Origin of the sequence: Luteolibacter sp. Y139 (genome assembly GCF_038066715.1) — a bacterium.
In the GTDB taxonomy this organism is placed as follows: domain Bacteria; phylum Verrucomicrobiota; class Verrucomicrobiia; order Verrucomicrobiales; family Akkermansiaceae; genus Haloferula; species Haloferula soli.
This window is the reverse complement of the sequence record NZ_JBBUKT010000017.1, coordinates 57,672-102,877: the sequence shown is the minus strand read 5'-3', so window position 1 is coordinate 102,877 and position 45,206 is coordinate 57,672. Positions and strand designations below refer to the sequence as shown.

The 45,206-nt window shown below is 62.6% G+C and carries 27 protein-coding genes, 1 tRNA gene and 1 pseudogene (1 of these 29 only partly in view); 22 read left to right on the top strand and 7 right to left on the bottom strand.

All coding sequences use genetic code 11. From position 1 onward, the window contains the following. A pseudogene (locus tag WKV53_RS27435) lies at positions 1-839 on the bottom strand (hypothetical protein); the annotation flags it as partial. A gap of 125 nt (positions 840-964) precedes the next feature. Then, positions 965-2,329: an LptF/LptG family permease gene (locus WKV53_RS27430; RefSeq protein ID WP_341408046.1), complete on the bottom strand. Its 1,365-nt coding sequence runs from the start codon at positions 2,327-2,329 to the stop codon at positions 965-967. Positions 2,330-2,602: 273 nt separating this feature from the next. Between WKV53_RS27430 and WKV53_RS27425 the strand changes: the two genes are divergently transcribed. After that, positions 2,603-4,600 (top strand): ATP-dependent DNA helicase, encoded by a 1,998-nt coding sequence (locus WKV53_RS27425; RefSeq protein WP_341408045.1) that lies wholly within the window; start codon positions 2,603-2,605, stop codon positions 4,598-4,600. A 10-nt stretch (positions 4,601-4,610) separates the two neighbouring features. On the opposite strand, the gene WKV53_RS27420 is transcribed toward WKV53_RS27425, so the two are convergent. Then, positions 4,611-5,261: a type I 3-dehydroquinate dehydratase gene (locus WKV53_RS27420; protein ID WP_341408044.1), complete on the bottom strand. Its 651-nt coding sequence runs from the start codon at positions 5,259-5,261 to the stop codon at positions 4,611-4,613. A gap of 225 nt (positions 5,262-5,486) precedes the next feature. Between WKV53_RS27420 and WKV53_RS27415 the strand changes: the two genes are divergently transcribed. The 11 genes from WKV53_RS27415 to WKV53_RS27365 all read left to right on the top strand — a co-directional run bounded on the left by WKV53_RS27415 (position 5,487) and on the right by WKV53_RS27365 (position 24,095). Next, on the top strand, positions 5,487-6,122 hold the full coding sequence (locus tag WKV53_RS27415) for an Amuc_1102 family pilus-like protein (protein WP_341408043.1): 636 nt from the start codon (positions 5,487-5,489) through the stop codon (positions 6,120-6,122). A gap of 80 nt (positions 6,123-6,202) precedes the next feature. Next, positions 6,203-8,080 carry an Amuc_1101 family PilM-like pilus complex protein gene (gene mul2B, locus WKV53_RS27410; RefSeq protein WP_341408042.1) on the top strand — a complete coding sequence of 626 codons (1,878 nt, stop codon included), beginning with the start codon at positions 6,203-6,205 and terminating at the stop codon, positions 8,078-8,080. 33 nt (positions 8,081-8,113) lie between these two features. Next, positions 8,114-9,169, top strand: a complete 1,056-nt coding sequence (locus WKV53_RS27405) for an Amuc_1100 family pilus-like protein (protein WP_341408041.1) — start codon at positions 8,114-8,116, stop codon at positions 9,167-9,169. A gap of 21 nt (positions 9,170-9,190) precedes the next feature. Further along, the gene (locus tag WKV53_RS27400) at positions 9,191-10,249 is read left to right on the top strand and encodes an Amuc_1099 family pilus-like system protein (protein WP_341408040.1); all 1,059 of its coding nucleotides are present in this window, start codon (positions 9,191-9,193) and stop codon (positions 10,247-10,249) included. 72 nt (positions 10,250-10,321) lie between these two features. Continuing rightward, positions 10,322-12,949, top strand: a complete 2,628-nt coding sequence (locus WKV53_RS27395) for an Amuc_1098 family type IV pilus outer membrane protein (RefSeq protein ID WP_341408039.1) — start codon at positions 10,322-10,324, stop codon at positions 12,947-12,949. Positions 12,950-13,172: 223 nt separating this feature from the next. Next, positions 13,173-15,098: a transcription termination factor Rho gene (gene rho / locus WKV53_RS27390; RefSeq protein ID WP_341408038.1), complete on the top strand. Its 1,926-nt coding sequence runs from the start codon at positions 13,173-13,175 to the stop codon at positions 15,096-15,098. Between the two features lie 188 nt (positions 15,099-15,286). Next, the gene (locus WKV53_RS27385) at positions 15,287-17,350 is read left to right on the top strand and encodes a hypothetical protein (protein ID WP_341408037.1); all 2,064 of its coding nucleotides are present in this window, start codon (positions 15,287-15,289) and stop codon (positions 17,348-17,350) included. Positions 17,351-17,459: 109 nt separating this feature from the next. After that, positions 17,460-18,527: a ribonuclease D gene (locus WKV53_RS27380; RefSeq protein WP_341408036.1), complete on the top strand. Its 1,068-nt coding sequence runs from the start codon at positions 17,460-17,462 to the stop codon at positions 18,525-18,527. A gap of 137 nt (positions 18,528-18,664) precedes the next feature. Continuing rightward, positions 18,665-21,208: a DNA topoisomerase (ATP-hydrolyzing) subunit B gene (gyrB, locus tag WKV53_RS27375; RefSeq protein ID WP_341408035.1), complete on the top strand. Its 2,544-nt coding sequence runs from the start codon at positions 18,665-18,667 to the stop codon at positions 21,206-21,208. Positions 21,209-21,267: 59 nt separating this feature from the next. Next, positions 21,268-23,928, top strand: a complete 2,661-nt coding sequence (gene gyrA / locus WKV53_RS27370) for a DNA gyrase subunit A (protein WP_341408034.1) — start codon at positions 21,268-21,270, stop codon at positions 23,926-23,928. 93 nt (positions 23,929-24,021) lie between these two features. Continuing rightward, positions 24,022-24,095: transfer RNA gene (locus WKV53_RS27365), tRNA-Pro, on the top strand. Between the two features lie 148 nt (positions 24,096-24,243). Here WKV53_RS27365 and WKV53_RS27360 read toward each other — a convergent pair. From WKV53_RS27360 to WKV53_RS27350, 3 genes are all read right to left on the bottom strand, one after another. Continuing rightward, the gene (locus tag WKV53_RS27360) at positions 24,244-26,178 is read right to left on the bottom strand and encodes a hypothetical protein (protein WP_341408033.1); all 1,935 of its coding nucleotides are present in this window, start codon (positions 26,176-26,178) and stop codon (positions 24,244-24,246) included. Positions 26,179-26,249: 71 nt separating this feature from the next. Then, complete coding sequence (locus WKV53_RS27355) at positions 26,250-31,433, bottom strand: hypothetical protein (protein ID WP_341408032.1); 5,184 nt, start codon at positions 31,431-31,433, stop codon at positions 26,250-26,252. Beyond that, entirely contained in the window at positions 31,430-33,973 is a 2,544-nt protein-coding gene (locus WKV53_RS27350) for a hypothetical protein (protein ID WP_341408031.1), read from the bottom strand. The genes WKV53_RS27355 and WKV53_RS27350 overlap by 4 nt, the downstream gene beginning before the upstream one ends. A 228-nt stretch (positions 33,974-34,201) precedes the next feature. Between WKV53_RS27350 and WKV53_RS27345 the strand changes: the two genes are divergently transcribed. The 8 genes from WKV53_RS27345 (at position 34,202) to WKV53_RS27310 (ending at position 42,832) form a co-directional block, all read left to right on the top strand. Further along, positions 34,202-35,572 carry an HTTM domain-containing protein gene (locus tag WKV53_RS27345; RefSeq protein ID WP_341408030.1) on the top strand — a complete coding sequence of 457 codons (1,371 nt, stop codon included), beginning with the start codon at positions 34,202-34,204 and terminating at the stop codon, positions 35,570-35,572. Between the two features lie 76 nt (positions 35,573-35,648). Then, positions 35,649-37,691 (top strand): ATP-binding protein, encoded by a 2,043-nt coding sequence (locus tag WKV53_RS27340; RefSeq protein WP_341408029.1) that lies wholly within the window; start codon positions 35,649-35,651, stop codon positions 37,689-37,691. Continuing rightward, positions 37,688-38,326 carry a response regulator gene (locus WKV53_RS27335; RefSeq protein ID WP_341408028.1) on the top strand — a complete coding sequence of 213 codons (639 nt, stop codon included), beginning with the start codon at positions 37,688-37,690 and terminating at the stop codon, positions 38,324-38,326. The genes WKV53_RS27340 and WKV53_RS27335 overlap by 4 nt, the downstream gene beginning before the upstream one ends. 70 nt (positions 38,327-38,396) lie before the next feature. Further along, positions 38,397-38,957 (top strand): hypothetical protein, encoded by a 561-nt coding sequence (locus tag WKV53_RS27330; protein ID WP_341408027.1) that lies wholly within the window; start codon positions 38,397-38,399, stop codon positions 38,955-38,957. A gap of 70 nt (positions 38,958-39,027) precedes the next feature. Further along, entirely contained in the window at positions 39,028-39,303 is a 276-nt protein-coding gene (locus WKV53_RS27325; protein WP_341408026.1) for a hypothetical protein, read from the top strand. Between the two features lie 55 nt (positions 39,304-39,358). Then, the gene (locus tag WKV53_RS27320) at positions 39,359-40,690 is read left to right on the top strand and encodes a dipeptidase (RefSeq protein ID WP_341408025.1); all 1,332 of its coding nucleotides are present in this window, start codon (positions 39,359-39,361) and stop codon (positions 40,688-40,690) included. Positions 40,691-40,726: 36 nt separating this feature from the next. After that, positions 40,727-41,119, top strand: a complete 393-nt coding sequence (locus WKV53_RS27315; protein ID WP_341408024.1) for a hypothetical protein — start codon at positions 40,727-40,729, stop codon at positions 41,117-41,119. Between the two features lie 45 nt (positions 41,120-41,164). Next, positions 41,165-42,832 carry a glutamine--tRNA ligase/YqeY domain fusion protein gene (locus WKV53_RS27310; protein ID WP_341408023.1) on the top strand — a complete coding sequence of 556 codons (1,668 nt, stop codon included), beginning with the start codon at positions 41,165-41,167 and terminating at the stop codon, positions 42,830-42,832. Between the two features lie 259 nt (positions 42,833-43,091). Here WKV53_RS27310 and WKV53_RS27305 read toward each other — a convergent pair whose 3' ends face one another. Then, entirely contained in the window at positions 43,092-43,952 is an 861-nt protein-coding gene (locus WKV53_RS27305; protein ID WP_341408022.1) for a sigma-70 family RNA polymerase sigma factor, read from the bottom strand. A gap of 505 nt (positions 43,953-44,457) precedes the next feature. Between WKV53_RS27305 and WKV53_RS27300 the strand changes: the two genes are divergently transcribed. Together WKV53_RS27300 and WKV53_RS27295 are read left to right on the top strand one after the other, a co-directional pair. After that, positions 44,458-45,018, top strand: coding sequence for an RNA polymerase sigma factor (locus WKV53_RS27300; RefSeq protein WP_341408021.1), 561 nt, complete (start codon positions 44,458-44,460; stop codon positions 45,016-45,018). Beyond that, positions 45,015-45,206, top strand: the 5' portion of a protein-coding gene (locus WKV53_RS27295) for a hypothetical protein (RefSeq protein WP_341408020.1). The gene runs 426 nt beyond the window's last position; the window shows 192 of its 618 coding nt (coding positions 1-192); it begins with the start codon at positions 45,015-45,017; its stop codon lies beyond the right edge, outside the window. Before WKV53_RS27300 ends, WKV53_RS27295 begins: the two co-directional genes overlap by 4 nt.

Genomic DNA, 45,206 nt, shown 5'->3' with positions numbered 1-45,206 from the left:
TCTTCCTCCGAGTCGTCTTCCTCCGAGTCGTCTTCCTCCGAGTCGTCTTCCTCCGAGTCGTCTTCCTCCGAGTCGTCTTCCTCCGAGTCGTCTTCTTCCGAGTCGTCTTCTTCCGAGTCGTCTTCTTCCGAGTCGTCTTCTTCCGAGTCGTCTTCTTCCGAGTCGCTCTCGGGGATTTCTGTTAGAGCGTCCAGATCGGGAGTGGGGCCCTCGGGTTCGCCGGCTGCGGCGGCTTCCGCTTGGGCTTCGGGATCGGTGGGGGCTTCGGCTTCTGCTTCGGAGGCAGGCGCTTCGGCTTCCAGTTCTTCCGGGTCCGGGATGCGGCCGCCGTTTTCAAGGAGGAGGACCACTTCCTCCTGCACCTTGTCGACTTGGGAGAGGGGGATGTCCGGATCGCGGACGATGAAGAGGTCGCCGAGCTTGCGGTGCTCGTAGACGCGGAGGATGCCGGTATTGGTGCGCTGGGTGTCGGTCTCGCGGAGGATCTTCTGGCGCTCCAGCATCACGGCGAGGATGTAGCGGACGTTTTCGGTGTGGTCCTCGTCTTCCTCGACGAGGCGGCGCAGGAGTTCCTCGGGGCTTTCCTTCTTGAAGACGTCTTCCTTTTTCTCACCGGCGACGGGGGCGTGGTAGATGGTCTTCCAGAAGGACAGCGGCTTTTCGTCCTCGGCGGTGCGGGCCTTCCAGGCATCGAGGCAGAAGTCCTTCCGCAGGTAGCCGGAGGATTCGGGGTCGGGAAAGAGGGCCGTCATGATCGGCTCGCCGTCGTCGAAGGAGCGCTCGGTGGCGGCGCAGGCGCGGGAACGGGAGCGGATGTGCCAGGATTCTTGGAGGGCCATGGAAGAAGTGCCGAAGTGATCAGTTGTCAGTGATCAGTGGAAAGGCAGGGGAAGTGGACCCGGAAAGTCCGGGCCGGTCAACGGCTGTTCCCGAGGACCGCTGACGATTGACCGCTGGCAGTGGGTCACGCCTCCGCAGGGATGAACTTGCGGATGGTCTGGTAAATCGGGCGGCCGGAGAGGCGGCGCTGGAAGAGGAAGAGGGCGATGATGCCGAAGATGTAGTTCGGCAGCCAGGCGGCGAGGACCGGGCTGAGGTGGCGCGAGTCGCCGAGGGCCAGGCAGACATTCGACAGGAACAGCATGCCGGCGCAGAGGAAGACCGCCACCGCGACCCCGCCACTGGCGCCACGACGGGTGAAGACGACGCCGAGTGGCACGGCGAGGAGCACCACGATGAGGCAGCCCACCGGCTGGGCCCAGCGGTAGTGCCACTGGGTGAGGTGGCCGCCACGGCTGGCCCAGGTGCCGAGCGGATTCGCGGCGAGCCAGTCATTCAGGTCCGGAATGCCGAGCTGGGCGGCGGGCAGGCCGGGGCGGATGAGCTGCGCGGGGACCTCGCTCCAGCCTTTCATGACGAGTGGATTCGGCGTCTCGACCTTGGTGAAGTCAGGGGATTCCTGGTCCGGTGCGGTCTTGGCGGAGCAGTCCGCGACTTCGGGGTCGGTGAAGGTCCAGTTGCGGGTCAGCGGCGACCAGGCGGCGGTCTTGGCGGAGATGATCTTCGCCAGGGTGCCATCCGGATTTTCCTGGATGACGGTCACGCGCTTCAAGGGGGCGCCCTTGTGGTAGTCCTGTGGGAAGGAGCCGATCATCCACAGCCGGCGGTCGTCGAAATTCCGGTAGCGGATGTTGGGTTCGGCGACGCCTTCCTGGCCCTTGGCCTTGCGGAGGATGGCGTTTTCCGCGGCGATGGCGGCGGGCGCCCATTGGTAGTTGAGGCCGGCGCAGAGGACGGCGGCGAGGGCTCCGCCCACGAAGAACGGCAGCGTGAGCCGGGCCAGTCCGCGGCCGGTCTGGATCATCGCCACGATTTCCCGCGAGCGCGAGAGGCGGCCCAGGCAGTAGAGGATGGAAAGCAGCAGCGAGTAGGGCATCAGCTCGCGAATGACCTCGGGGATCCGGGCGAGATACAGCTGTCCGGCGTAGCCGATGGCGTTCTTGCTGTTCTTCAGGTCGTCGAGATTGTCGCCGAGGTCGGCGATCAGCCAGACGGCGAAGAGGCCGAGCAGGCAGATCACGAAGATCGAGACGAACTGGCGGCTGATGTAGCGGGCCATCGTGTCGCCGAGATAATACAGCACGCCGCCGATGGCCGGCAGGAAGCAGAGGATGACGGCGATGACCGGGCGCAGCAGGTGGGCCTGGGCCTGGACGTCGGGGAAATTATCGAGCTGCTCTTGAACGGCGGCCTGCTCGAGTGGCCCGATTTTCAGGGCAAGCAGGGCGCCGGCGAGGGCAAGGAGCAGGGGGACGAGAATGCGCGGCATGAGATGACGGCGACGGCGTGGCCGGGAGCATGCGGTGGAACGGTCGTTTGTAAAGGACGGGGGTGGGAGGTGGAACGAACGAACCGCAAAGGCGCGGAGGTCGCGGAGGAGAACGCGGAGTTTCGAAGAATGGGATGACAACGAAACGAGCGAAAGTGACGAAAAAAGGCCGTTCGATCCCCTGCTTCTTCATTTCGCCTATTTCGTTCGTTTCGTTGTCCTCTTTGATTGGCGCTTGGCTTTCCCGCGTCGTCCCGGCGCAATGCCGTCCGCATGATTTCCACCCTTGAGGGACAGCCGCTGCCCGACGCCTTCGTCGAGGAAATCGGGCTGGCTTTTTCCAAGGAGGGGAGCATGGGGCGGTCGCGGGACTTCGAGTTCCGGCCGGAGCAGCAGCAGCTGGCGATGGCGGTGGCTGAGGCGTTGATCGAGAAGCGTTGTCTGGTCGCGGAGGCGGGGACGGGCGTGGGGAAGTCGCTGGCGTATCTGATCCCGGCGGCGCGCTATGCGCTGCGGACGGGGCGGAAGGCGATTATTTCCACCCACACGATCAACCTGCAGGAGCAGCTGGTGCGGAAGGACATCCCGATCGTGCGGAAGCTGCTCGGGGAGGAATTGCCGGCGGTGTTGCTGAAGGGCCGGCAGAATTACCTGTGCCCGGCGCGGTTGAAGCGGGCGCGCGAGCAGGCGGGGGATCTTTTCACGTCGACGGAGAGCGATGAGCTGGAGTCGATCCGCCGCTGGGCGGAGGCGACGCGGGACGGGACGCTGAGCGACCTTGAATTCCAGCCGTCGATGAAGGTGTGGCTGCAGGTTTGCTCCGAGCCGCACGTCTGCACGGCGCGCTACTGCGGGCCGAAGGGGGATTGCTTTTACCAGGAGGCCCGGAAGGCGGCGGCGGATGCGAAGCTGGTGGTGGTGAACCACACCCTGTTCTTCGCGCTGCTGGATACCGGGGAGAATCTGGAGCAGGAGAAGCCGTCGGGTTTCCTGTTTCCGAATGATTTCGTGGTGCTGGATGAGGCGCACACGCTGGAGCAGGTGGCGGCGGTGCAGCTCGGCCTGCGGGTGAGCCAGGCGGGGATGCGCTTCGACCTCCAGCGGCTGTATAATCCGCGGACCAAGAAGGGCACGCTGCGGTCGTTCAAGAAGTCCTCGGTGCTGTTCGCAGTGGAGGAGGCGCTGAAGGCGGCGGATGAGTTTTTCAGCGATCTGGGGCACGCGGCGACCTTCGGGCAATACTCGAAGGAATGGCGGGTCCGAGAGCCGGAGCTGGTGCCAAACCGCGCCGCCGAGCCGCTGCGGAAGCTGTGGCAGGAGATCGATGCGCTGGCCGCGGATGTCGAAAGCGAGACCACCAAGGCCGAGCTCCAGGATGCTTCGCGGAAGCTGCGCGAGGCCCACGGGGCGATCGGCTGCTTCCTCGACCAGAGCAGCGATGACATGGTCCACTGGGTCGAGAAATCGGGCCGGGACGAGAGCCTGTTTTCCCTGCACGCCGCGCCGATCCATGTGGCGGACCGGCTGCGCGGGCTGCTCTTCGGCGAGGGAAAGAGCTGCATCATGACCAGCGCCACGCTGGGGGTGGGGGATCCGCTGCTGGGGTGGTTCCGCGGGCGGGTGGGCGCGGAGGATGTGCCGCCGCTGTGCATCGGCAGCCCGTTCGATTTCCAGCGGCAGATGAAGATCCGGATCTGGAAGAACATGCCGGAGCCGGCGAGTCCCCAGTATGGGAAGGCGATGGTCGAGGCGATCCGGGCGGCGGTGGAGGCAAGCGAGGGGAAGGCCTTCGTGCTCTTCACCAGCTACCGGACGATGCGGGATGCGGCGGAGAAGTTAAGGCGTCACTTCGAGGACCGCGGCTGGCGCTTGTTGGTGCAAGGTGACGGGATGCCGCGGCACAAGATGGTGGAGGAATTCCGCCGGGACGTGCACAGCGTGCTGTTTGGCACGGACAGTTTCTGGACCGGGGTGGACGTGCCGGGAGAGGCGCTTTCGAATGTGGTGGTGACGCGGCTGCCGTTCGCGGTGCCGGATCATCCGCTCACGCAGTCGCGCTTGGAAGCGCTTGAGGCTGAGGGTGGGAATCCCTTCATGGACTACTCCGTGCCGGAGGCGATTCTCAAGCTGCGGCAGGGAGTCGGCCGGCTGATCCGGACGGCGAAGGACAGCGGGCTGGTGAGCATTCTGGACAACCGGATCCTAACGAAGCGGTATGGGCGCTTGTTCCTGGACGCCTTGCCGAAGGCTCCGGTGGAAATCGTCCAGTAAGCCCGCCGAGTCAGGCCATGTTTATCTGCGAAGCTCCGAGGGCTTCCTTGAAGAGAGCGGCGCTCCATTGGCCGGGAGCGGTGGGCGCATCGCCGATGAAGCCGTAGTTCAGGACGGAGCCGTATTGCGCGCAGAGCAGCCGTGAAACCGGGGCGAGCGGGCCCATGCCCATCAGGGAAAGGGGCAGGGGATGGGTGCCGGTGAGCAGGCTGGCGAGCCGGGTGACGTCCTCCATTTCGTGCAGGCGGATGGCGGCCTTGAAGCACGCGGCACCGGCGGCGGCGGCGCGTTCGGCCATCGCCGGGATCTTTCCGAAGGAGTCGGCTCGGCCCTCGAAATCATGCCAGGAGGCGACCCAAGGGACGCCCCGAGACTGGGCCTCCTCCAGGAATTCGGCCATTTCCAGCTCCTGGACGGACTCCAGCTCCACATCGATCAGCGCGGCCTCATCCAGCACGGCCTCCAGCCGTTCCCGGCGGTGCAGGGCGCTCAGGTCGCCCCGTCCGCCCTCGTCGCCGCGGCGGGCGGTGAAGAGCATCGGGATGCCGGTGAGGTGGGCCCACGGGCGGGTTTCCGGGATCTCCAACAGGTCGAGCCGGATCTCCAACAGATCGCAAGCTGCTAGGGCCTCTTGATAGGTGGTGGCTGCTAGGCTTTCCACATTTCCGAAACTCCCGACCACCCGCGGTTGTGCGGGGCTTAGAATGACTTGTGGACAGCGCACGCCGGAAGCACAAACGTGGGGTCGCATCACTGTCAACTGCGGCGGTCGATGCTCCGCGCCTTCCATGTAAATACCTGACGGATTTTTCTCCATGGCGGCGCGATTTTCTCTGGTCAATCCGGGGACGCATTCCCTAGTTCTCCAAAAACCGAAAGCCCACCAATGAAACATTGTCCTCGTTCATTCCGTAGGACGGCGCTCGCCGCCGTCGCCGCTTCCGTTGCCGCACTCACGTTCCTCGCGGCTCCGGCTCATGCCCAAGGCAAGGCTGAAGTGGGTACCCTCGTTTTCGACGACATCCCGTCCCCGGAAGTCAATTCGGGCAAGGCCAAGAGCTTCAAGCCGAAGGATTGGCTCGAAGTCGAAGTCGCCATCAAGCTGCCCGCCCAGAATGCCGAACAGAAGAAGATCGGCTTCGTCGACGCCGTCACCGTGAAGTGGTACGTCGCGATGGCCAATCCGGATGGCAAGGGCTTCATCAAGCTCACCAAGACGATCGAGCACATCAACGTCCCGATCGACGAGGAGATCTTCAGCTCGGTCTACATGTCGCCTTCCGCGATCAAGCGCCTGACCGGCAAGGACAAGGCCGGCAAGAGCGCCGTCCGCGCCGTGGGCGTGGAAGTGCTCGTCAATGGCGAGAAGGTCGGCCAGGCCGCCGTGAAGGAGAAAGAAGGCTGGTGGACCTCCGGCAGCCTCTCCGACCAGAGCGACAAGTTCCCGCTTCTCAACAAGGATGAGACCCCGTTCTCGATGCTCTGGTGGGATCGCTACGCCGAGATCAAGCGCGAGAAGTAATTCGCAGGGTTGTCTTGGTTTGATGTCTTCCGCGTCCCCGTTCTACGACGCCAAAACCCCGTTTTTTCCCAAAGCCCGTCATGGCTGATACACAGTCCTCAATTGCCCTCAACATCGGCTCCCAGCGCGTGAGCATGGCCGTGTTCGAACCGTCCAAAAACGGCGGTCTCGTTCTCAAAGGCTATGATAGCGAAGTGATCCTCGCCGATCCCGCCACCGAAGCATCCCGTCCGGCTCAGATCGGCTATGCGATCGGCCAACTCACCCAGCGCCTCAAGGCCGGCAAGTCGAAGGTCCGCTACGCGGTCTCCGGCCAGTCGGTCTTCACGCGCTTCGTTAAGCTGCCACCGCTCGGTGACGACGATATCGAACAGCTGGTCACCTTCGAGGCCCAGCAGCACGTTCCTTTCCCGCTCAACGAAGTCGTCTGGGATTACGAGATCCTGGAAAGCGCCGGTGAGAAGGAAGTCGTGATCGTTGCGATCCGTGCCGAAGCGCTCGACGAGCTGAACGAGTCCGTCACCGGAACCGGCCTCGCCACCGCCGAGGTGGATGTGGCCCCGATGGCGCTCTACAATGCCTTCCGCGCCGCTTACGCGAATGTCACCGAACCGGTGCTGCTGATCGACATCGGCGCGAAGTCGACCGACCTGCTTTACATCGAGGGCAAGCGCTTCTTCACCCGCAGCGTCAACCGCGGCGGCGTCTCGATCACCTCCGCGATCTCCAAGGAATACGGCGTTTCCTTCGCCGAAGCCGAAGGCCACAAGACCCATGGCGGTCTCGTCGCGCTGGGCGGCGGCCACACCGAGCAGCTCGATGAAACGACTGCAGCGCTGGCCACCACCATCCGCAATGCCCTCGGACAGCTGCCTGCGGAAATCGCCCGCACCACGAACTACTACCGGAGCCAACAGGGTGGCAATGCGCCGAAGCGCATCATCCTCGCCGGTGGTGGTGCGAACCTGCCTTACACGAAGGAGTTCTTCGAAGAGAAGCTCCACCTGCCGGTCGAGTTCTTCAACCCGGTCGCGGCCATCGCCGTCGGCAAGGGTGTGGATACCGACAAGCTCGGCCGCGAAGCCCACCTGATGGGTGAGCTCATCGGCTTGGGCCTGCGTGCCACCGGCAAGTCCTCGGTCAATATCGACTTGGTTCCGACCAAGGTCCAAGCCGCCCGTCTCGCGGAGAAGCAGAAGCCGTTCTATCTCGGTGCTGCTGCCGCGCTGCTCGTGGGTCTCGCCGCTTGGGCGGGTCTCTCGAGCGTGGCTGCCTCGAAGGCTGCCGACGAGAGCAAGAAGATGGCGGACCAGAAGGAAGAGCTGGAGCGGGTCGCGACTCCGATCGACCAGGAGTTCAAGAAGCAGGCACAGTTGCTGGGTCTCGCGACCCAATACACCGACGCCGAGGCTGACCGCACCTTCTGGCCGGAACTGATCCAGGAAATCCAGGCCGGCTTCGCCAGCGACTCCGTCTGGATCACGGACTTCGATCCGGTGTTCAACTACAACCCGCTCGGCAGCGCCGAAGACAACAAGAAGTCGAAGTCGACGGTGAAGAGCGAGTTCTACGCGCTCGGCTACGGCGTCACCGGAGTGGAGAACATCAAGGTGGAAGTTCCCGTCGCGAAGGGTGCCAAGCCACCCAAGCCCGGTGCCCCGACGGGTCCGGAAATCCCTGCGACCGCCAATGCCATCCGCCTGCGCGGTTTCTGGCGCGGTGGTGAGGACAATCCGCAAGGCAGCAACCTGATCTACACCCTCATCAAGAACCTCCGCGAGAAGCCCCAGCACCTGAACTTCACCGCCGTGGTGACGGATGCCAAGGGCAAGAAGACGGAGGAGCCGCTGAAGGACGATCAGATCGTCAAGCAGCTCGAGAGTGCTCCGGCGGAGTCGGATTTCGCCGCTCCTTTCGAAGTTGTCATCCCGCTCTCCCGCGAGGTTCCCATCAAGTAATTTGATCTCAAAACCCTTTTATAGACCTCGACCATGAGCTGGATCCAGGAAAACCGTTTCGTCGCCGGCTTGGGCGGCATCACCGCCGTCGCCGCCGCAGGCTTGATCGTCTGGGGCGTCAAAGCCAACGGCGCGTATGACAAGGCCAAGGAAGAATATGGCACTGCCGCCGATCAGGTGGACACCATCACCAAGGGCAGGCTTTACCCGAATGACGCGAACCTCCAGGCCAAGAAGAAGGCCGTGGGTGAGTATCAGAAGTCGGTCGATGAGCTGCAGAAGTCCTTCGACAAGTTCCGCGCACCGACGCCTCCGAACGTGGAGCCGGCGCAGTTCAGCGAGACCCTGCTGAAGGCGAAGGAGCTCGCCGCCAAGGCCTTTGGCGAAGTGCGGCCGACTGCAACCGAACTGCCACCGGAGTTCTTCCTCGGCGACGAGGAATACACGGGCAAGCCACCGGAGAAGGGTGCCACCGGCATCCTGACCTATCAGCTGGAAGCAGTCAGCGAGCTGATGGCGAATCTGGCCAAGGCCGGGCCGTCCAAGATCCTCAACATCCATCGCCCGAAACTGGTCGAGGAAGAGGGCAAGCCGTTCGATGCCAAGGGCAAGTCCTTCCGCGCGCTGCCGATCGAAATTGCCTTCACCGGCAACGAGAACTCGGTGCGCAAGTTCATCTCCTCGCTTGATGACTCGCAGACGCACTACTACGTGGTGCGCTCGATCCGGGTGATCAACGAGAAGCTCAAGGCACCAACCGCTGCGGATGGTGCGTTCGAGAAGAAGGACGGCGAGGCGAAGCCGGAAGGTGGCGCTCCTGCCGCGGATCCCTTCGGTGGTGCCGGTGGCTTCGTGCTGCCGGGTGAGGAGCCAGCCGCTCCTGCCGCCGGTGGTGCCGCGAAGCCAGGTGCTGCTGCGGCCGCTCCAGCCGCCGCCGCTGCTCCTGCAGCAGGGGGTGACGGTGTGATCCTCCAGCAGGTGCTCGGCTCCGAGAAGGTGAACGTCTTCCTGCGGATCGATATCATCCAGTTCCTCGAAGCAACCAAGGCCACGACCCCGGCTCCGAAAGCCGAGGCAGCGGGCAAGTAAGTTCCAAACCCAGTCACTTCCATGTCCAAGCTTCCTAAGAACTTCGAAAAAATCCTGCTCGGCGTCGGCGGCGTGATTGCCGTGACGTGTGCCGGCCTGGGTTTCATGAAATCCAATGCCGTTGAAGCCGACTTCAACCGCACCGCTTCCACCACCGGTGGAAAAGAGATCGATATCCCCGAGCAGGAGGCCACCAGCAAGGCGGTTTCCTCGCTCAAGTCCGACCGTGTCATCGAACAAGCCGAAGCCAATAGCCGTGGCGTCGATCTCTTCGTTGGCATCCCGTTGTTTGCCGACAAGAACAATCCGAACATCCCGGTCGACCCGATGAGCCCGAAGATGAAGCCGGTTCACGAGGGGATTCCCAACCCATGGTGGATCAAGACCGGTGCCAACATGACCTTCGCCGACTCGCCGAGCCGTGACGATGACAGTGATGGCTTCACCAATCGTGAGGAGTACGAAGCCAAGACCGATCCGATCGATCCCAAGAGCATCCCGGCTCTCATCGACAAGCTGGCCTATCTCAAGGACGAGTCCACCATGTGGTATGTCCAGTTCGGCCTCGAATCGAGCGGCAAGTGGGCTCCCAAGCTCACGGCCCGCACCCCGGACAAGAAGAAGGTGGAGAACCGCGTGAGCGCCGTCGAGATGCTCGATGTCGGCGCCACCTTCTTCAAGGAGGGTGCCCTGGCCAATCGCTTCAAGTTCACCGGCATCGACGAGCGTGAGGTGACCAGCCAGAAGACCAAGCTCACCCAGAAGGTGAAGGTCGGCCACTACGAAGACCTCAAGCCGAACAAGGTGGGCCAGAAGTATGAGTCGCAAGCTGGCCTGCCCGACGCCGAGTTGGAAGCCGCGGCCTACTATGACCGCACCGCCGTTCTGGAACTCCGCGCCATTGGTTACAAGGGCAAGGAATTCAAGGTCGAAGAGAACACCAAGTTCGCGCTTCCGCCGGACGCTCCCGAAAAGAATTACACGCTTAAGAAAGTTACGCCCGAAGGCATTCAGGTCGAGTACAAGGACGCCGACGGACAGACCAAAACCCAGGACATTGCAAAGGGCGGCACGCCTTAACACAAAATCAAACTGTTTTTGAAAATAGCGCTTCCCAACCGCCGGTTAGCCCGGCAGAACACAGCCCCAACCATGCAAAAAACGCCAACGCATCGCACCTGCAGCACCGTCGCCGCCCTACTGGCAGTGGCCGCCGTGATGCCGGTCACGCTGACAGTCGCCAACGCCGGAGAAGGCGGCGGCAGCTACAGCGGACTCGCCCAGAAAGAAATGATTCGCCGCCAAAACGCGGTCGCCACCTCGGACAAGCTCCGCGACGAAGGTCGTGAGGCATATGCCAAGGGCGACTACAAGGTGGCAGTGGACAAGTACAAGGCCGCTCTGGACGTGCTGCCTGATGCCCCCATGGTCCAGGATCGCCGGACCTACCTCACCCAGGTGCTTGCCGACGGTTCGTCTGCCCTTGGCGAGAGCTACCGCAAGGTTGGCAAGTATGACGAGGCCCGCCAGCTCGCCAATGACGTGCTCGCCCTGAATCCCAACAACATTCAGGCCAAGACCCTGATCGAGTATCTCGACGATCCGATCCGCACGAACCCAGCGCTGACCTATCAGCACACGCAGAACACCGACGAAGTTCGCCGCAAGCTGTACATCGCTGAAGGCAACTACAACCTCGGCAAGTTCGACGACGCTCACAAGACCTACGAGGACGTCCTTCGTCTCGACCCATACAACAAGGCTGCCCGCCGTGGTATGGAAGTGGTCGCCCAGGCTCGTGCGGATTACTACCGCGCTGCCTACGACCAGACCCGCGCCCAGCTTCTCGCCGAAGTGGACCGTGCCTGGGAACTCGCCGTGCCGCCGCTCGTCACCGAAGACCTGACCGGCAACGGTCCGGCCGTCGCGACCAGTGGTGCGACCGCGATCTTCACCAAGCTTCGCACGATCAACATCCCGGTCATCGACTTCGACAACACCTCCGTTGAAGAAGCCATCGACTTCCTCCGTGTCCGTGCCGCCGAGTACGACACCACCGAAATCGACCCGGCCAAGAAGGGCATCAACTTCGTCATCCGCAAGCCGCGCGCTTCCGGTGGTGCTGACGCCGGCGTGGACGCCGACGCCGGTGCCGGCCTGGGTGCCGCTGCCAATCCGGGTGCCCTCCGCATCGACCAGCTCAGCCTGCGCAACGTGCCGCTCTCGGAAGTCCTTCGCTACATCTGCGAAAAGACCAAGCTGCGCTTCAAGGTCGACGACTACGCCGTCACTCTCGTGCCTGCCACGGAGACCGGTGAAGACCTCATCAACCGCACCTTCAATGTCCCGCCGGACTTCCTTGCCCGCCTCGGTGGTGGTGAAGGCGCCAGCGGCGGTGGTGCTGCTGCAGCCGATGATCCGTTCGCTTCCGGCGGCGGTGGCACCGGTGGTGCTGGCATCAAGCCTCGTCCGAAGATCGGCGATCTCCTCAAGGAGCGCGGTGTGGCTGACGTGGCCGGTGCTTCCGCGACCCTGACCGGCTCCAAGCTGGTGGTCCGCAACACCCCGACCAACATCGACATGATCGAGTCGCTGGTCCAATCGGTGGTGACCGACGCTCCGAAGCAGGTGAAGATCTCCACCAAGTTCGTGGAAATCTCCCAGGAGAACACCGACGAGCTCGGCTTCGACTGGATCGTTTCGCCGTTCGGCCTTTCCGCCAACCAGGTCTTCGCCAGCGGTGGCACGGTCGGCAACGGCCAGTCCCGCACCAATGCTGACTTCATCGGTGAAATCGCCGGCGTGACGATCCCGGGTATCCCGGCCGATCCGAGCACCGACGTGAGCAACATCATGACCGCGGGCAACCGCTCCGGTCTGGGTGCGATCAACCGCAACAGCATCGACGCCATCCTGAACAACTCCGACCGCTCCGACACCAGCGCCTCTCCGGCTCCTGGTATCGCAGCCCTGACCGGTCTGTTCTCCGACGGCCAGGTGCAGATGATCATGCGCGGCCTCGCCCAGAAGAAGGGCACCGACCTGATGACCGCTCCGAGCATCACTGCTCGCTCCGGTGAAAAGGCGCTGATCGAAATCATCCGCGAATTCATCTACCCGACCGAATACGAGCCCCCGGAACTTCCGAACTCGATCGGCAGCAGCTTCACCAACGGTGGCGGCCTCGGCGGCATCGGCGGTGGCGCAAGCTCGTTCCCAGTGACCCCGGCCACTCCGACGTCCTTCGAGACCCGGAACACCGGTATCACCCTGGAAATCGAGCCGACCATCGGTGGCAATGACTTCGTGATCGACCTCCGCTTCGCACCGGAAATCGTCGAGTTCGAAGGCTTCGTCAACTACGGCAGCCCGATCCAATCCCCGGCGACCGACTTCCTCGGCAACCCGACCACGGTGACCATCACGGAAAACCGCATCGAAATGCCGGTCTTCTCGACCCGCCGCGTGACCACGGCGCTGACCATCTATGACGGTTACACCGTTGCAGTTGGCGGCCTGATGCGCGAGGACGTGCAGACGGTGGAAGACAGCGTGCCGATCTTCGGTGACATCCCGATCGTGGGTCGTCTGTTCCAGTCGCGTGCCGAGAACCGGATCAAGAGCAACCTGATCATCTTCGTGACCGCGCAGATCATCGATGCTACCGGCCGTCCGCTTCGCGGAGTGGATGCTGCTCCGCAGGCTCCAGCCAATGAAGCCGCCATGATCGGCGGTGGTGCTGCCGGCCCTGACTTGCTGCCGCCGCCACCGGCTCAGTAAGACAGCCAATCATCCGAGTGATGTTTCCAAAGCGGGCGGGGATTTCCCCGCCCGCTTTTTTTGTTTTGTAGGGAAGGGTGGGCAGGAGGCCGGATGGGCCCATCAAAGTCTGCCGGTGGGGAAGTCCGGTAAGTCCAGTTTCCTATACCTACTGGAATACTGGACTCCGGCCTGCAGTCATTTCGGCGTTGCCCGGAGGACCGCCCGCGCTTCACTCTCGGGCGTGCTTGTCTTCGGCCTCAGCGGTGGGATCGCCAGCGGGAAATCGACCGCTTGCCGGGTGCTCGCGGAAGTTTGCCCGGGCGTGGTGATCTTCGATGCGGACGCCTGTGTGCATCGTCTCTACGAGAGTGATCCGGTGGTGATCTCCGGGGTCCGCGCGCGGTTCGGGGAAGGGGTGGAGGGAGAATCCGGTGCGATCAACCGGCAGGCGCTGCGGCAGGCGGTTTTCGGCGACCCGGCGGCGCGGCGGGATCTGGAGGGAATCGTTCATCCCCGGGTGCGGGAGGAATGTCTTGAATCTTTGGCGGCTGCCCGCAAACTCCCGGCGTCCCTGTTCGTGGCGGACATTCCGCTCCTGTTCGAGAACGCTTTCGATTTCGGACAGCACGGAAACCTTCTGGTGGCGGCCGGTCTCCAAACCCGGTACCGGCGGCTCCGCGAGCGGAATGGCTTCGACGAGGCCACCATCGCTTCCATTCTCGCGGCGCAGATGCCGCAGGAGGAAAAGCTGCGCAGGGCCGACCATGTTTTTTGGAACGAGGGACCGCCCTCGGTTCTCGAGGCGCAGTGGCTGCGCTTCCTTCAATCCCACGCCATCATGAGCGACGATACCAGCCTGCCTGAAACCCCTGAAACTGCCGCACCGGCCGTCCAGGAAGCAGCACCCTTGCCCCAGACCATCGATATCAATGCCTTCCGCCTCAAGCCGCTCGGCGAGCTGCTGGCGATGGCGGAGGCCGTGCCCGCGCGAATCACACCGGGTGCGCCCAAGACCCAGCTCGTGTTCGAGCTGCTGAGCTTTTACGCGAACGAAGGGGCCGTGCTGATTGGCGAAGGCATCGTCGAGCAGGCGAAGGAGAACTACGCGATGCTCCGCGATCCGGCCCGCAGCTTCCGGACCTCGCCGGATGACCTTTACGTCAATGGCCACCTGCTGCGTGACCATGCCCTGCGCGCGGGGAACCGGGTGAAGGTGCGGATCCGCGCGCCGCGCGACCGCGACAAGTATCTTTCCGCCGTCGAGATCCTCGAAATCGAGGGAATCCCGGCCGCCGAATACAAGGTGCCGAAGGAATTCGACAAGCTCACTCCGCTCTTCCCTGACCGTCGGATCGTCCTCGAAGCGGACGGGCCGGAGGCGGTGGGAGTTCGCGTGCTGGATCTGGTGGCTCCGCTTGGAAAGGGCCAGCGCGGCCTGATCGTCGCTCCGCCCCGTGGCGGCAAGACCATCCTGCTGAAGCAGATTGCCAAGGCGATCCGCAAGAATCACCCGGAAGTAGAACTGATCGTGGTGCTGCTGGACGAGCGCCCCGAGGAGGTGACGGATTTCGAGGAAACCGTGGGCACCACGGTTTACGCCTCCACCTTCGACGAGGCTCCCCGCCGCCATGCCCAGGTCGCGGATCTGGTCATCGAGCGCGCCCGCCGGCTGGTGGAGCAGGGGAAGGATGTCGTGCTGCTGCTCGATAGCTTGACCCGCCTTGCCCGCGGCCACAATTCGGCCAACCAGGGTGGTCCGATTGGCAGCGGCGGCATCAGCCCGGTGGCGCTTCAGAAGTCCCGGAAATTCTTCGGCAATGCCCGCAATGTCGAGGAAGGCGGCAGTCTGACGATCCTGGCCACGGCCCTGATCGAAACGGAAAACCGGATGGACGACGTGATTTTCGAGGAGTTCAAGGGCACGGGTAACATGGAGGTGCGGCTCGACCGCGAGCTCGCCGAACGACGCATCTTCCCTGCGATCCATATCCCGCAGAGCGGCACCCGGAATGATGAGCGCCTTTATCATCCGGACGAGTTCCTCAAGGTGCTGGACCTGCGCCGCCAACTGGCCCAATTGCCGATTGGCGATGCAATTGATACGCTGCTGAAGAATCTCAAGGCGACCAAGACGAACGCCGAACTATTGCTCCGCGGATTGCGTTGACGGACTCCCGGAGGGGCGGCGAAACAGCTTCACCGGTGGTGGTGATGCACCCTGTAAATGCCTTGTAACACCCTTCCGCGCGAAAGGTTGCGGAAAGGTGGCGACGCTTGAAACAACAAGGAATTCGACGCAATTTGCGCGGAGAAATCTTCTTGTCAAAGCGAAGTGCACGCGGAAGGTTTCGCCACATGCAAACCCACCGGTTGTTTTCGACGGCTGCAACGCTCCTCGGGCTATCCCTCACTGCGGCGCGTGCGGACATTTACATGGAGCTTGGAATCAACAAGCGCTTCTTCCAGACCAGCGCGGCTGCGGTCAAGTTCGACCATGGTGAGTTGAATCTCTATCTGCGCGACGGTGTTGTTATCCTCGCGCCCTGCACGAGCGATCCACAGCTCTATTTCTACGGCCCCCACCTCGGCTGCGCCCTCGGCATCACCGGCTTCGTGGCTTGGGGTGACTTCAACCGCGACGGTGTCTCCGATGCGAACCAGTATTGGTCGATCGACACGGTGGTTCCGGCCATCGCGATTGCGCCGTCCTATCCGCAGCTCTGCTCGCTGGTCTCCGGCCCGCCGAGCAAGCTTCCGCGCCCGCTGCGGGTTTTCCGTGATGGTGCGGTGACCGTGTTCCATGATCTTCGCACTCCGCAGGTCACGCAATATAACATCGCGCTCTATGAAATGGTGCGCCGCTACGGCTCGGTCCGTCAGGTTGAGACTGCCGTGACGGCTGGCTCGATCGTGACTTCGGGCACTCTGATCGTCACGGTGAGTGGTGCTGATTTCCCGGTTCCGGTGAGCATACCGATCACCATCACCGTCGAGATTGATCCGGATACCCTTTTGCCTGTCCCGGTGTTCGCCGAGGAGTGGGCAGCGACCGTCCGGCTTGCCCTCCAGGCGAACGCCCAGGTTGCGGCCGTCTATTCCGTCGGCGGAGAGGACAATTCCATCACGCTCACGGAGATCACCCCGAACGGCAACGACCCGAACCTGCTGCTCAATATCGATGCGGGCACCACGACTTCCGGATTCCTGCCGATCAACAGCACGAATACCGTGCAAGGCGTGCTGGTGAGTTCCCCGACTGCCTCGCTGAAGCAGATGAACGAGGAGCTGGTGACTGGACGCTACGTCTTCGCTTTCCCGAGCAAGGCGAGCCCGACCACGGTTCCCGTGAACATGGCGGTGACGATCGTTCCGAACGTGGAGGCTCTCGGCTCGAATCCTCGCGTCAAGGGTGGCTTCCGGTTCACCTCCGGACAGTTCGACGATGGATTCTACCAGATGGATCCCCGCACGCTCAGCACGATTACTTGGACTGGCAACGACGCGAGCAACATCGTCCCGGGCGATCAGATCTACTTCTCGATCCTGAACAAGTCTGAGGACCGGATTGAATTCCCGCCGACTGTGCCGCAGACGCCGGTGCTTCTGGCGACTCCCGCGGTGCAGAGCTACACCCTGCCGCCTGGCTTCTTTGAAGTGGGTGATGAGAATGTCATCGACCTCCGCTACCAGCGCACGCTGCCGGTCACTGCCGTCACCTATGACCGTTCCAAGCGCGAGTTCCGCATGCGGGTGAGGTTCGTGGATACCTACCTCGGCTGGGCTCAGGGAGCGTTCCCATTGGGTACTGCCGGCGATGTCAGCCCGACCGGTGACTTCGACCGCGACGGGATGACCAATGTCGAGGAATACGCCTACCAGTTCCCGACCCAAGCCGAGATCATCGCGGGGATCAAACCTCAGCTGCCAGCTTCCGCGCGCTTCTTGCGCGTGACCGATGTGGAGCCGGAGACGGTTAACGATCCCGCGCTGAAGCCGACCGGACCGGTGGCTGCTGCGCTTGACGGCACGAATCACGTCGTCTTCAAGGTTCCCTATCGTGCTTTGACGGGGACCAGCCTGAAGTACGAATTCACCGAGGTCACGACCAACCCGAAGAACCTCAAGAAAAAGACCAAGAGGATCAAGCCGGGGGCCGACTGGGAGATTTCCTTTGAGGATGGCGCTACCGCCTCACGGACCGTTCGAATTCAGGTCGAGCGCATCGACCCGGCAACGGGCATTGTTGATTCTGTCGGCCCCTATCCGGATCGTGCCAATTTCCCCCTCGATCCTTTGAATCCGATTACGGTGACCATGACCAAGCAGTACATCGTGCTGCGCAGCAAGAATCCGGTTGCCGACCCTCTCGCTCCGCTGCCGGAACTTTCCGTCAAGCTGACGCCGGTGGATATCAACTGATTTCGGTCGCTGCCACGCTGCATGCTTCACGAAAAACGTTTCTGAATTCAAACTCCGGATCCCGCCACGGGGTCCGGAGTTTTTCCATGTTCTCCCCGGCTCGTCCTTCATGTCTTCCCCTGTTTTGGTCTGCACCACCGATGATCTTGCGGCACTGTTGAGTCGCTCGGATGGCTCGGACATTTGTGCCATTGATACCGAGGCGGACAGCCTCCACCGCTACCGCGAGTCGCTGTGCCTGGTGCAGTTTTCCTGCGCGGGGGAAAACGTGCTGATCGACCCGCTGGAGATCGGCGATCTGGCTCCACTGGGGTCCTTCTTGGAAGGGCGGACCGTGTGGATGCACGGTGCGGACTATGATATGACCATGCTGCGGCGGACCTTCGGGACCCTGCCGCCGGCGGTGTATGATACGCAGATTGGTGCGCGGCTTCTCGGCGTGAGGCGGTTCGGCCTGGCGGATCTGGTAGAGCTCTACTTCGGGGTGGTGCTTTCGAAGTCCTCGCAGAAGGCGGACTGGGGCAAGCGCCCGCTCTCGCCGAAGATGATGGAGTACGCTCTCAATGATGTGCACTTCCTGCTGCCGATGGGTGACAAGATTTCCGCCGAGCTTCAGTCGAAGGGGCGCTACGAGTGGTTCCTGGAGAGCTGCGATGCGGCGCGCATCAAGGTGCTGGAGCGGGATGAAACCCGTGGTGATCCATGGCGTATCCAGGGGTCCGGCCGGTTGGACCGCTGCGGTCTGAATTTCCTCAAGGCGCTATGGGAATGGCGCGATGGCGAGGCAGCCTCATGGGATCGTCCGTCCTTCATGGTGGCGACGAATCGCCAGCTCATTGACTGGAGTCTTTCGCTCGCGGCAGGCAAGCGGATCGAGATCCCGCCTCACTATCGCCCTGAGCGCCGCAAGCGCCTCACGGAGATCCTGGACGTCGCGCGCGCGAAGGATCAGGCGGAGTGGCCGGAGAAGCCGCGCGGCCTGCGCAGGCGCCGTGACTCGGAGTTTGACGCCCGTGTGGCGGCTTTGATTTCGGTCCGTGATGCCAAGGCAGCTGCCCTTGATATCGATGGGTCATTGATCGCCCCGCGCTCGATCATCGAGTCGATCGCCGACGGTGAAGCGGCTCCGGAAGACGTGCTTTTGAAGTGGCAGCGAGAGTGTCTCGCGATGTCCTGATTCGGGTGCTTTTTCGGGCGGTATAACCGTCTGATAAATAGCCGGTTGCATGAGGGTGAAAATAGCCTGATTTAATACAGGTTTTCGGCAATCTAACCTTGTCTCGGGCGCGGTCATTTCAGACCTTTTGCGCGCCCATGTCCGAAGAGCATCAGGAGCCTGAAAAGGCCGATACGAACGTCAGCGGAGACCAGGAGTACGGTGCCGCCCAGATCGACAAACTCGAAGGCTTGGAGGCCGTCCGCAAGCGGCCCGGCATGTACATCGGCGACCCCGATGAGCGCGGCCTGCACCACTGCGTTTTCGAGGTTCTCGACAACTCGATCGACGAGCATCTCGCCGGCTATTGCGACCGCATCAAGGTCTCGATCCACGTCGATGGCTCGATATCCGTTGCGGACAATGGCCGTGGTATTCCGGTCGATATCCACCCGAAGTTCGGCATTCCCGCAGTCGAACTGGTGCTGACCAACCTGCACGCGGGTGGCAAGTTCGGCCAAGGGGCCTACAAGTATTCCGGCGGTCTGCACGGCGTGGGTGCCAAGTGCGTCAATGCGCTCTCCGATTGGTTCAAGGCGGAGGTCTATCGCGATGGCAAGGTCCACGCGATCTCCTTCGAGCGCGGCAAGACCACCCAGCAGTTGCATGTGGTGGGCGAGGTCGATCCGAAGCGCACCGGCACTACGATCACCTTCTTCCCGGACGCGACAATCTTCGTCGATACGATCGAGTTCCAGTTCGACCGGCTTTCGACGCGCATGCGCGAGTTGGCCTTCCTGAATCCCGGCCTGACCATCGACCTCGAGGACGAGCGGCCCGAGTCGGCGCGCAAGACTTCGTTCTTCTACGCGAAGGGCATCGTCGAATTCGTCAACGAGCTCGGGAAGAGCAAGACGCTCATCCACGACGATCCGGTCAGCATTGCCGGCAAGCGCCAGATCGATATCGATTACGACGGCAAGCAGTCGCAAGAAGACGTCTTCGCCGACATCGTTTTCCAATACAACGACTCGTATAACGATCAGATCCTTTGCTTCGCGAACTCGATTCCGAACGCGGACGGCGGCACTCACTTGACCGGCTTCCGCACCGCGCTGACCCGCGGCATCAATCAGTATGCGAAGGCCAACAAGATCCTGAAGGAAAAGGATGCCGCTCTAACAGGCGATGACGTCCGTGAAGGTCTGGTCTGCGTGATTTCGGTGAAGATGCCGAGCCCGCGCTTCTCGTCGCAGACGAAGGGCAAGCTGGTGAACTCGGAGATTGAGGGCGTGGTTTCCTCGATCGTTTATGAAGGCCTCGTCCAATACTTCGACGAGAACCCGGCGCTGGCGAAGAAGATCATCGAGAAGTCGCTGAATGCAGCGCGTGCGCGTGAAGCAGCTCGCAAGGCGCGTGAGACGGTCCGCAAGTCGGCGCTCTCCGGCGGTGGCCTGCCCGGCAAGCTGGCCGACTGCTCCGAGCGCGATCCGGCGAAGTCCGAGCTCTACATTGTCGAAGGTGACTCCGCAGGTGGCTCGGCCAAGCAAGGCCGGGATCGCCGCACGCAGGCCATCCTGCCGCTGCGCGGAAAGCTCATCAATGTCGAGAAGGCGCGCCTGCATCGCGCGCTGCAGAACAAGGAAATCCAGAACCTGATCACCGCGATTGGTGCGGGCATTGGCGATGGTGACCAGGATGGCTCCTTCAACATCGACAAGGTCCGCTACCACAAGGTCGTGATCATGACCGATGCCGACGTCGACGGCTCGCACATCCGCACGCTGCTGCTGACCTTCTTCTGCCGTCACATGCCGGAGCTGGTGAAGCGAGGATTCCTCTACATCGCGCAGCCGCCGCTCTATCTCGTGACGCGCAAGAAGCGCTCCGAGTATGTGCAGGACAATGACCAGCTGAATAAGATCCTGATCGAGCTGGGGTCGAGCGAAGTGGAACTGCGCACGCAGGATCAATCGCGCAGCTTCTCGCCGGACGAGCTCAAGACAATCCTTGAGAACTTGTCCGCGCTTTCCCGCTACTCGAATTCGATCGAGGGCAATGGGGGTCGCTTCAAGGAATATCTCGCCGCCCGTCGTGACGGACATCTTCCTGAATACATGGTGCGTGTGCGCATCGGCAATGATGAGAGTGTTCTCTACTTCGCCGACGAGGAAGCGCTGCGTGCCTATGCTGCGGAAAACCGCGATCTTCGTCTGTTCGATGAGCCATTGACCGAGGAAGATCATGCCGCGCATGCCGGTCCGTCACGCCGCGCGAATCTCCACGAGCTTCACGAGTCCCACGCAGTCGCCAGGATCTTCAGCCGTCTCAATGAGAGCGGCATCGATACCACGAAGTTCTCGGACGATGACACCCCGCTCTTCGAGTTGCTCGAAGGGGATGGCGAGAAGCAGAAGGTGCATCCGGTGTTCTCGTTGCCGGAAGTCCTCGTGCGGGTTTTGGAAATCGCCAGCCGTGGCGTCCAGATCAAGCGATTCAAGGGTCTTGGTGAAATGAACGCCAAGCAGCTTTTTGAAACCACCATGGATCCGGAGACCCGCCAATTCCTCCGTGTCCGCTTGGATGAAGATAATGCCGTCGAGGCCGACAAGATGTTCGACGTCCTCATGGGCGACATCGTCGAGCCACGTAAGCGTTTCATTGAAGACAACGCGCTCAACGTTCGAAACCTCGACGTCTGATCGCCTTTTCGTCGCCCCCTTTATTGTTCGACCCCTGATCTCCGATCACCGGCCAGCCCATGTCTCAAGAATCCATCAAGCCCATCAACGTCGCCGAGGAACTTTCGAGTTCGTTCCTTGAGTACTCGATGTCGGTCATCATTTCGCGCGCGCTTCCGGATGTGCGCGATGGCCTGAAGCCTTCGCAACGCCGCGTGCTTTACGCGATGCGCCAGCTCGGCGTGACGCCGGGCAAGGCTCACGTGAAGTGCGCCAAGATCGTCGGTGAAACGATGGGTAACTATCACCCGCACGGTGACCAATCGATCTACACGACGCTCGTGAACATGGGCCAGCCGTGGTCGATGCGCGAGATGCTGGTGGATGGTCAGGGTAACTTCGGTTCGGTGGAAGGCGATGCTGCGGCGTCCATGCGTTATACCGAGGCTCGCCTGCATCACCTCGGCATGGCGATGATGGAGGATCTCGACAAGGACACCGTCGATTTCCAGCCGAACTATGACGGCTCGCTGGAGGAGCCTTCGGTGCTTCCGTCTGCTTTCCCGAACTTCCTGGTCAATGGCGGCACCGGCATCGCAGTCGGGATGGCCACCAACCTCGCGCCGCACAACCTCGGCGAAGTGATCGATGGCATCTGCGCGCAGATCGACAATCCGGAGATCACGCTACCGGAGCTGATGCAGTATATCAAGGGGCCGGACTTCCCGGTTTCCTGCGAGATCCGCGGCATCCGCGGCATTGAGGAATACTTCCGCACCGGCCGCGGCTCGATGCGCCTTCGCGGCAAGGTGGAGATCGAGGAGAACGAGAACGGCAAGTCGCTCATCGTGATCCGCGAGGTTCCGTATGGCGTGAACCGCGCCGTGCTTCAGGAGCGGATCGCGGAGCTGGTGAATGAGAAGACGCTGACCGGCATCTCCGGGATGCGCGACCTTTCCGACGAGGAGACGCGCATCGAGATCGAACTGAAGCGTGATGCCCGCGCGCAGGTCGTGGTGGCGCAGCTCTTCAAGCTCACCGCGCTGGAGACTTCCTTCAGCGTGAACATGCTGGCGATTCATAAGAACCGCCCGAAGCAGCTTTCGCTGAAGGAAGTGATCGATGCCTACATCGAACACCGTCGCGAGGTGGTGATCCGCCGCACGCGTTACCTCTTGGGCAAGGCCGAAGAACGCGCCGAGTTGCTGGAAGCCTTCCTGCTCGCGCTCGGTCACCTGGATGACTTTATCAAGATCATCCGCGACTCGAAGAACCGCGACGAGGCCCGCGAGCGACTGGCGGCCTATCAATTCTCCACCGCCACGGCGGAAGGATTGGGCATCCTGATCCGTTCGCAGCCCGCGGTGCAGGGCGACCGCTACGTCTTCAGCGAGCGCCAGGTGAATGCGATTCTCGAGCTCCGCCTCTATCAGCTCACCGGCCTCGAACGCGACAAGGTGAAGGGTGAATACGATGAGATCCTGGAGACCATCAAGGACCTGCTCGACATCCTCGCTCGCGAAGAGCGCGTGCTGAACATCATCAAGGACGAGCTGCGCGCGATCCGGGAGAAGCACGCGACTCCGCGCAAGTGCCCGATCCTTGCCGAAGCCGGCGAGATCGCGATGGAAGAACTCATCGCGAACGATGCGATGATCGTGACGCTTTCGCATCGTGGCTACGTGAAGCGCACCGCTGCCAGCGAGTATCGTTTGCAAGGTCGCGGCGGCAAAGGCCTCAAGGGCATGGAGACGAAGGCCACGGCCAAGGACGAGGCGGACGATTTCATCGAGCACCTCTTCAGTGTCCAGGCACACGATTACCTGCTGTTCTTCACGAACACGGGCCGCGTTTACGTGGAGCGTGTCTATGGCTTGCCGGAAGGCTCGCGCACTTCCACGGGCCGTAGCATCAAGAACGTGCTGGACCTCAAGCCGGACGAGAAGATCGCCGCGCTGCTCCGCCTGGAGCGGACCACGGATGAGAACGGCAACGACGTCACCTTCCGTGAAGATGCCGGCTTCATCTTCTTCGCCACCCGCAGCGGCAAGGTGAAGAAGACGCTGATCAATGACTTCCGCAATTACCGTAAGGCCGGTCTCACCGCCATCATCCTTGAGGAGGAGAACGAGCTGATCGGTGTCCGCCATACTTCGGGTTCGGACGAAGTCGTGCTGGTGACCCACGAGGGCATGAGCTTGCGCTTCCATGAGGATGACACCCGCTCGATGGGCCGCGCGTCCGCTGGCGTCATGGGCATTCGTCCGCGCGAAGGAGACTTCGTTGTGGGACTCGCCAAGGTCACCCAAGGATCGACGTTGCTGGTGGCTTCCGAAAACGGTCTCGGCAAGCGCACTCCCTTTGATGACTACCGCCTGCAATCGCGCGGTGGCATCGGCATCAAGACGATGAACGTGACCGACAAGACCGGTCCGGTCGTGGGGGCGCTCACCGTGACCGAGGAAGACGAGCTGATGCTCATGACTTCCACCGGCCAGAGCATCCGCATCAAGGTCGGCGGGGAGAAGGGGATCCGCGAAACGGGTCGTGTCGCGCAGGGCGTCAAGCTGCTCACGCTCAAGGAGGGCGAGAAGCTGCAGGACATCGCGATCGTCATTCCGGACGGCGAAGATGCTGTCGGGGAAGAAACCGAAGTGCTGACGGGAGACGAATCCGGCGGAGCCTCCGAAGCCTCCAACGACGAAGGAACCGATAGCCCGGAAGGCGAAGAACCCTCCTGATTTCAAGGGACCGCGGATAAAGACCGGAAAGGTAAGCTTTCGTCTTGCCAGCCCGGTCCGGTCCGTGGATGGTCCCGCCCGACCGTCGCGTCACGGGGCGTAGCTCAGCCTGGTAGAGCGCCTGCTTTGGGAGCAGGATGTCGTCAGTTCGAATCTGGCCGCCCCGACTCTCTCTCATGGAGAGAGAACTTTTGGAGATCTGAGATGTGGGAGAAAATTTCTCCTGCTCAAGACTCCTTTATCGGATGCCATGCACCGAGAGACCTTCAAAGGCCTACATCGCCGGGCTGCCTCTTGCGTAGAGAAAGGGCCGGGTTACCGCTTGGGCTGAATGGCGATCTGTTGGGGGGCGCCGGTTGCGAACCTCACCATGAGGCGGGTCTTTCCGGCACCATTGTCTTCGGCGTAGATCCGGAAGCCATCGGCGGGGGGAGCGGGAGGCGCGGCTTGCTCGGTGCCTTCGATGTAGTTGGAGAGATTCGCCGTGCTGAAGTAACCGCGCCAGCGGCGTGAGGCATTTCCGAGCAGGGCGGTATCGAATCCATAGAAGCCCGCTGAACCGTCAGGCGCTGCGGAGAACGTGAAGTAGGTGTCGTTGCCTCGCTTGAAGGTCATGACGCGAGACCATGATGAAATGTCCCAGTAGTCCCACGGGATCGTCTGATTTCCATCGAAGATACTGAGGCCGGCCGCGAGGGCGAGTTGGCGACTCACCTTCAATGCCGGCGTGTCGTCGGGTTGGGACATGGCTTGGAATGCCCGGTTCGGACCGAAGGCACCGAGTTGCTCTTGGCCGAGTGGCAAGGTCTTCCAAATATGCCGGTTCCGCAGCAGCTGGCCGGTTGCATTGAGATGCTGGTTGTCCGCCATCACTTCCATGGCTTGCGCGTTCGCGAAGCTGCCGCCGAAGAGAGAGTTCACGTCGATGAAACATTCGCCCGTCTCGATGGCCCACGCTTTTTCTGCTGCGACCTGAGTGTCCACGGCGGTGTCTTCGCCACTGGATGGATTCCGGGTGATCTGGACGAAGTCGCAGTCGGGACAAGCTGCAAGAAGGCGGGTGTAGTAGGTGCGCCATGCGCCGCCAGCTTCCCAATTCGATCCGGCATCCGCCCAGATCGAGAAGACGAGATCGGGGGCGAGCCATGACCAGATGGGCGTGAGAATCGCCGGGGGCGTTTGCAGGGAGTCCGTGATCTCCAGGCCACCGCGGATGGCCAGTTCATTCCGGATCTCGATGGCGCCGCCGCCGGAGGTGGGAACGATGGCGCCGAAGATGACATCCACATTGCCGACTGTGACGTTGTCCATGACCAGGCGGAAAGCCGGGAAGGTGGAAGTCGGGAGGGCGAATTCCTTCACGACGCCGGTGGGCACGGAAACGGGATTGCCCGTGGCATCCCTGCTCGCGTCGATGGATGCGGCGAGCACGGCCAGCGTGCCATCGGAAGTTTTCGAGCGAAGGCGGAAAGTGCCGGCACCGGGACGGGCGATGTAGGCGATGGCGGCGCGGTTTCCCTGAGTGTAGCCATTGAAGCCAAGTAGGCCATTTGGCACGAACTCGCCGGCGCTGCCGGGAGCGAAACGCTGCAGGTTTCCCGTGACCCACGAGGTGAACTCGCTGTTCACATTCGTGACGGTGCCGGTCTTGAGGGCATCCGGCACATCAAGGCCGATGAAGCCGCGCTTCGCCATGAGTGGCCCGATATCGAAGCCGAGCGCCAAGGAGTCGCCGACCGGCAAGATGCGGAGGGGACGGCCTGATTGAAGCTTCGCGAAGGCGTGCGGGGTGCTGAGCAAGCGGGAGCCATTGAGCGGGAGATCGGCGGTGCCAGCGGCTTGGATAGCGGTCAGCGCGCTCTCCCGCTGTGCGGCATTCATCGCCTGCAAGGCCGCTAATGTGTCGGCGGCGGTGGGCTGCACGGTGGCGAGAGGAGCGGCATTTTCGGCACTGCCATCGTCGCGGAGGCGGAAGTAGGCAGAGGGCAGGTTCCGGGTGCGAGCGAGGATGGATACCTGGCCGCCGGTGCCTTTCACGGCATAGCCTTCGTTGTCCCACGTCGCCATGTCGGCACTGATCTGGACCTGATAGTATTTCCCGACCTCGGATTGGAAGACGAGTTCCACGGCGCCATGAATGCCGGGTGTGAAGCCGCGGACCTGGCCGACTTCAATCGGGTCGGCCCGGGCAAATCCCAAGGCCGCAACCAGATAGAGGGAGACGCGCCAGAGCGACGTGAAGACTTTCATCTGGCAGGAGAGAGCACGGGGCAGAGAAATGGATCAAGGCCGAAGGTTCGCTCGAGGCGCGCGCGGGTTTTTCAGTGGGTGCGACGGACCACGACGCGTGCGAAGCGGGGGCCGTTCCAGGGGAGGATGATGCGCTCGCGGGTGAGCGGGCCTTGGGTGCCGATGATGGTCGCGGCGGGGCCTGGGAGCCAGGTGGTGAGGTTGTAGGAGACCTCCCATGAGACATCGATGGGCGCGATGCCGTTTAGGCCGGAGAGAGCCGTGCGATCGATCAGGGCTTCGATTTGGAAACCCTGCGGGGTGATCGAGGACGAAATGGGTGATGTGGTGTTGGCGAGCGGATCGCTTCCGAAGGTCAGTTCGAGGAGGTTGTCGTAGCCGTCCTTGTCAGGGTCGGCGTTCTCCAGGGCATTGGGTCCGCTGAGAGCGGGCTTTGAGGCGAGCCAGCGCTGCCAGGGGTCCGGGTTTGGAGGCGTGGTGGAGAGATTGATGCGAGCGATTCCGTTGCTGCCGGTGTCGGTGGGGGCGCGAGTGACGCGGAACCAGTAGGTCTGTCCGGAGACGGGCTTGAAAGCCACCATGCTGGCTCCTGCTCCGGTCAGGGTGGAGGCGTTGTCGTTCTCCGTGAGGATGGCGGGGATGGTGGGAGGATCGGTGGTGAAGACGGTGAGCACGGTGTCGTATTCGCTGCCGAGGGTATCGATCCACACGCCGCTGGCGTTCGGCGCGGTCCACTTCCACCACAGGCTGGCCTTTGATGGATTCAAGGTGGTGGCGTATCCGGGCTCGCCGGTTTCTATGGTGGCTCCCGCACTTTCGATGCTGCTGGTCGCCGGGCTGGCGCCAAGGGTGATCGCATTGGCGAACGCATCGTTAGACGGGCCGCCGAGCGAGAGGGCGAAGGTGCCGGTCTGCTCGTTGTAGGGTCGGGTGGCGACCGCGATGTGGTAGGTCTGGCCTGCTACTACGTTTGCCGTAAATGCGGGCGAGTTCGGTGCGAGGAAGCCGGAGGTCAGCCACTCCTGCCGGGTGGTGCCGCGATACAATTGCAAGGCGAGCGGTGCGGAGGATTGCAGGCGCAGGCTGACCGGGCCGGTGGTCGCGGGTGTCCAGTCATACCAGACGGAGCGGCCCGGTGGATAGGGCGTTGCGCCGCCGGTGCCATTCGAGTTCGAGTGATCCGGCTCGTAGGGCTGGCAAGATGCGTTCGTGATGTCGCCGTTGATCGTGGTGAAGGCGGCGGCGAGGACTTGGGCGCTTTCCCAGTTGTCGTTCGCGGGTGCTGCGCCGGGAGCGGGCGAGACCAACGAGAGCGTGGCGGCGCGAGTGCGGCGCAAGGAGGATTGCGAGACGAAGACCCATTGCTGTCCCGCGTTGCTGGAGAGGCGCATGATGGGAGCGCCGCCATTGGTGCGGCTGGCACCGGCGGCGATCGGACTGACACCATCCGCGTAAGCGAGAAGCGCATCGGCCTCTGCGAGCGTGCCCTCCAGCTTCACCTGTGCGATACCCGTGGCCGGAGCGGTCCATCGCCAGTAGAGGCGGTTCTCGGTTTCCGTGCCGAGGGTCACCGGGATCGACCATGAGGCACCGGCCATGTTCAGAGCGCTATAGGAGCGATCGTTTGGGGGAGGAGACTGGGCGGGGGCTTGGAGCAGCTGGACCTGCAAGGGGCCCGGCATCACGGTGGAGACGCTGAAGAAGTAGAGTTGGTCCGGCACCACGTCGAAGGTCATGGTGACTTCACCCGATCCCGGCACGGGTTGTCCGCTGCCGAGGGTGCTGACGCTCACGGTGGTGCCGCTGCCGGGGGCACCGATGGCGCGCCACTCCATGCGGGCGCAGACATCCGGCTGCCATGCCCACCAGAGCGTGCGACGTGCGGTGGGAGCCTGCGCGGGATCCGCTTCATAGGCACCGGTGGTGCTCACATTGAAGGGAGATGCGGTGGGAGCGAAAAGGAAGGCATTGTCCGAATTTCCATTCACCGGCACGGCTCCCACTTTCACCCAGCCGGGATCGGCGGCGAGGGAGGGGGTATCAAGGACGATGCGGTAGGTCTCTCCAGCGAGTACATCGAATTCAAGGCGGCCCCAACGAGCGTCGCTGGTCTGGGCGGCGATGGGGGTGAGGCTATTCAAGGCGGAGCCGCGATAGACGGCGAGGCGCGCGAGCAGGCCGGCGCTTTCCGTTTCCATCCAGATGCGGGCGTGACGGGTGGTCTGCGGGGTCCACGACCACCACAGAGACTTCGCGGCGGCACGGCCACCGGGTGCGGGTTCGCTGGCTTCGGCACTGGCACCGCGTGGATAGACGAGGGATTCGCCTTGGTCGGCATTCCAGACGATGGCGTTGGCGAAGGCATCGTTGGAGGGTGCGGCGGCAGAGGCCACGAGATTGAGAATGACCAGCCCGCGCGCCGTGTCGGTGGAATCCGCCGCGATCTTGTAGCTGGTGCCCGCGACTGCCGCGAAGGTCAGGGTCGTGAATGGCGAACCACTCACAGCCGAGCCTACTGGTGACAGCGATGCGAGGGCGCTTCCGGTGTAGGCGGCCAGTCGCGCGGAAGCGGTGCTGCCATTCGTATCGAGCGTCACGAGGCCGCTGGCGGGCGCGGTCCACTCCCACCACACGGAATTCGTCGCCGAAATGCCTGCGTGGGAAGGCTCGCTGGCCTCGCTCTTCGCGCCGACATTGTCCGAACTCGTCCGAACGACATTGCCGCTGATCACCGTGCGCGCGGCGAAGTTGTCGTTCAGCGGCGCAGCGGACATCGTGATGGAGAGCGTGAAGTTGCCCGTGTCGGTTGGATTGCCGTCGACGAGGATCTTGTAGTTCGAGCCCGAGCTGACGTTGTAGGCGAATTGCGTGGTACTCTCCGTGGCTGATGCGGCTCCCGAGCCCGCGCTGACGAATGGCGAAAGCGAGTTCACCGCGGTGCCTGAATAGAGGCCCCAGGCAGGAACGAACTTCGGGGCGGTCACGCGGATCAGTGCCTTCCCGCTGGAGGGGGCGGTCCACTCATACCACACCGAGTGCCCGCTGTTGCCAGCGTTGCCGATGACGGGCTCGCTGGCTTCCGCGGTGGCGGCGGTGACCGTTCCGCTGGCCGTCACTGCGGCTCCGCTCAAGACCAGACGATTTGCGAAAGCATCATTCGGCGGGGCGACCGCGGGAGCCATCGAGAGTTGCACGCTGCCCTCTTGGAAGAAGTTCCCATCCACCTGGAAGAAATACTGCGTGCCATTGGTCGCATTCAGGAAGACTGCGCCGGTGCTATTCCATCCGCTCGATTGGTCTTGGGCGACGCGGGTCAGAGTGCTCAGCGTGCTGCCGGTGTAGATGCCCAGCACGGAATCGAAGCTGCTGCCCGCGAGGGAAACGCGGTAGCGGCCGGTGGCCGGGGCGGTCCACTTCCACCACACGGTGGATGAAGCAAGGGAGTCGCTCAAGGTGGTGACGGGCTCGAAGCCTGCGTCCTCACGGCTGGCATCCACATTCGTGCCGGTGGCGGTCCACGCGCTGCCGGTCATGTTGGTGGCGTTCGCGAAGTTGTCATTCGCGGGCGATGCGATGGCGTGGATGTTGAGCTTCGCGCTGCCGCTGTAGTTGTTCTCGCGGCGCAGTTGGATCGCGTACTCGGTGCCGTTGGTGGCATCGAGGATGATGCGGCCGAAGGTATTGCCCGCGGTGGAGCCGAGCTTCTCGGTGCCGACTCCGGTGAGGGAAGCGAGCACCGTTCCGGTGAATACCTTCACGCGGTTGAACTGGGCGCTGCCCGAGCTATCGATCACGAAGCGGCCGGTGGATGGAGCGATCCAGCGATACCAAACGCTTGGCGGCCCGAATGCATCGGTGTTTGGCTCATTGACCTGCCAGCTCGCGAATTCCAAGTCGGTGGTATTCGTCGCCGTTGGACCGGAGAGGAGCAGGCGATTCGCGAAGTCATCGTGAGCCGGGGATGAGATCATCCGCAGTGAGAAGCGCACGCGGTTGTCTTCCTCGCCACCGCGCAGGCGCACGACGGTGCCGGAGGTGACCTGATAGAAGAAGGTCGCGGCTCCCAGTGTGGGCCTTGTGCCGGAGCGTGGGTCGGTTGGCAGGAGCGTCAGGGCATTGACCGCGGAACCGGTGAAGGGTTCCACGGTGCCGTCCATCATCGCCACGGCCAGAACGCCGGTGGAAGGGGCGGTCCAGTTCCACCAGATCGACTTCGATTCATCCAGCCTCGCCGCAGGTTCTCCGGCCTCGCGGGTGGCGTAGGTGGTCCAACCGTCGCCGGAGGGTGCGCTACCTGTTAGAACCGTGGCGTTCGCGAAATCATCATTGGCAGGTGGCGTCACCGGCTGGAGCAGGAGGCGGCAGACACCATGCTCGGCGAGGCTATTAACCACGGCCCCCTGGAGCTGGATGCGGTAGGTGGTGCCGCTGGTAGCCTTGAAGTTCACCCTGCCGCCCCCGAAGGCCTGGCCCTGGGCGAGTCCAAAGGTATCGCTGGCGTAGTCGATCCGGGTGAGGGCATTGACCGCACTGCCGGTGTAGACGGACACGATGCTATCGAAATCGCCGCGCTGGGTGTCGATATTGAAGGTGCCGGAACTGGGCGCGGTCCACGAGAACCAGATGGTATTGCCCGCATTGTCGGTGATGTCCAGCGGTTCACCTGCTTCCGAAGTGGCGAGACTGTTAGAGGCGGTGGCTTCCGTGTTCGTGCCGGTCAGGATGGTGGCGGAGGCGAAGTTATTGTTCACCGGTGCGATCGCGCCTGAAACGCGGGTGAGCGAAACCTGCACGCGCGATGGGAGCAGCGCGTCACTGGTCGAGAGCGGCGAGAGATTGTCCGTGCCGTGGACCTGGATGAAGTAGGTATTCCCCGCGATCACATCCATGGTCGCCTGCGCGGAGTGCGCGCGCTCGAAGTGGGAACTGGCGTAGGAGATCAGGCGGAGGTTATCGAGCGTGCTGCCGCGGTAGAGGCCGAGCATGACATCCGCCTCACTGCCCCAGGTGCGGACGCGGAAGGTGCCGGTCTCGGTGGCGGTCCACTTCCACCACGCGGTCTGGCCATTGGGATAGCCATTGAGGATCGGCTCGTTCGCTTCGCTGGTGGCTTCATGCAGCGTGCCGCTCGCCAGCCAGAAGCTGCCGTTTTGCACGCTGGCATTTGCGAAGGAATCATTAGCCGGCGGAGCTGCCATGGCGAGGCCACCACAGATCGCGAGCACGCCGGAGATCAGGGAGCGGAGCGCGTTCATTGTGGTTGGGCGGCGGGGGCTGTGCCTGCGGTGAGGACGAGGCGGAAATAGACTCTGGAGGGTGCCGGGCTGATCCATGCGACGCGTTGGTCGCCGTCAGCCGCGATGGTGATGGTGCGCTCGACGCCATCGGCCGTGTCACCGCTCTCCTGCCAGTTCACGAGGTCAGTGGACCACTGGACGCGGGCCACGGGGCGGCTCTGGTTGTGGCCTTCAGTCCAGACCATTCCGAGACCTGCCGCCGGGTTGATCGGTTGGGTCGGGCTATACCAGTTCGTGCCCGCGCCGAAGTAATCGAGGAAGAGATCGTCCGTTTGCTCGGGAGGTGGAGGCGGTGTCACGATCAAGGATGGACCGCCGCCGGAGGGCACGATCTTCACGAGCGTACGCTTGGTGAAAACATTGTCCCAGCCGGTGAAGCTGCCGCCGACCATCAGGCCGGTGCTGCCATCCGAGACGATGGAGGTGACCACGCCATCTTCGGCGCTGGTCAAGAAGGAGGTGTCCAAGGCGAGCGAGGGGAGGGGGAAACGTGCGATGCGCCGCCAGACATAGTTCGCGATGCTATCGAATGCCCCGCCGACGTAGAGTGCGCCGTTGTTGATGCGCAGGGTGTTCACGGTGTTGTTCGGCGCGGGATTCCAGGAAGTCGCGGTGCCTGCTCCGCCGAGCGGGAGCTGCGCGAGATTCGCGCGTGGCGTGCGCGCCATGCGGGTGAAGCGGCCGCCTGCGAAGAGGGTGTTGGCATCGCTTGCCATCGCGAAGACCGCTTGATTCGGCCGTGGCTGCCAGGCGAGATCCGGCACGTTTCCTAACAGACGTGCGAGGTAGGGGGCCTGGCGGATCGTCTGGCCTTCGCCGAAGGTGGTGAACTCGCCGCCGACATACACTTCGCTATCGATCTCATACAGCGAATGGACCTGTCCGTTAGGAAGTGGATTGAAGGTGCCATCGATCGCGCCGGTGGAATCGAAGCGGGTGAGGAAGGGGCGCGTGAAGCCGTCCACGAACTTGAAATTGCCGCCGATGATCCAGCCGCTGCCATTTTTCAGCAGGCAGTTCACGAGATTGTCCGGCTGTGGGTGGAAGCTGGGGTTCCAGGTGCCGTTGGTCGAATTGACGCGGATGCAGTTGTAGAGCCCGTCCGGCATTTCGAACTGCCCGGCGAGCAAGAGGTCGCTGCTGGCGGTGAAATTGTCGACGCCAGTGACGATGGGGAAGTTGCCCTTGAGGTTCGGGTTCCATGCGTTGTCCACCGCGCCGGCGGTGGTGAGGCGGAAGGCCCCGCGGCGGGTGGTGCCATTCACGCGGTCGAAGTCGCCGCCGACGATCCATGCGGAACCGCCGGTCTCCAGCTTCATGACCCTCACGGTGCCGGCAGCTTCGATCTCTGCCGGATACGTCGGCGCGGCGCTGCCCAAGGCTTGTGGGAAACGCGCGAATCCCGAGCCTGTCAGCGCGCCGGAATCGAAGCGTCCGCCAGCCCACACGCCCTGTGCACCATCCGGCACGATCGCCATCACCGCGCCCTCGATTTGCGGCACGAAGGAGACGTCCACCGAGCCGGTTTTCAGGACTCGCGCGATCTCTTTGACGCCATTCGCGGCGGCCATGCTGCGGAAGTCTCCGGCGGCATAGACGGCGGTGTCCGACAGCGCCAAGCGTGTGATGAGTCGGTCGGGCTGGGGTTTCCAATTCGAGTCGAAGGTGCCGTTTGTTAACGCGGCGCGGGCGAGGAACTGGGTGGCCGAAGCGCCGACCTGCGTGAAGGAGCCGCCGAAGTAGACATGCGTGGCATCGAGCGCGATGTCATAGACTTGGAAATTCGGAGCGGGTCGCCACGTCGTATCTGCAGTGCCGCTGCTCAGACTGGCGCGTCCAAGATAGGCGACGGTGGTGCCGCCGAGCTGGGTGAAGCGGCCGGCGATGTGCAGCCAGCCATTCGCGGCGATGATCCGATCGACCTGGCCATTTGCATCGCACTTCCACAATGGATCAGGCTTGCCGGCACCGGTGGTGGAAACGAGGGCGAGCTGTTGACGCGGCAGGCCGCCGACATTGTTGAAAGCCCCGCTCATGAAGAGCCCTTGGCCCGAGACCATCGCGAGGCTGATGACGTCTCCATTCGGAGCAGGCCGCCAGGTGGCATCCACCGCGCCGGTGGTATCGTTCACCCGGGCGACGAAGGGGCAGCTCACATTGTTCACCACCGTGAAGCCGCCGCCGAGATAGAGCCAGGGCGCCTCGTGGACCATCGTGGTCACCGCGCTGTTCGTGGTCACCGGGAAAGCGGCCCGCGTGCCGTTCGATTGGATACGCAGGAGCTGGGTATCGCGGGTGTTGTTGTAGTAGTTGGTGATGCCGCCGAGGACGAAGCTGCCATCGGGCATGGGCTGGATCGCGCGGATGTCTCCGCGGATTCGCAGGTCTGCGATCTGGGTGGAGGTCTGGGCGGAAAGCCTGAGGCTCGCTGCCAGGACAAGCAGCACTAACAGCACACGCCCTACGGCGCGCGAATCCTGGGGGAGGACGGCGTTCATTGGAGTCTTCGGTGCCGTCCGGGAAGCAAAGCCAGCCCGGAGCGGGGGTTGTCAGCAGCGGGAATATCCGCCGGTTAGCCAAGCCGGTTCGGGCCTCGGATTCAACGAGATTTGATGAATAGCGGCTCCTTGCGCAGCCGCGGATCAATTTGCAAAACGCCCTTTGCGATACGGCGGCGACTTGATTCCTCCTTGTCGTTGGCGAGGCGGTTTTCATGATGGGGTCCAATGGCTGCCGAGGAACCTGATTTAGAGCAGCTTGCAGCTCCGAGACTTCGCCGGTTGTTGGATGCAGCACGGAAGCCGGTGGATGGGGCGTCGCTGGCTGTGTTCCGGATGGCGTTCGGGTTGCTGATGTTCTTCGAGGCAGTGGTGTATTTGAAGAAGGGGTATGTCAGAGCCTTGTACATCGAGCCGAAGTTTCATTTCACCTACCTCGGCTTCGATTGGGTGAGGCCGTGGCTGGGGGACGGGATGACGGTGCATTTCGTGGTGATGGCTTTGGCAGCTTTGTTGGTCGCGGCGGGGTTGTTCTACAGGATGGCGGCGGTGGTGCTGTTCCTGGCGTTGAGCCAGGTGTTCCTGATCGATGCGGCGGAGTATTTGAATCACCTCTATCTGATTTGCCTGATCGCATTCCTGATGATCTTCCTGCCGGCGCACCGGATGTGGTCGATCGATGCCTTGAGGCGGCCGTCGATTGCTTCGAGCACGGTGTCGGCTTGCTGGCTGTGGTTGATGCGGATCCAAGTGGGGGTTCCGTATTTCTTCGGGGGGATTGCGAAGCTGAATGCCGATTGGTTGCGAGGTGAGCCGCTGGGGATGTGGCTGGCGAAGCGCGGGGATTTTCCGTGGATTGGTCCGTGGCTTGGCGAGAAGTGGGTGGCCTACTTTTTCAGCTACTCGGGTCTCTTCCTCGATCTCGCCTTCGTGCCATTGCTGATGTGGAAGCGCACGCGTCTCCCTGCCTATGGGCTGGTGCTGTGCTTCAATGCGATGAACGGCTGGCTGTTTGATATCGGGGTCTTCCCGTGGATGATGGCGGCGGCATCGCTGCTGTTCTTTCCGCCGGAGTGGCCGCGCTTTGGAAGGAAAGGGAAGGGGCGTGAGCAGGTCGATGGATTGGCCGGTGCTTCCAAGCCTGTCCTGGCGGGGATCGCCGTGTATCTGGCGCTTCAGGTCTTCCTGCCCTTCCGCCACTGGCTCTATCCGGGTGACGTGGCGTGGACGGAGGAGGGGCATCTCTACTCGTGGCGGATGAAGCTGCGCGACAAGCAACCGGAGAACATGGCCTTCCGCGTCCGCGATGTTCAGGGCGGGCACGAATGGGAGATCGAGCCGGGCGATTTTCTAACAGCCCGCCAGAAGCTGCGGATGCCGGGACAGCCGGATCTGATCCATCAGTTCGCGATCCATGTAGCGGAGGAGTATCGGAAGGAATACGGGATGGAGGTGGCGGTGACCGTGGACGCGAGGGTGAGTCTCAATGGGCGTCCATCGGCGGTCTTGATCGATCCGAAGGTCGATCTTGCGAAAGAGCCGCGGAACTTGTGGCACAAGTCGTGGATCACCTTGGCGCCGGGTGAGCCGGGGCGATGAGCGGGCGGATCACTCTTTGGAGTGAGTCAAAATGTGTTCGCTTGGAGGGCGCGGTGGCCTCAGTTTCGGGGGATCTGTGATTCCCATCCGGTCCATCCTCGATCGTCTCCGCTTGCTTGTGGCAGGTGTCGTGACGGCTGCGGGCATGGCGGGAGGTGCCGAGATCCGCGAGCTTCAGGCCAAGGCGACCACCGAGGACTTCACGCCGGTGACTGTGACGACGAAGGGCATCGTCACGTGGGCCGATCCCGCGCTGGGGAAATACTTCCAGATCCAGGATGAGCACGGCGGGATGCGGGTGGAATTCACCGGTCCGACGGGGCCGAAGGTGAAGGATCTGGTAGAGGTGCAGGGGACGCTGGAGCGGGGCCCGTATGCGCCGGTGATTTCCGCGGCGACCTTCACCGTCACTGGCACGGGCGAGCTGCCGAGGGCGGAGAATGCTTCCGGGGGTGGCCTGCTGAATGGAGAATACAACGGGCTGCTGGTGGACATTCATGGCTTCGTCCGCAGCGCGGAAATCGTGCCGCCGAATATCTTCGTGGCCGTGCTCAGCTCCGGTTCGGCGCGCGTCACGATACGAATCAGCAATCCCGGTGACCTGGATCCGAAGGAACGGATCGCCCATCAGGTCTTCCTGCGTGGGGTGGCGGTGCCGGTGCGTGCGCGCAGCAGCCTGCGGCAGTTGGTGGATGTCGAAGTCCATGGGGTATCCAAGGAGGACTTCTATTCACGGGGGCCGGAGCCTGCGGACCCGTGGGCGAAGCCGGTGATGTCTCTCCACGAGGCTTTCCAGTATCGGCCTGCCGTGAGCCGGTCGGATCGCATCCGGGTGCGGGGCCAGGTCGTATGTCATCGCAATGGCTTCGTTTTTCTCAACGATGGCAACAGTGGCATCGCGGTCCGCGGTGTGGGTTCGGACAAGCTGAAGGCCGGCGATGAAGTCGAAGCCGTGGGCTTCCCGGATCTGGAGGATTTCCTGCCGGTGCTTTCGGATGCGGTGTTCGAGCCATTGCCTGCGGAACGACCACGGGTGAAGCCGAAGCCGATGTCGATCGAGTCATTGCAGGGTGGCCTCCAGCATGCGGCCTATGTTACGGCGCGCGGCCGTTTGTTAGATCGCTTGCAGACACCGTCGAAGGAGGGAGGGGGATTGCTGGTGCTGGCACTGAATACCCCGCGCGGTGTCTTCACGGCGGAGTTGGAGGGAGATGGGGTCGGTATCCCGAATCTGGAGGAAGGTGCGACGCTGGATGTGAGTGGCATTTGCCAGGTGAGCGTGGATGGGGTGGGGAATCCGACGTCCTTCAAGATCCTGGTGCCAGATCCTGCTCGGGTGAACGTGGTGGAGAAGGCGAGCTTCTTCACGGTGAAGCGGCTTCTGGTGATGCTGAGTCTCGTGCTCGGCGTGCTCGTCGCCGTTATCCTGTTTGCCTACCTGACGTCGCGGCGGAACCTGAGACTCGCCGCGGAAATGCGCGAGCGGAACGCGGTGACGGCGGAGCGTAGTCGGCTCGCCCGTGATTTACACGATACGCTGGAGCAGGGGTTGACGGGCATTCACCTGAGGCTTCACAGCATCGGGCCGGAGGAAGCGGATGCTTCGCCGGAGACGCGCGAGCACTTGCAGGCGGTGGATTCGCTGGTGCGGCAATGCCACTCCGAGATGCGGCAATCGATCTGGAACTTGCGCTCGGTGGCGCTCGAGAAGTTCGATCTTGCGGAGGCGCTGGAGCGCGCGGCGAAGTCGTTGACGCTGGGGTCTAACATCCGGGTGGATGCGAAGCAGAGCAGCGCCTCCGGCCGCTTGCCGGCGTTGATCGAGGACAATCTTTTGCGCATCGGGCAGGAGGCGATCACGAATGCGGTGAAGCATGCCAAGCCCTCGGTGATCACGATCGACCTGCACGTTTCCGCGAAGAGGGCGATTCTTTCGGTGGCGGACGATGGCTGCGGCATCCGTCAGGAGGCGGTGCCGGGGCGTTTCGGTCTGACAGGCATGCAGGAGCGCGCGCAACGCATCGGCGGCACGCTTCGAGTCGAATCGAACGCGCAGGGCGGCACGACCGTGGAGGTGGAGGTGCCGCTGCAGAATGGTCACGAAAATCCCAGCACATGACTCACGTTTCTCCCATCCGCATCCTCGTGGTGGACGACCATTTCGTGGTCCGCGAGGGCATCCGCAGCTTGATCCGCCGCGAGCCCGGCATGGTGGTCATCGCCGAGGCATCGCATGGGGCGGAGGGGGTGAAGATGCATCAGCTGCTGAGTCCCGATGTCACGATCATCGACCTGCGGATGCCGGTGATGGGTGGAGTTGAGGCGACCGCGCTGATCCGCAAGGAGGCACCGGATGCGAAGATCCTGGTGCTGACGAGCTTCGATGGGGACGAGGACATTCATGCGGCGTTCGAAGCTGGAGCCTCGGGCTATTTGCTCAAGCACAGCTCGGGGGATCAGGTGATCCCTGCGGTGCGTGCGCTGATGCAGGGTGGCACGTGGATCCCGCCGGAAGTGGGCGAGCATCTCGCGGCGCGACAGCGCGGGGAGGTGCTCTCGGCACGTGAGAAGGAGATCGTGCGGCACCTCGCGCTGGGCGAGGCGAACAAGGAGATCGGCGCGGCGGTCGGGATTTCCGAGCAGACGGTGAAGTCGCACGTGAAGAATATCCTGGCGAAGCTGCAGGTGCGGGATCGGACCGAGGCGGTGACGGTGGCGCTGCGGCGGGGGATCATTCACTTGCCGGAGCGGTGATATCTTGCCGCCGGACGAAGGGATGGCTAACAGTCCGGCGATGCTTCCGAAGTTGAATCTGGTATCTGCCGTGGCGGCCGTGGTGCTGTTCTTCATGCCCTGGCTCAGCATCGAGTGCAGCGGGCGGCAGATGGCCACGCAGACCGGCGTGGAGATGATCACAGGGAAGGCGACGCCGACGCAGGACGCGATGCGCGATCACGTTCATATCGAGGGACGCGATGAATCGCTCGGGCATTCCTATCTCGCGGGAATCGCGTTGGTGGCCGCGGGCATTGGCGCGGTGGTGGCGTTCATGGCGCTGGGGACCGGACGGAAAGACCTTACCCGGTTTTCGAGTGGCCTCTGTTCCTGTGCTTTCGCCTGTCTGCTGGTCCAGGCGGCGGTCGGGTTTCCGGCGAAGAGGGAACTGTTGAAAGGGATGGCCGCCAGCCTAGGTGCGCCGCAGTCGGGCATTCCCTTGGATGAGCCGGGGCGGGCCTTGGCGCAGGAAATTGCGGGGCGGATTCAGGTTACGCCGCAGCCGTGGTTTTACCTCGAGCTGTTGCTGCTGGCGATCCCGAGCGCGGTTTTCGTGAATGGCTTGCTGGACCGGGTGAAATTCAAGGGTGGCGGGGAGCCGGGCGCCTGAAAGTGGCACCTCGGGTCTCTGCAATCCGCGGCCTTGCGGCATTGGAATTCATCACGGAATCTATTCACCGATGAGCGACCAACCTTCCGACTGGCAGTCCAGCAAGGGCCTCGCCAAGAGCATGCTCCACGACCGGCCGACCCGGCGGAAGCTGATGGCGCGGAGCCTGGCGCTGCTGCTGGCGGTCTTCGCGATCGGGCTGTGGGGGATTCCCGGGTGGCTGGCGGCGGATCTCTGGCGGTTCATCATCTGGTGGGGTGCCTGCGGGTTTCTGGCGATTTTCGTGGTCGTTTTCGCGCTCTACGACGTGATGCGGGTGATCCGCGAGGAGCGGGACCGGCTTTGAAACGGCGGGGGTTTCGCCTTGCCGGGCGGGGGAGGGGACGGCTTGATTCGGCCGCATGACGCCGGAGCTTGAGGACCTGTTCGCTTTCTTACGTTTTCCCAGTGTTTCCACGGATTCGCGGAACGCCGGAGATGTCCGCGCGTGCGCCGAGTGGATCGTGGCGAAATTGAGTGGGATGGGCCTGAAGGCCACGCTCCACCCGACCGAGGGTCATCCCATCGTGGTGGCGCAAAACGAACACAAGCCCGGCCGGAAGACGGTGCTGATCTACGGCCACTACGACGTCCAGCCGGTCGATCCGCTCAACCTGTGGACGACGCCGCCCTTCGAGCCGCAGATCCGTGATGGCAAGATCTGGGCGCGCGGCTCGACCGACAACAAGGGCCAGATGCTCGCCCACATCCTCGGCGTGGAAAAGACGCTGAAGGAAAAGGGGGAGCTGCCGGTGAACCTGACCTTCCTTTTCGAGGGCGAGGAGGAGGTTGGCAGCGGCAATCTCGCGCCTTTCCTCCGTGCGAATGCCGAGTTGCTGAAGTGCGACATTATCGCGATCTCCGACACCGGCATGGTGGCTCCCGGCCAGCCGACTCTGAGCTACGGCCTGCGCGGCATTGCGGCCTGTGAGGTGATCCTGCGCGGTCCTGCGCGTGACCTTCACTCGGGCATTTACGGCGGAGCGATCCGCAATCCCGCCACGGAGATTGCGCGGCTTGTCGCGACTTTCCACGATGCCGACGGCCGCGTGCAGGTGGAGGGCTTCTACGACGATGTGAAGCCGCTGGAGGAGTGGGAGCGCGAGATGTGGTCCAAGCTTCCGGGCACCAGCGATGACGATTTCCTCCGCTACAGCGGCTCTTCGAGGACCCACGGTGAGGCAGGCTACAGCTCCGCCGAGCGGACTTGGGCCCGCCCGACCGCGGAGATCAACGGCATCGGTGGCGGCTACCAAGGCGAAGGCACGAAGACGGTGCTGCCGGCTGAAGCGTTCGCGAAGTTCACCTTCCGGCTCGTCCCGAACCAGGATCCCGCGGACATCATGGAGAAGGTGAAGGCTCACCTCGACAAGCACTGCCCGCCCGGCGTCTCGCTGCTCTATGTGGGCGGCCACGATGGCAAGCCCTTCTACACCGATCCGCACAGCGCCTATGGCGAAGCGGCGCAGCGTGCTCTCAGGACGGCCTTCGGCAAGGAACCGGTGCTGATTCGCGAAGGTGGCAGCATTCCGATCGTGCAGGCGTTCCGCGATATTCTCGGGACGGATACCCTTTTGTTAGGTCTGGCGCTTGCCGATTCGCAGATCCACTCGCCGGATGAGAACTTCCCGGTGGAGAACTTTGAAGCGGGCATCCGTCTGAATCAGGCGCTGCTGGAAGAACTCGCGAAATAACCACTCAATCAGATTACGTCGATGGCTGGTTTGGAGATGAGTGATGCCCTTGCGGAATTGGTCTTCCTTTCGTTGGACCATGCCGTGGCGTCGGTGGGCGAGGGCGGCCCTCTCATTCCATTTCTGATTATTGAAAAGGACGGAGATCGTACACTGAGCCGGTTCATGGCGGATCACCTCGAGGACTCCGTTGCCCAAGGTCGGCTTGCTCTTTCCCAATTGCCAGAGGGCACGAGTGCGTATGCTTTTGCTTACGACGGGTATGTGACCGTTGAGGGACAGAGAAACGACGCGGTCATTGTCGAGGCCTCGGAAGTGGGGAAATCTGCTGCGATCCAGCTTGCGCAGAGATACTCCGCCGAAGGTGGTAACTTCCAAACTATCGGCAACGCTGCATTCCTCGGCGAATGCAGCTCTCACTTGCCCTAGTGCGCCGCAGGCGCGCTGAGTATTGCACAAATCAAATTTTCAATCATGTCCGATTCTCCCAAGCTCGATTTCATCCGCGAGATCATCGCCGCGGACCTCGCTTCCGGTAAGCACTCGACCACGATCACGCGCTTTCCTCCGGAACCGAACGGCTACCTGCATCTCGGTCACGCGCGCGCGATCTGCCTGAACTTCGGCATCGCGCAGGAGAACGCGGCGGTGGGTGCGCGTTGCCACTTGCGGTTCGACGATACGAATCCGGAGAAGGAAGAGGTCGAGTATGTCGAGAGCATCAAGGCCGACGTGAAGTGGCTGGGCTTTGATTGGGGCGACAATCTTTTCTACGCGAGCGACTACTTCGAGTTCTACTACGACTGCGCGGTTCACCTCATCAAGAATGGCCTGGCGTATGTGGACGAGCAGACCGCGGAGCAGATCAAGGAGACGCGTGGGAACCTGACGGTTCCTGGAATGCCATCACCGTGGCGTGATCGTTCGGTGGAGGAAAACCTGGAGCTGTTCGCGAAGATGCGTGCAGGCGATTTCGAGGAAGGCGCGGCGGTGTTGCGTGCGAAGATCGACATGGCCTCGCCGAACATCGTGATGCGCGACCCGGTGATCTACCGCGTGCTGAAGGCGACCCACCACAATACCGGCGATGCCTGGTGCCTTTACCCGATGTATGACTTCGCGCATCCGCTGGAGGATGCGAAGGAGCACATCACGCATTCGCTCTGCACGCTGGAGTTCGAGATTCACCGTCCCTTCTACGACTGGACGATCGCGAACTGCCCCGTGCCGGCGAAGCCGCGTCAGATCGAATTCTCGCGCCTGAATTTCACTTACACGGTGATGAGCAAGCGCAAGCTGCTGACGCTGGTGAACGAAGGCCACGTGGCCGGTTGGGATGATCCGCGCCTGCCGACGCTTTCCGGTGCGCGTCGCCGTGGCATCCCGCCGCAAGCGATCCGCCGGCTGTGCGAGAAGACGGGCATTACCAAGTTCCAGGGGATCACGGATGTCGCGCAGCTTGAGTTCGAGATCCGCGATCAGCTCAATACGGTGGCTCCGCGTCGGATGGGCGTGCTTGATCCGCTGAAGCTGGTCATCGAAAACTGGCCGGCGGGTCAGAGCGAGGACATCGAGCTGGATAACCACCCGAAGGATCCCGCGATGGGCAGCCGCAGTGTTGCGATGTCGCGCGAGCTGTGGATCGAGGCCGATGACTTCATGGAAGTGCCGGAGAAGAAGTTCTACCGTCTGGGCCCAGATCGTCATGTGCGCTTGCGCGGCGGGTATATCGTGAAGTGCACCGGCTTTGAAAAGAACGCCGACGGCAAGATCACCGAAGTGCGTTGTGAGTATCTGGCGGGCACGAAGGGCGCCGATGCACCGGAGGGCGTGGAGTGCCGCGCTGCGATCCACTGGGTGAGCGCCGAACATGGCGTGGATGCGGAAGTGCGGCTCTATGATCGCCTTTTCACCGTGGAAGATCCGGACAGTGCGGAGGGTGGTTTCACGAGCGTGATCAATCCTGATTCGCTGAAGGTGATCCGCGCTTGGGTGGAGCCCTCGCTGGCGGATGCTGAAGCGGAGTCGGTGTTCCAGTTTGAGCGTATTGGTTACTTCGTGGCGGATCGGGCCGAGCATCAGGCTGGCAAGCCGGTCTTTAACCGGACAATTGGGCTGCGCGATTCGTGGGCGAAGAAGTGAGTGAGGTCTACTCACTGGCCGCTTAAGCCTAACCCATCTCGCGACCCTTCAGGCCGCCGTTGCTGTTGCAACAGAAACCCCGGCCGATGGCCGGGGCTGAGGGCTTTCGCGCCGTTGGCGCTGAAGAGATCGTTCGCGGTATGGGAGAGCTATTCCCCTCGACCGGCTCTTTGCCAACATGCTTGAGCAAAAAAAAGAAGCAGCCGCGGGCCTCCCTTCCCACGGCTGCTCTATCAAACAATCCACACCAAAAGCTGACTCAGGTGGGTTGCAGGCCCTCCGCCACAGGCTTGGGCAGAGGCTTGTCTTTCCGGCGCAGTGCCTTGCGCATCTTGGTCAGCGCCACGTTCTGGAGCTGGCGGATGCGTTCCCGGGTGACACCGAATTCACGGCCGACTTCCTCGAGCGTCAGCGGCGTCTTGCCGGTGAGGCCGAAGCGTTCGTCGATGATGCGGCGTTCGCGCTTGTCGAGGACTCCGAGCAGGCCGCTCAGCTCCCCGTGGAGATTCTTTTCGGACAGGCTTTCGAGCGGGTCTTCCGCACGATCGTCGCCGATGATTTCGCCGTATTCGGTCGCTTCGCCTTCATTGATGGGCGCGTCGAGCGAGGTCGGGCGTTGTGAAGCCTGCTTCAGCATGGCGAGCTTGCGGCGTGGCAGACCGATTTCGTCGGCCAATTCCTCGTCGGTGGGCTCACGGCCGAGGGCCTCGGCGAGCATGGTCGAGATGCGGCGCATCTTGGCGATCTTGTCCACCATGTGGACGGGCAGGCGGATCGTCTTGCTCTGGTTGGCGAGCGAGCGCTTGATGGACTGCTTGATCCACCAGGCGGCGTAGGTCGAAAGCTTGCCACCCTTCGCCGGGTCGAAGCGCTCCACTGCCTTCATGAGGCCGATGTTGCCTTCGGAGATCAGGTCGGCGATCGGGAGTCCGTAGTTGGAGTAGTCCTGCGCGATCTTCACGACGAGGCGGAGATTCGCCTGGATCATGTGCGCACGGGCTTCCTTGTCGCCTTTCTTGATGCGCTTCGCGAGCTTCACCTCTTCCTCAGGGGTGAGTAGCGGAGTTTTGGAAATCTCCCGCAGGTAGACCTTCAAACTGGAGTCGGAATCGTATGACATGGCTAGGTCCCGGTGTTCCCGGGTTCTATGGATTTAACGCCGCAGCGTCCGGAATTATTCCTAGAATCGGTCCGCCGTTTTGTAATCACATTGTGAAGACGGGTGGCGGGCTAATCCTTTGATATTCCTTGCATGTCGCGTGCCTCAAAAGTGAGACGGCGCTGCAACCCTTGCGGTTCAAACGATTGCATGAAATTGCCGGTCAAAATGGGGCATGCGGAGGCCATTTTCAGGCGTCAAAATGCCACGCTGGGCGCGTCAAAAGGGGACATTTGCAACGCACAAATGTCGCGCACACGGGGGCGCTGGTCAGACAACCGAGTCTGCCATGCCAGCATCGCCGAACTTTTTCGACGATCAAGGGTTGGCGCGATTTTCGGGAATAAAAAACGGCCCCGGAGGTGCGGCTCCGTTCACTGGCCCATTGGTATCGCGGAAATTTCTCCGCGTCTCGCCAAGGATTCCTTTCTGGGCGGCGTCCACCTGTTTGAAGTTACGAGATCGCATGGGAGACCTCCAGCCGAAGGGCGACATCCGCCACGACGAAGCGCTTGCCCGCAAGGCGGCCGATGGCTGTGAGGCGTCGTTCAAGGCTCTCTTCACCCGCTACTACCCTGAGATCCGCAATTTCGCCTTCCGCCGTTGTCACTGCATGGAAACCGCCAATGACATCAGCCAGACCGTTTTCATCCGGGTCGCCCGGACGGTGGCGGACTTTCGTCACGAGTCGAGTTTCCGAAGCTGGCTGTATCAGATCGCGATCAATTGCCTGCGGGACGATGTCCGGAAACGTGGCACCTACGACCGGCACGTGGCCGAGTTCGGAGAAGCGTCCGACGGGGTGGCGTCGAAGAATGCTCCGGTGCCTTCCGCGCTTCTCCAGGCCATCCAGCTGATTGAATCCCTGCCCGAGGCACTGCGGGATGCCGTGGTGCTGGTCTCTGCCCAAGGGTTGACCCATCGGGAAGCAGCCGAGGTCCTGGGATGCCCTGAAGGAACCGTGGCCTGGAAGATCTCCGAAGCGAGGCGCCACCTGACCGATCACAAGAACGCCGCACAAGCATGAGCACCGATCCACTGGATGAACTGGCAAAGGGTTCGCTGCCTGACGACCCGGAGGCCCGGCATTGGGCCTGGCTAGGAGCCCGGGCCGCGTTCGTCGATGCGTCGCCGAGTCGCGTGGAACCGGTCCGCGTGGTGGCGAGTCGCTGGCGCTTCTTCGCACCGGTGACGTCGATCGCGGCGCTGCTGATC

Coding starts and splice junctions, on each gene's coding strand:
- gyrB (WP_341408035.1), top strand. CDS start 18,665: ATGTCCGAAGAGCATCAGGAGCCTGAAAAGGCCGATACGAACGTCAGC.
- WKV53_RS27425 (WP_341408045.1), top strand. CDS start 2,603: ATGATTTCCACCCTTGAGGGACAGCCGCTGCCCGACGCCTTCGTCGAG.
- WKV53_RS27350 (WP_341408031.1), bottom strand. CDS start 33,973: ATGAACGCCGTCCTCCCCCAGGATTCGCGCGCCGTAGGGCGTGTGCTG.
- gyrA (WP_341408034.1), top strand. CDS start 21,268: ATGTCTCAAGAATCCATCAAGCCCATCAACGTCGCCGAGGAACTTTCG.
- WKV53_RS27325 (WP_341408026.1), top strand. CDS start 39,028: ATGAGCGACCAACCTTCCGACTGGCAGTCCAGCAAGGGCCTCGCCAAG.
- WKV53_RS27395 (WP_341408039.1), top strand. CDS start 10,322: ATGCAAAAAACGCCAACGCATCGCACCTGCAGCACCGTCGCCGCCCTA.
- WKV53_RS27385 (WP_341408037.1), top strand. CDS start 15,287: ATGCAAACCCACCGGTTGTTTTCGACGGCTGCAACGCTCCTCGGGCTA.
- WKV53_RS27400 (WP_341408040.1), top strand. CDS start 9,191: ATGTCCAAGCTTCCTAAGAACTTCGAAAAAATCCTGCTCGGCGTCGGC.
- WKV53_RS27305 (WP_341408022.1), bottom strand. CDS start 43,952: ATGTCATACGATTCCGACTCCAGTTTGAAGGTCTACCTGCGGGAGATT.
- WKV53_RS27405 (WP_341408041.1), top strand. CDS start 8,114: ATGAGCTGGATCCAGGAAAACCGTTTCGTCGCCGGCTTGGGCGGCATC.
- WKV53_RS27300 (WP_341408021.1), top strand. CDS start 44,458: ATGGGAGACCTCCAGCCGAAGGGCGACATCCGCCACGACGAAGCGCTT.
- WKV53_RS27320 (WP_341408025.1), top strand. CDS start 39,359: ATGACGCCGGAGCTTGAGGACCTGTTCGCTTTCTTACGTTTTCCCAGT.
- mul2B (WP_341408042.1), top strand. CDS start 6,203: ATGGCTGATACACAGTCCTCAATTGCCCTCAACATCGGCTCCCAGCGC.
- WKV53_RS27380 (WP_341408036.1), top strand. CDS start 17,460: ATGTCTTCCCCTGTTTTGGTCTGCACCACCGATGATCTTGCGGCACTG.
- WKV53_RS27345 (WP_341408030.1), top strand. CDS start 34,202: ATGGCTGCCGAGGAACCTGATTTAGAGCAGCTTGCAGCTCCGAGACTT.
- WKV53_RS27310 (WP_341408023.1), top strand. CDS start 41,165: ATGTCCGATTCTCCCAAGCTCGATTTCATCCGCGAGATCATCGCCGCG.
- WKV53_RS27335 (WP_341408028.1), top strand. CDS start 37,688: ATGACTCACGTTTCTCCCATCCGCATCCTCGTGGTGGACGACCATTTC.
- WKV53_RS27355 (WP_341408032.1), bottom strand. CDS start 31,433: ATGAACGCGCTCCGCTCCCTGATCTCCGGCGTGCTCGCGATCTGTGGT.
- WKV53_RS27430 (WP_341408046.1), bottom strand. CDS start 2,329: ATGCCGCGCATTCTCGTCCCCCTGCTCCTTGCCCTCGCCGGCGCCCTG.
- WKV53_RS27360 (WP_341408033.1), bottom strand. CDS start 26,178: ATGAAAGTCTTCACGTCGCTCTGGCGCGTCTCCCTCTATCTGGTTGCG.
- WKV53_RS27315 (WP_341408024.1), top strand. CDS start 40,727: ATGAGTGATGCCCTTGCGGAATTGGTCTTCCTTTCGTTGGACCATGCC.
- WKV53_RS27415 (WP_341408043.1), top strand. CDS start 5,487: ATGAAACATTGTCCTCGTTCATTCCGTAGGACGGCGCTCGCCGCCGTC.